Annotated in this window: 51 protein-coding genes and 1 other annotated feature (1 of these 52 running past the window's edge); of the genes, 13 read left to right on the top strand and 38 right to left on the bottom strand. The window is 25.7% G+C overall.

Going from position 1 to position 57,671, the window contains the following annotated elements; all coding sequences use genetic code 11:
- The 4 genes from KQI36_RS14200 to KQI36_RS14185 all read right to left on the bottom strand — a co-directional run.
- Positions 1–408, bottom strand: the beginning of a protein-coding gene (locus tag KQI36_RS14200) for an HAD family hydrolase (protein WP_244991603.1). 906 nt of this gene lie to the left of the window's left edge; the window shows 408 of its 1,314 coding nt (coding positions 1–408); it begins with the start codon at positions 406–408; the stop codon falls past the left edge of the window.
- 524 nt (positions 409–932) lie between these two features.
- On the bottom strand, positions 933–1,346 hold the full coding sequence (locus KQI36_RS14195) for a CGGC domain-containing protein (RefSeq protein ID WP_216451434.1): 414 nt from the start codon (positions 1,344–1,346) through the stop codon (positions 933–935).
- Between the two features lie 135 nt (positions 1,347–1,481).
- Positions 1,482–2,747, bottom strand: coding sequence for a flippase (locus tag KQI36_RS14190; protein ID WP_216451433.1), 1,266 nt, complete (start codon positions 2,745–2,747; stop codon positions 1,482–1,484).
- An 88-nt stretch (positions 2,748–2,835) separates the two neighbouring features.
- Positions 2,836–3,243: a GNAT family N-acetyltransferase gene (locus KQI36_RS14185; RefSeq protein WP_216451432.1), complete on the bottom strand. Its 408-nt coding sequence runs from the start codon at positions 3,241–3,243 to the stop codon at positions 2,836–2,838.
- A 129-nt stretch (positions 3,244–3,372) separates the two neighbouring features.
- Here KQI36_RS14185 and KQI36_RS14180 point away from each other — a divergent pair, with 129 nt between their 5' ends.
- A complete protein-coding gene (locus KQI36_RS14180) occupies positions 3,373–4,482 on the top strand; it encodes a Coenzyme F420 hydrogenase/dehydrogenase, beta subunit C-terminal domain (RefSeq protein ID WP_216451431.1) in 1,110 nt (369 codons plus the stop codon).
- Positions 4,483–4,636: 154 nt separating this feature from the next.
- Positions 4,637–4,969 (top strand): SdpI family protein, encoded by a 333-nt coding sequence (locus KQI36_RS14175; protein WP_216451430.1) that lies wholly within the window; start codon positions 4,637–4,639, stop codon positions 4,967–4,969.
- Positions 4,970–5,058: 89 nt separating this feature from the next.
- Here the strand turns inward: KQI36_RS14175 and KQI36_RS14170 are convergent, their stop codons facing one another.
- The 9 genes from KQI36_RS14170 to KQI36_RS14130 form a co-directional block, all read right to left on the bottom strand.
- Positions 5,059–6,219, bottom strand: a complete 1,161-nt coding sequence (locus tag KQI36_RS14170) for a MerR family transcriptional regulator (RefSeq protein ID WP_216451429.1) — start codon at positions 6,217–6,219, stop codon at positions 5,059–5,061.
- 128 nt (positions 6,220–6,347) lie between these two features.
- Positions 6,348–6,980 carry a superoxide dismutase gene (locus KQI36_RS14165; protein WP_216451428.1) on the bottom strand — a complete coding sequence of 211 codons (633 nt, stop codon included), beginning with the start codon at positions 6,978–6,980 and terminating at the stop codon, positions 6,348–6,350.
- 242 nt (positions 6,981–7,222) lie between these two features.
- Positions 7,223–7,768 (bottom strand): tryptophan transporter, encoded by a 546-nt coding sequence (locus KQI36_RS14160; RefSeq protein ID WP_216451427.1) that lies wholly within the window; start codon positions 7,766–7,768, stop codon positions 7,223–7,225.
- 145 nt (positions 7,769–7,913) lie between these two features.
- Positions 7,914–8,166, bottom strand: a binding site (T-box leader).
- A 203-nt stretch (positions 8,167–8,369) separates the two neighbouring features.
- Positions 8,370–9,674: a Na+/H+ antiporter family protein gene (locus tag KQI36_RS14155; protein WP_216451425.1), complete on the bottom strand. Its 1,305-nt coding sequence runs from the start codon at positions 9,672–9,674 to the stop codon at positions 8,370–8,372.
- Positions 9,675–10,780: 1,106 nt separating this feature from the next.
- On the bottom strand, positions 10,781–12,232 hold the full coding sequence (locus tag KQI36_RS14150; protein ID WP_244991602.1) for a catalase: 1,452 nt from the start codon (positions 12,230–12,232) through the stop codon (positions 10,781–10,783).
- A 292-nt stretch (positions 12,233–12,524) separates the two neighbouring features.
- Positions 12,525–13,421 carry a glycoside hydrolase family 73 protein gene (locus tag KQI36_RS14145; protein ID WP_216451424.1) on the bottom strand — a complete coding sequence of 299 codons (897 nt, stop codon included), beginning with the start codon at positions 13,419–13,421 and terminating at the stop codon, positions 12,525–12,527.
- Positions 13,422–13,764: 343 nt separating this feature from the next.
- On the bottom strand, positions 13,765–14,271 hold the full coding sequence (locus tag KQI36_RS14140; protein WP_010296017.1) for a GNAT family N-acetyltransferase: 507 nt from the start codon (positions 14,269–14,271) through the stop codon (positions 13,765–13,767).
- A gap of 356 nt (positions 14,272–14,627) precedes the next feature.
- Positions 14,628–17,879, bottom strand: coding sequence for a DEAD/DEAH box helicase (locus KQI36_RS14135; RefSeq protein WP_216451423.1), 3,252 nt, complete (start codon positions 17,877–17,879; stop codon positions 14,628–14,630).
- Between the two features lie 168 nt (positions 17,880–18,047).
- Positions 18,048–18,560 (bottom strand): DUF2179 domain-containing protein, encoded by a 513-nt coding sequence (locus KQI36_RS14130; protein ID WP_010296019.1) that lies wholly within the window; start codon positions 18,558–18,560, stop codon positions 18,048–18,050.
- A gap of 286 nt (positions 18,561–18,846) precedes the next feature.
- Here KQI36_RS14130 and KQI36_RS14125 point away from each other — a divergent pair, with 286 nt between their 5' ends.
- On the top strand, positions 18,847–19,281 hold the full coding sequence (locus KQI36_RS14125; RefSeq protein ID WP_216451421.1) for a DUF2691 family protein: 435 nt from the start codon (positions 18,847–18,849) through the stop codon (positions 19,279–19,281).
- A gap of 117 nt (positions 19,282–19,398) precedes the next feature.
- Entirely contained in the window at positions 19,399–20,250 is an 852-nt protein-coding gene (locus KQI36_RS14120; RefSeq protein ID WP_216451420.1) for a hypothetical protein, read from the top strand.
- Positions 20,251–20,295: 45 nt separating this feature from the next.
- On the opposite strand, the gene KQI36_RS14115 is transcribed toward KQI36_RS14120, so the two are convergent.
- Positions 20,296–22,248 (bottom strand): YgiQ family radical SAM protein, encoded by a 1,953-nt coding sequence (locus KQI36_RS14115; RefSeq protein ID WP_216451419.1) that lies wholly within the window; start codon positions 22,246–22,248, stop codon positions 20,296–20,298.
- Between the two features lie 247 nt (positions 22,249–22,495).
- On the opposite strand from KQI36_RS14115, the gene KQI36_RS14110 reads away from it, so the two are divergent.
- Together KQI36_RS14110 and KQI36_RS14105 are read left to right on the top strand one after the other, a co-directional pair.
- Positions 22,496–23,644 (top strand): double-cubane-cluster-containing anaerobic reductase, encoded by a 1,149-nt coding sequence (locus KQI36_RS14110; protein ID WP_216451417.1) that lies wholly within the window; start codon positions 22,496–22,498, stop codon positions 23,642–23,644.
- A gap of 54 nt (positions 23,645–23,698) precedes the next feature.
- Positions 23,699–24,427, top strand: coding sequence for a trimeric intracellular cation channel family protein (locus tag KQI36_RS14105; protein WP_216451416.1), 729 nt, complete (start codon positions 23,699–23,701; stop codon positions 24,425–24,427).
- A gap of 82 nt (positions 24,428–24,509) precedes the next feature.
- On the opposite strand, the gene KQI36_RS14100 is transcribed toward KQI36_RS14105, so the two are convergent.
- The 4 genes from KQI36_RS14100 to KQI36_RS14085 form a co-directional block, all read right to left on the bottom strand.
- The gene (locus KQI36_RS14100) at positions 24,510–25,721 is read right to left on the bottom strand and encodes a cytochrome c biogenesis protein/redoxin (RefSeq protein WP_216451415.1); all 1,212 of its coding nucleotides are present in this window, start codon (positions 25,719–25,721) and stop codon (positions 24,510–24,512) included.
- Between the two features lie 267 nt (positions 25,722–25,988).
- On the bottom strand, positions 25,989–26,738 hold the full coding sequence (locus KQI36_RS14095; protein ID WP_216451414.1) for a M15 family metallopeptidase: 750 nt from the start codon (positions 26,736–26,738) through the stop codon (positions 25,989–25,991).
- A 127-nt stretch (positions 26,739–26,865) separates the two neighbouring features.
- Entirely contained in the window at positions 26,866–28,626 is a 1,761-nt protein-coding gene (locus KQI36_RS14090; protein ID WP_216451413.1) for a methyl-accepting chemotaxis protein, read from the bottom strand.
- A gap of 215 nt (positions 28,627–28,841) precedes the next feature.
- Complete coding sequence (locus tag KQI36_RS14085) at positions 28,842–30,527, bottom strand: flavin monoamine oxidase family protein (protein WP_244991601.1); 1,686 nt, start codon at positions 30,525–30,527, stop codon at positions 28,842–28,844.
- Positions 30,528–30,768: 241 nt separating this feature from the next.
- Between KQI36_RS14085 and KQI36_RS14080 the strand changes: the two genes are divergently transcribed.
- Complete coding sequence (locus KQI36_RS14080) at positions 30,769–31,038, top strand: DUF1294 domain-containing protein (protein ID WP_216451412.1); 270 nt, start codon at positions 30,769–30,771, stop codon at positions 31,036–31,038.
- A 211-nt stretch (positions 31,039–31,249) separates the two neighbouring features.
- On the opposite strand, the gene KQI36_RS14075 is transcribed toward KQI36_RS14080, so the two are convergent.
- From KQI36_RS14075 to KQI36_RS14040, 8 genes are all read right to left on the bottom strand, one after another.
- Positions 31,250–31,921 (bottom strand): manganese catalase family protein, encoded by a 672-nt coding sequence (locus KQI36_RS14075; protein WP_216451410.1) that lies wholly within the window; start codon positions 31,919–31,921, stop codon positions 31,250–31,252.
- A gap of 122 nt (positions 31,922–32,043) precedes the next feature.
- Entirely contained in the window at positions 32,044–32,703 is a 660-nt protein-coding gene (locus tag KQI36_RS14070; RefSeq protein ID WP_244991600.1) for a peptidylprolyl isomerase, read from the bottom strand.
- 321 nt (positions 32,704–33,024) lie between these two features.
- Positions 33,025–33,168, bottom strand: coding sequence for a hypothetical protein (locus KQI36_RS14065; RefSeq protein ID WP_216451408.1), 144 nt, complete (start codon positions 33,166–33,168; stop codon positions 33,025–33,027).
- A 184-nt stretch (positions 33,169–33,352) separates the two neighbouring features.
- A complete protein-coding gene (locus tag KQI36_RS14060) occupies positions 33,353–33,568 on the bottom strand; it encodes a heavy-metal-associated domain-containing protein (RefSeq protein ID WP_216451406.1) in 216 nt (71 codons plus the stop codon).
- 56 nt (positions 33,569–33,624) lie between these two features.
- Positions 33,625–36,066 (bottom strand): heavy metal translocating P-type ATPase, encoded by a 2,442-nt coding sequence (locus tag KQI36_RS14055; protein WP_216451405.1) that lies wholly within the window; start codon positions 36,064–36,066, stop codon positions 33,625–33,627.
- Positions 36,067–36,167: 101 nt separating this feature from the next.
- Entirely contained in the window at positions 36,168–36,431 is a 264-nt protein-coding gene (locus KQI36_RS14050) for a metal-sensing transcriptional repressor (protein ID WP_216451404.1), read from the bottom strand.
- 503 nt (positions 36,432–36,934) lie between these two features.
- Positions 36,935–37,426: a hypothetical protein gene (locus KQI36_RS14045; RefSeq protein ID WP_216451403.1), complete on the bottom strand. Its 492-nt coding sequence runs from the start codon at positions 37,424–37,426 to the stop codon at positions 36,935–36,937.
- Positions 37,427–37,496: 70 nt separating this feature from the next.
- Complete coding sequence (locus KQI36_RS14040; RefSeq protein WP_216451402.1) at positions 37,497–38,141, bottom strand: protein kinase; 645 nt, start codon at positions 38,139–38,141, stop codon at positions 37,497–37,499.
- Positions 38,142–38,292: 151 nt separating this feature from the next.
- On the opposite strand from KQI36_RS14040, the gene uvsE reads away from it, so the two are divergent.
- A complete protein-coding gene (gene uvsE, locus KQI36_RS14035; RefSeq protein WP_216451400.1) occupies positions 38,293–39,255 on the top strand; it encodes a UV DNA damage repair endonuclease UvsE in 963 nt (320 codons plus the stop codon).
- 51 nt (positions 39,256–39,306) lie between these two features.
- On the opposite strand, the gene KQI36_RS14030 is transcribed toward uvsE, so the two are convergent.
- Together KQI36_RS14030 and KQI36_RS14025 are read right to left on the bottom strand one after the other, a co-directional pair.
- Entirely contained in the window at positions 39,307–39,723 is a 417-nt protein-coding gene (locus KQI36_RS14030; protein WP_216451399.1) for a hypothetical protein, read from the bottom strand.
- 372 nt (positions 39,724–40,095) lie between these two features.
- Positions 40,096–40,593, bottom strand: a complete 498-nt coding sequence (locus KQI36_RS14025) for a TspO/MBR family protein (RefSeq protein WP_010296065.1) — start codon at positions 40,591–40,593, stop codon at positions 40,096–40,098.
- Positions 40,594–40,990: 397 nt separating this feature from the next.
- On the opposite strand from KQI36_RS14025, the gene KQI36_RS14020 reads away from it, so the two are divergent.
- Both KQI36_RS14020 and KQI36_RS14015 read left to right on the top strand, forming a co-directional pair.
- On the top strand, positions 40,991–42,181 hold the full coding sequence (locus KQI36_RS14020; protein ID WP_216451398.1) for a dicarboxylate/amino acid:cation symporter: 1,191 nt from the start codon (positions 40,991–40,993) through the stop codon (positions 42,179–42,181).
- A gap of 218 nt (positions 42,182–42,399) precedes the next feature.
- Positions 42,400–42,705 carry a hypothetical protein gene (locus tag KQI36_RS14015; protein ID WP_216451397.1) on the top strand — a complete coding sequence of 102 codons (306 nt, stop codon included), beginning with the start codon at positions 42,400–42,402 and terminating at the stop codon, positions 42,703–42,705.
- Between the two features lie 39 nt (positions 42,706–42,744).
- Here KQI36_RS14015 and KQI36_RS14010 read toward each other — a convergent pair whose 3' ends face one another.
- Together KQI36_RS14010 and KQI36_RS14005 are read right to left on the bottom strand one after the other, a co-directional pair.
- The gene (locus tag KQI36_RS14010) at positions 42,745–43,284 is read right to left on the bottom strand and encodes a flavodoxin family protein (RefSeq protein WP_216451395.1); all 540 of its coding nucleotides are present in this window, start codon (positions 43,282–43,284) and stop codon (positions 42,745–42,747) included.
- 37 nt (positions 43,285–43,321) lie between these two features.
- Positions 43,322–44,551, bottom strand: a complete 1,230-nt coding sequence (locus KQI36_RS14005; protein ID WP_216451394.1) for a hypothetical protein — start codon at positions 44,549–44,551, stop codon at positions 43,322–43,324.
- 183 nt (positions 44,552–44,734) lie between these two features.
- Here KQI36_RS14005 and KQI36_RS14000 point away from each other — a divergent pair, with 183 nt between their 5' ends.
- Entirely contained in the window at positions 44,735–44,890 is a 156-nt protein-coding gene (locus KQI36_RS14000; RefSeq protein ID WP_010296079.1) for a hypothetical protein, read from the top strand.
- 368 nt (positions 44,891–45,258) lie between these two features.
- Here the strand turns inward: KQI36_RS14000 and KQI36_RS13995 are convergent, their stop codons facing one another.
- The 4 genes from KQI36_RS13995 to KQI36_RS13980 form a co-directional block, all read right to left on the bottom strand.
- A complete protein-coding gene (locus KQI36_RS13995; protein WP_216451393.1) occupies positions 45,259–47,826 on the bottom strand; it encodes a 3'-5' exonuclease in 2,568 nt (855 codons plus the stop codon).
- A 94-nt stretch (positions 47,827–47,920) separates the two neighbouring features.
- Positions 47,921–48,820: a glycoside hydrolase family 73 protein gene (locus tag KQI36_RS13990; protein WP_216451392.1), complete on the bottom strand. Its 900-nt coding sequence runs from the start codon at positions 48,818–48,820 to the stop codon at positions 47,921–47,923.
- A gap of 77 nt (positions 48,821–48,897) precedes the next feature.
- The gene (locus KQI36_RS13985) at positions 48,898–49,608 is read right to left on the bottom strand and encodes a hypothetical protein (RefSeq protein ID WP_216451391.1); all 711 of its coding nucleotides are present in this window, start codon (positions 49,606–49,608) and stop codon (positions 48,898–48,900) included.
- Positions 49,609–49,852: 244 nt separating this feature from the next.
- Positions 49,853–50,458, bottom strand: coding sequence for an acetate uptake transporter (locus KQI36_RS13980; protein WP_010296086.1), 606 nt, complete (start codon positions 50,456–50,458; stop codon positions 49,853–49,855).
- A 239-nt stretch (positions 50,459–50,697) separates the two neighbouring features.
- Here KQI36_RS13980 and KQI36_RS13975 point away from each other — a divergent pair, with 239 nt between their 5' ends.
- Positions 50,698–51,414, top strand: coding sequence for a nuclease-related domain-containing protein (locus tag KQI36_RS13975; RefSeq protein WP_216451390.1), 717 nt, complete (start codon positions 50,698–50,700; stop codon positions 51,412–51,414).
- A gap of 75 nt (positions 51,415–51,489) precedes the next feature.
- Here KQI36_RS13975 and purB read toward each other — a convergent pair whose 3' ends face one another.
- Entirely contained in the window at positions 51,490–52,920 is a 1,431-nt protein-coding gene (gene purB, locus KQI36_RS13970; protein WP_216451388.1) for an adenylosuccinate lyase, read from the bottom strand.
- Between the two features lie 163 nt (positions 52,921–53,083).
- Here purB and KQI36_RS13965 point away from each other — a divergent pair, with 163 nt between their 5' ends.
- Positions 53,084–53,311, top strand: coding sequence for a DUF378 domain-containing protein (locus KQI36_RS13965; protein ID WP_010296093.1), 228 nt, complete (start codon positions 53,084–53,086; stop codon positions 53,309–53,311).
- 133 nt (positions 53,312–53,444) lie between these two features.
- Here the strand turns inward: KQI36_RS13965 and KQI36_RS13960 are convergent, their stop codons facing one another.
- The 3 genes from KQI36_RS13960 to KQI36_RS13950 form a co-directional block, all read right to left on the bottom strand.
- On the bottom strand, positions 53,445–54,806 hold the full coding sequence (locus KQI36_RS13960; protein WP_216451387.1) for an MATE family efflux transporter: 1,362 nt from the start codon (positions 54,804–54,806) through the stop codon (positions 53,445–53,447).
- 188 nt (positions 54,807–54,994) lie between these two features.
- The gene (locus KQI36_RS13955) at positions 54,995–55,912 is read right to left on the bottom strand and encodes a pseudouridine-5'-phosphate glycosidase (RefSeq protein WP_010296099.1); all 918 of its coding nucleotides are present in this window, start codon (positions 55,910–55,912) and stop codon (positions 54,995–54,997) included.
- Positions 55,913–55,952: 40 nt separating this feature from the next.
- Positions 55,953–57,062 carry a PfkB family carbohydrate kinase gene (locus KQI36_RS13950; RefSeq protein ID WP_010296102.1) on the bottom strand — a complete coding sequence of 370 codons (1,110 nt, stop codon included), beginning with the start codon at positions 57,060–57,062 and terminating at the stop codon, positions 55,953–55,955.
- Positions 57,063–57,671 lie beyond the last annotated feature (609 nt).

Raw genomic sequence — 57,671 nt, 5'->3', positions numbered from 1 at the left:
ATTGTTACATTTTTCATTAAAATTATCTTTAGGTATATCTTTTCTAAGTACTTTTGACAATTCCTCTGGAGACATCTTAAATTCTAAATTTTCAAGTTGATATATTAATAGAGCTTCCTCTACATCATTATAAATTGATGTATTATCCCAATCTACTACAATATATGGTTTTTTATTTTCGTCATAGTTTTTGCCTTTAATTCCATTTTCTTCAATAAGTTTATTTAATGCATTAAAGTTATTTTCTGACCAATTTAATTTTTGTAATTTAACCTCATCTTTTTTTACATCACTTGCTACATTTTTATTTTCTTGAGTTTCTGTGTTTTGATTTTTTCCACATCCCACTAAAGTTCCTACTGTTAAACAAGTTACCATTAATAATGCTAAAATTCTTTTATTTTTCAATTTATTTACTCCCCTTCTTTACAAAACTTTTTAATCTTTTGCATTTTTTACTTTAGCAGTTTAAGTAGAATGTTTAAAAATAAATTTAAATTATTTTTTATTATATCAATTACTTGCGATGTAAATATTTAATTAAACACTTTGTTTTTAACTATAATATAAAAAGTTTCTTTACTAACTATATTTTTTGTCTCTTTTGTAATACATACCAATTGTACCATATTTTTAAATTAAATTATATATTATTACATAAATATATAATTTTTATTATAATAAAACATATGTATTTATGTATATTTTGTTGAAATGTTGTATAATTTTTTAAGTACAATAAAAGAGTTGCTTTTGTTATCAAAACAACTCTTTATAAACTTTAACCTTATTGTAATTTTTTTAAGTTACATCTTATATAATATAAAATTTCAGTCATCTTTTCTAAACCTTATAAGTCCCTATCTTTTACTTATAAATTCCTTCAGTATATCATTAAATAGTTTTTAAATGTATTCATCATATAATTAATTTTATTTATAGCAGTTATACTTGTTTTCTTCTCTTTTTCTTTTAGCATTAATACTAATATAAGATCCTTCAACTATATTTTTATAACCTTTTTTTATCAATATATTTTTTATATAATCTATATTAGGGCATCTATCATAATGATGATTATCAGTTACCATACAAGATGATAAATGAATAACAACCTGATCTTTATTAAGATTATATTTTTTATATACTTTTTTAGAAAAATGCTCTAATTTAGAAGCAACGCCCTTTCCACAACATCCACCACAAGTAAATGAAATATATCTTATATTATTATCGTATTCTTTAAACATTTCATCTCTATTATAAAATGCATCAGTACAAGCAAAACCACTACACCTCTTATGTGCAATTTCACATTGAATTATAATAACGTATTTAACTTCCATATTTCCCTCCATTTTTTACTAAATAAATATTAAAATTAAACATATACATAGTTTACAAGCATATATTAACTTGTAAAATTTATATTTTATAGTTAATATTTAGATATAATTTTATCTAAACTAAATTTTTCTAAATTAACTATTCAGATATTTATATAAATAAGTATTAGATATTATGGATGATATTACAAATGTAATAACTGTTGCTATCGCAGCTCCATCATAGCCAAATTTTAAAATTAACAAAATATCTAATACTATATTTAAAATCCCACTAAAAATTGAATTAAATAAGTTAACTTTTTGTTTTTTTATAGTAAATAATATATTTCCACTAGGTACCCTAAATGTACCAGCTATAAAATAACCAACCCATAAAATCCTAAAAGCACTTATACAATTTAAATATTCACTTCCGAATATAATTTTTATAACAATTGGAGCAAATACAATACAAATTATACTAATTAAACCATTTATAATAGCTAAGTATCTTTGTAATTTAATATATTTTGCTTTAACCCAATTTTTATCATCACATTTCTTTGCAAAATAAGGATAAACAAAAATCATTACAGATGATGGTAAAAAAAGCATATTCATTGGAATTAATGTAGCTACTTTGTATATTGCAACGATAGACACATCTCTAATTATATTACCAATTAAAAGTACATCTAATTGAAAAAGTAACTGTGAAATAGCATTTGTTAAAGATAAAACTATAGAAAACTTCAAAAACTCTTTTTTATTAGCTTTATCTGGATATTCAACCTTTGATAAATTTGATATGTGTTGTCTTAAAAATATTATTCCTAATATAATTGTTAAAACTAATGACATATATCTTGCAAGTATAATACCTTTTATTTTAAATAATATACCTAAAGAAACAATTCCAATTAAATATAATATAGTATTGGAATTGCTTAATATAGCAAATTTTTTATTTTCATAAAGCACTCTTAAATAAATTTGAATAATATCAAAAATTATAGAAAATACAGGTATTGCACTTAAATATAGTAGAATAGTCATACTTCCTTTGATAGGTAGTGAACCAAATATAGAAAATAATACCATTAAAATACATATAACTAAATTACTTATCATACCTATTTTAATTCCATATTTTAAATATGATAATTTTTGATCTTTATCATAATTTCCACTACAATATTGAAGAATAGCTGGTACAACACCTAATCCTTGCAATAATAAAAACATATTTAGAATAGTTTGAGCATATGTATATTCACCAAATAAATCCTTTCCAATTATTCTAGGCAAAATTATACCTATACCAAACCCAATAACTTTATTTATAAAACTGGATCCAAAAATATGTAAAAATCCATTTTTGATTGCTACTTTTAAATCCAATAAAATACTATTTTTCATAATATTCTCCTTAATTGTAATATATAGCTTGGATTATATCACAATTACATAAATATACAAAATAGCATTTATATTAATATTTTTAATGTTAAATTTTATTTTGATTGCGTAACATTCCACATTTATCTTTAGATAAATATTCAAATTTATGTTTACTATAAATACAATCAGCAGGTGAATTTGCAATAAGAAAAATATAACTATCTTCAAATGTATTCCTATCTAAATATTCATCAATTACATCCATTATTCTATTTGCATATCCTTTTCTTCTATAATTTTCATCAACCATAACATCACTTACAACATAAGTTATTCCATTATCTCCTACAACTCTACCAAAAGCTATTAATTTATCATCATCATAAATACTTGCTGTAAATAATGAATTTTCTATAGCAATACGGCTTCTTTCCATATCTTTCTTTCCCATACCAGAACGGATTCTTAAATTCACATAATCCTCAGCAGTTGGTTTTTCATATATAATATTCATTTTCTCCTCCACCTTACATAAATAATTTATTTGCCTAGTATAATTATTTATATTAACATAAAATTATGACTATCAATGAGTTTTTAGCAATAAATTTATGTTTTTAACAAAACTAAGGAGAGATTTATCATGAAGAACGTTTATTTAAGGAAAGAAGACTGTTGTAATTGTAGTGCTTGTTACAATACTTGTCCTACACAGGCAATTTCTATGAAACCAGATGAAGAAGGATTTTTATATCCTGTCATAGACAAAGAACTATGTATAGATTGTCATAGTTGCGTAAACATTTGCCCTCTAGTCTATGATGGAAATTACAAAGAAAAGACTGTGCCTAATTTTTTAGTGGCTAAACATAAACGTGAAGAAGTTTTAATGAATTCCACATCTGGAGGAGTGTTCACAGCAATTTCTGATGCAATACTTAAAGAAGATGGAGTAGTTTATGGTGCTGATTACGATGATGAATTCCATGTTTTACATAAGAGAGCAGAAAATTATGACCAACGTAACCGAATGAGGATATCTAAATATGTACAAAGTAACATGGGGAATACCTTTGAGCAGGTAAAAAAAGACTTAATGAATAAAAGAAAAGTACTATTTACTGGAACTCCTTGTCAAAACGCAGGATTAAGAGGGTATATGGGAGATTCAGCATTAGTTGAAAACTTATATCTATGTGATGTGATTTGTCATAGTATTCCTAGTCCTTTAGTTTGGGAAGATTACAAAAGACTATTAGAAAAAGAGTATAAAGGAAAATTAACCAGTATTCAATTTCGTTCCAAGATAATTGATTGGAGTAGAGAAAATAGTAATAAAACATTCCTATTTACAATTTCACATAGCGAAAAAATACATACCGACAAAAGATTCTATCAACTTTTCTTTGGTAAAAAAACTATTATGCGTCCTTCCTGTGAGCAATGCCCATTTACAGATATACACCGTCCATCTGATATTACAATTGCAGATTATTGGGGAATTGAAAAGTATGCCCCTGAATGGAATGATAAAAAAGGTGTTTCTTTAATCTTAATCAATAATGAAAAAGGTGCTAATCTTCTTAAAAAATGCAGTGAAGAATTAAAATATGAAACCCGTCCAATGGAAGAATCACTTGCAGAACAACAACGTTTAAGTGAACCTATAAAATTTCCAGAAAGCCGTAAAAAATTCTGGTATGATTATCGAAAATATGGTTTTGAGTATATTATTGAAGATTTAACTAAATAACATAAAGCATAACTTATACAATATTTGTATAAGTTATGCTTTTGTATTTATATACATTATATAAATATATTGTAATTTATGTTATAATTTAATATCGAAAGAAATATTAAACTACTATTGAATTTCTAATTATGAATTAATTTAGGAGGTAATTATGATAGCTCTTATAGGAATAATATGCATAGTCATTGGTTTTATATTTAAAATTTTTCCACCACGAAAAATCAACCGTATATATGGTTATAGAACCAAATTATCAATGAAAAATGAAGATACATGGACTGTAGCACAAAAATATTCATCCAATACTTTTATTATATTAGGTTTTATTTATCTCGCTTTAGAATTTATTTTAAATCAATTATCCACAACTATTAACGTAAGTTATAAAAATATAATAATTTTAATAGGTTTGATTATTATGATTATTATTGATGAAATGCACCTAAAAAAAATTTTTAATAATGATGGAAATAGGAAATTATAAAGGAGGAATAGCCTCCTTTAATTTATATAAATATTTTAACACTATAAAAACATAACATAACTTTTAAATATAAAATAATTGAATAATAATTATTTTATACTTTTTAAAATACATCCTTTCGTAGTTATAGATATTTCTCCATTTTTATCAATATAATCTTCTATATAATTTATAAATTCCTGTTTTTTATAGCCTATAAGTATTTTTTTACCTTTTATTGTTGATGCCTTATAATCTACTATAGGCTTGGCCTTATCAACTATAATTTTTCCTGAAAGAGTATTTAACTTCACATTAGCAAAATATTTTTTTAATAATATTTTACCACTTATACTATCAAATCTTTCACACATACCGTTATTACCTAACCCACTTTTATAGTCAAAGCCATCCATAATCTCATTTAGTTCACTCATAGTTTCTGGTGCATTAGTAGTTACATAAAAAACTCCACCTTTAACAAGAATTCTTTTCACTTCTGATAAAACTTTTTCTATATCTGGAACAAGATATAACATATGTCTTGCAATGACTATATCAAAACTTTCATCATTATAAGGAATATTTTGCGCATCAATAACTTTATAGTTAAAATTATATCCTACCCACTTCAACTGTTCTCTAGTTTTTTCAAGCATACCAGTAGAAAAATCTGACAAAGTTATATTCCAATTTTTATTTACTTTGTTTATATTTTTTAACCATAACCCTCCTGTTCCACATCCTAATTCCAATATTCGTGCTTTCTTTGGAAATGACATATGGTCAAAACACCACGTATTCCAATCAGTTTTATTAATGTTATAACTATGCAAGTCTGCTCTTTTATCAAAATTTTCCGACGTTTTATACTGCTCTTTTACTTTAGATTCTATGTTCGTCATCTTAATAATTTTTATAAGATTTTCAACATCTAAAACTTCATTTTCTCTTATTTGATTTTCAGCATTATTAAGAGCTTCTATAACTGAATCTATATGGTTCCTTTTTTCTTTTAATTCCTTTTTTTGTATATGAATCAAATTTTCAATATCATATTCTTTATTATCTAAAAGTATTTTTATTTCATTAAGTGTTAATCCAATAAATTTTAAAGTATTAATTTGTTGTAACTTTAAAAAATCCTTATCACAATAAATTCTATAACCTGAATCTGTTTTCTTTGATGGTGTTAATAATCCGATTTCATCATAATAATATAGTGTTTTTATTGTTACACCTGTTAAATCTGCAAACTTACCTATTTTCAACCTATCATCACCTCTCTTATATCATTATAATTCCTCCTCTTAGGTTAGAGTCAATATTAATTTAAAAGTCCCACTACTATATTTAAAGAAAGTAGTGGGATTTCACTTATATTTTCTATTTTAATTTTTTATTCATACCTTTTATTTTCTTTCATTTCTAGAATCTTCATTGAAGCAACATACCTTTGTAATCTTTCATTTAATACATCCCAATTTAAATTTTTAATAAATGTATCCATATATTTTGCCTTATCCGTTCCAAAATCCATAAAATATGCATGTTCATAAACATCCATAACTAATATTGGGTAAGAAAGCCATACTGCACCTTGATCATGAAGGTCGCTTCCAATTATATGCAATCTATTATCTATTGGATCAATGCAAAGAACTACCCATCCTCTCACTGCCAATCCTACATTAGTAAAATATGATATGAAATTTTCATATGATGAAAATTGATCTTCTATAGCGTTAAGCAAAACACCACTGGGATTATTATTTCCATTAGTCATATTTTCAAAATAAAGTTCATGTAGTTTCACACCGTTCAATGCATATGTTTCTCCAAGTTTTAAACTACGCATTTTTGAATAAGTTGGATTACTGCCAGTAAAGTCATTATCCATATAAGGTACGCTCCAAATTTCATTTAACTTATTTACATACCCTACATATAATTTATAGTGTTCTTCTAGTTGTCTTATGGATATACCTTCAACTGAATTGAGATTAAAAATTTCTGGTTTCATATTATACATTAAATCACCTCTATAAAATATCTTAATTATTTAAAAACTAGAATGTCATCATTTATTTTTTACACTCTATTACATAATATGTAATAAAAGTTTAATGTGCATATTTATATACTTAATCTACATCTATGCTCTCACTATTTATATTTATTTTTAAAAACTAGCTATGTAAAATTTAATTCATGTAAATATAGTTTGCCATTAATTAAATGCTCTATACCTTTTCTTTAAATACTGTATAATTATTAATTGAAAATTTTTGCTCTTTTAAAAGCTATATTTATTATTTTATATAAAGCTAGTCCACTTATTGTGTTTATAGCAATAGTAGGTAATACAATTGTTAATAAAAGTAGTTTAAATGATGCTGGTAATCCTATTATTATTTTAGCTGATAATAAAAACATTACTCCACTTATTAAAGTTCCTATAGATAAAGTAATCATTGTTAAAAAAGAGCTATTATTTACCCTATTTAAAATTCTTATTTTACATATAAAATTTGTTAATATATAGACTATATGTGCTGTAACTAATTTATCTATTAAATTAGGCAATTGACCTCCTGGAAATTTTGTAGTCATTGCAGTAAATATTCCTGTTATTATAGCTGATACCAATATAGTTTTATAGTCATCCTTATTAATTACTATTATTATTATCATCATAGTTAAAGCAAAATCTGGTTGCATTGGCAATCCTATAGCTGGAGTAATTTGATGCAGTATAGCACCTATTGCTAATAAAATTGAGTTCATTGTTAATATTTCCGTTTTATTAATTTTTTTCATATTTATAACTCTCCTTATACTAATTATTTTTCTTAATTGTATTTTAAAATGAGGTTTGTTTATTAAAGAGCTATACCTTCACCTCATATAAATCACCACCTTCGTCTAATTTTTTAATTTCAAATAAAAAAACTCCGTCCTAAATTAATAGGACGGAGATATTATCCGCGTTGCCACCTAGATTATATAATTTTAATAAAATCATATCACTCAATTTCAAGTACTAACATACTCTATCTGCTATAACGTGCAGTCCACGATAACCAGTACTTTCTAAAAAGATTTCCCTTTATTCCTCAAAGGCCCATTCATTAAATTTTTTCATGCTAAGATTCCACCATTCCCAGCTCTCTTTAACGAACCTAAATTTAATTACTCCCCCTTATCAAAGGATTAAAACATTATTTATTTTATAAATAATAATATTAGGTATGTATTAAAATGTCAAGAAAAATATTTTTTAATGCTTATTTTTATACATACAATAAATTTAAAAATATAAATTACATATATAAAAAACTATCTTAAAATAGAATTTTAATTCTATTTTAAGACAGTTCCTTTAAACCTTCTAAATATATAGAACTTGTCCAAGAGTTTCTTAAAGCATTAATGCTGCTACCATACCAATAATTAACAATGGTATATTATAATGTAGAAATGTTGGTACACAAGTATCCCATATATGATCATGTTGAGAATCTATATTAAGTCCAGATGTTGGTCCAAGAGTACTATCCGATGCTGGAGAACCTGCATCACCTAGTGCTCCTGCTACTCCAATTAATATAATTATAGCTAAAGGACTAAAACCTAACTTAAGTCCTAGTGGACAGTATATAGTTGCTAGTATTGGAATGGTACCAAAGGAGCTTCCTATTCCCATAGTTATAAGAAGTCCTACTAAAAGCATCAATAATGCCCCAATAAACTGATTTTGTCCCACTAAAGAAACTATGGAGTTTACAAAGGATTCTACAGCTCCTGTTTGTCTTAATACATTTCCATATCCAGCAGCTACAAGCATTACAAATGCTATAAAACCCATTATTTTAATTCCACCATTCATTAAGTCATCAACTTCATCAAATTTAATGGCTCTTGTTACAATTAATACTATAATTGCACACAACCCACCTAATGGTAACGATTTCGTTAAAATTTGAACTATAAAAGCAACTATAGTTGCAACTAATACAAGCCAATGTGTCCTTGTCATTTTTAAATCTTCATTATCATTTGAAAACTCTTCTAAAATCACATCTTTATATTCTCTAGGCTTTCTATAACTAAAAAATACAGCTACTAAAAGCCCAATAATCATACCAACTCCTGGCATCCACATTACTTTACTTACCATACTAGTTGTAACTTCTATATTGTTAGCTATCATTTGGTCTCTTATAATATTTTGAAATATAAGTCCAAAACCTACTGGAATAGCTATATAAGGAGCCTTTAATCCAAAAGTTAAAGCACATGCAACAGCTCTTCTATCAATTTTTAATTTATTCATAATTGGTATAAGTGCTGGAATTAAAATTGGTATAAATGCTATGTGTACTGGAATAAGATTTTGAGAAAAACAAGTTATAAACGCTATAATTAATATAAAAGCAATTTTATTACCTCTAACTACCGTAGATATTTTCTTAGCTAGTATACTTGCAAGTCCTGTTTTATTTACAGCTACAGCAAGAGCTCCTAACAATAAATAACTAAGTGCCGTTTGAGAATTGTCACCCATTCCACCTACCAACAACTTCATAGTTTGGTCAATACTTAGATTAGCTGCAATTCCAGCAACTATAGCTGAAATTAATAAAGACAATATAACATTCAGTTTTAATAAACATAAAATTATCATTACTGCAATAGAAATGACAACAGGATTAAGTAAATTCATAACATCATTCTCCTTTATATAAATTTAGGTTGTTAATAATTTCAAATTTTAAGCTATCTCATAATAATATATAAAAGATTCATCTATATCGACTTTTTCTAAGATGTTTGTTGAAACTAACATGATGTTTATCCTGGTACATATACTGAGTTTATATTATAAAAGTGTATTCATATAAAAACTATTACGTATAATTATGAACTTTGAAATTATATACATACTTTTCTGAAAATATAACATTTAATTTTACACCTTATCTTTCATTAAAATAATTTTATAGTCTTAATTACAAGTAATTCTTATTAATTATTAGCTATCACCTTCAAATCCAGTTATTTTTAGTCTTATATGAAATCATTTACCTAATGGCTAAGCCTTAAAATATAGCTTATCCAAATTATGTTATTAACATACTCTAAACATTGGTTATCCTATGCTAATAAGCTAAAGCATTAATAAAAAGTATATTCAGTTTAATAAGTTAATTAAAAAACTATTTTAAATAATAATACCAAATTTTAATCTATAAATAAAGTAAAATTTCAATTTGCTGAAAATTTAATCATTTGTACTAGTTCAAATTGAATTTCAAATTTTACTTGACAATATTTTTTTATAGACTCAAGAAAACCTTTTCATATTTTTTAAACTTAACATAATACACTATAACTATTAATTTTTAATTTCTATATTAGTTTAAATAAATATTTATTTTTAACTTATCACATAATTTTTCCTTAAAGTTATTTTTAGATATAGCTATTTTATTTTTTCTATCTTTTTCAGAATATTACATCTTTTGATTCTTTGCAACTACTTTCTGTTCTGATAAATATTTTTTTACAATTTGTTAATTGTTTATTTTTATTTTCTATTATTTTAAAATTTATTTCAAAGTTATCTAAAAACTTTCCAAAAGTTTTTACTTATCTTTAGTTGTCAACTCTAAGATTTTTATATTATTTATATTTTAACTTTTAATGTTTTCATAAAATATATATAAAATAAGATATCTAATTAGATATCTTATTTTATATATATTTAGTTTATTTCTATTTTAAATTATAATACTGCAATTTATTTAATAATTAAGTAAATACTACACTTTACAATTTTAATCTATCCTTTACTCTTGTACCTAATTCTTTATCTGACTTCATAAAATTAACTATAGCCTTTTTTTGAATAAATTTATCTACTTTTGATAAATCATCAATTAAATTATCAACTAAATGATCCTGTTCTACTTTAGAGAAAGCTCTATACCTATCTCCAGCTTGACTAAAATCATCGGTTATTGGTATCGTATTTCTTTGTATTTTGCCTTCTATAAAAACCATATTTTTATTTTTTTCTTTATTTTCAATAGGTTTATTACCATTTAAAGAATTTGGTTTATAATTTACTTTTCCTTCTCTTATATGGTAATTCATTGGACCATCCTCAATATTATTATTAACTTGAACTTTAGGCCTATTAACTTGTAGTTGTTCAAAATTTTTACCAATCCTATATCTTTGACTATCATGATAGGCAAATAATCTTCCTTGTAAAAGTTTGTCATTTGATGCCTCTATACCTGGAATTAAATTTGCTGGGCAAAAGGCTGCTTGTTCAACTTCTGTAAAGAAATCTTCAGGTGCTCTATTTAATGTAAGTCTTCCAACTTTAATAAGTGGATAAAGTCTTTCTGGCCACACTTTTGTTGCATCTAATGGATCAAAATCATTATCTAACTCTTCATGTTCTTTCATAAGTTGAACAAAAAGGTCATATTCAACAGTTTTACCATTGTTTAAAGTATCATATAAATCTCTTGTTGCTATATCTGGATCAGTACCAGCAAGAATTACTGCCTCATCTCTTGTTATTGTTTCAAGTCCTGCTAGTGGCTTCCAATGATATTTAACAAAATGTCTTTCTCCTTGATCATTAATCCAAACATACGTATTTACACCAAATCCTTCTATCTTTCTATAACTTTTTATTGTTCCCCTATCTGAAAATAGCCATGTAATCATATGAGTAGACTCAGGGCTATTTGTTATAAAATCCCAAAATCTATTAGGATCATGAAGATTAGTATCTGGAGAAGGTTTAAAAGAATGAACCATATCTGGAAACTTCATAGCATCCCTTATAAAAAACACCGGTATATGATTCCCTACCAAATCATAATTTCCATCTTCTGTATAAAATTTAACAGCAAATCCTCTAGGATCTCGCAAGGTGTCTGCTGATCCTTTTGATCCTATAACTGTAGAAAACCTCACAAAAGTAGGTGTTTCTGTGCCCTCACCCTGTAAAAATTTAGCTTTTGTATATTTCTTCATACAATTATGAACTTTAAAAACACCATATGCACCAGCACCCTTTGCATGTACAACTCTTTCTGGTATTCTCTCTCTATTAAAATTACTTAATTTCTCTATTAATTGTATATCCTGAAGTAATGTAGGGCCTCTATCACCCACTGTTAATGAATTACTATCATTATAAATTGGTGCACCTTCATTTGTTGTCATGTACTTATCACATTCTATTTTTTTATCCTTCATAACACCCTCCAATATGCTTAAATTATTATACTATAGGGTTCCAAGTTGACTTTTTAAATTATCCATTCAAAAACTTGGATACCCCAGAGACATGCTCCGAATCATTTAGAATTTAATGCTAAATCATGTATGAAAATATTTTAAAGTTATTGAATAAATTTAAATTTGAGCTTGTTCCCCTATATGATTCATAAATTTTTAAATACATAATACGCCCATCTATAAATTATATTTCTTATTTTTTTGTTTTATTACAATGAAAAATAAGCCTCCATATAACATGGAGGCTATCTTATGAATTTTCCTTCAACCCACTATCTATAAGTTGAAGATTATATTCCTTTATAAGTTGAATAAGTTTTTTACTATATATTTTTTCACCATTTTCGTCTTCTTCTGTACTGTACCCTGCAACTTCTAAAGCTTTAGCTTGACCTATATAAGTTTTAGCCTCAAACAAACCATTTTCTTTATATCTTTCATTAGAGTATAAGAATTTTCCATGATCATCTATAGACTGATTTAAATTATCATACTTTCTAAAATCATCTTCTATTACTAAATCATGAAATTCTTTAGTCTCAAATTTTATTTTTTCTCCACTATAATTAGCATCTGCTTTTATACCAAATAGATTACTACCCTTTATTGCTAAATCAGATCTTCCAAAGTCTGATTCTAAAATTGCTTGAGCTATTGTTATAGATGGTAAAATACCATACTTTTTATAATTTTCTATTGCACTTGCTTTTATGTTATTTATAAAATTCATTTGTTCTGAATCTTTTGCAACACTTTCTGGGACTATTCCAAAATACTCTAACTGTTGTAAGTAAGTATGTACTCTTTTCTTTTCTCTATTATTAAAATTTAACTCAGTCAATACATCTTCTAAAGACCTTAATTTATAACCATTACCTTCTTTAATTATAAAAGCTTGTCCTATTTGTTTAATTTGTTCTTCTGTTACCTGTTCAATCTTGTTTTTACTTTGGACTGCAGTTATTGCTGCTATGTACTTCCAATTTAATTGAACTTTTCCTTCTCCAATATCATCTGCATAATTAGTATATTCCAATGCATCTAACTTAGATGTATCTATTTCCTTAAGCGCTCTATAGTTAATCCCCCAAATCATACCTAAAATGATAAATACCACTATTAAGCTTATTATTAAAATTTTTTTCATCTATTCACCCCTCACCAAATACTTGTTTTTCACCGTATAACTTAAATACATATAAATTATACATTGACAATGTTACATATTTGTTACATAAAAAAATATAGACAAAATATCTATATTTTTATAATAGTATTTTGTCTATATTCTACATTATATAATTAAATATATTCAACTTTTTTAAAGCTGATTATATGGATTGCTATAAATTTTAACTATTTAATAACTTGTATAAATCATTTTTCAAATTCTTTAATATAAGCTTAAGTAGTTATGTATTCTATATTTTGTTTTTATTGTATTCGTATTTTTTTAAATATTCAGTATATTATTTTTAAACCAAATTCATTTATGCAGCTAACTTTAAAAACTTATTCATAGTCATATTATATTGAATTTCTTTTTTAAGTTCTCTATCAACATCAAACCCAACTTTTTTAAAAACTCTTTTTGAACGTTCATTCTCAAAATTAATTTTTGCAATTACTTCATCTACCCTCCAATAAAAAAACGCTTCCTTTAATCCTTGAAAAATAGCATTACTACCTAATCCCATTCCCCATTTTTCCTTATCACCTATTACAATAACTATTTCTACTGCTTTTCCTTTTGGTATAAGTTTTAGAAAACCTATTGATTCTTCCTTCTTTGTAATCATATAAAAACTTCCATTTTGATTAAACAGATGCGTTAACACAGGTAAATTAATTGAATTTAGCGTATTCCTTATACTATTACATACATTAGGACTTTCATTCAAGTATCTAGTAATCTCTTCATCTTCCATCCATTGTAAAATTTTTATAGCATCCGATTTAAAAACTTCTTGACGGAGCTCTAAATCATTATTTTTCATTTTTAACCCTCCAAAGTAACTTATTATAAAATAACTAACTTTTCATTAGCCTTGTTTAAATCTTATCAAATACTTTTTTGCATAATAATAAAAACTTATTACTTATTTGTAACAAGCCTTACTCAAACAATGTAAATGATATCATGAATAGTTTTTTTTTCAATCTTGTCCACCTGTCTAAAAACATGGTTGGGAGCATTTGCATTGGTATTCTACTGGAAATATCTATTTTACTCCATAAATCTACCATACTGACTTTTCAAAAGCAAAAATATTTTTTATCTAATAAAAAAATGATGATATTTAAGTATTTTATATAAACACTTAAATATCATCATTAATATATATTTCATAAACTAATTCAACTCAAACAGTGACAATAATTCCTCTTCACTTAAAGATAATAAATCATTTCCTTTTTCATTTTCATTATCCATTATTTGTGAAATCAACTTTCTTTTTTCATCTTGAAGCTGTACAATTTTTTCTTCAATAGTTCCCTCAGCTATTAATTTTATTACTTGAACAACATTTTTTTGACCTATTCTGTGTGCTCTATCCGTTGCTTGATCTTCAACTGCTGGGTTCCACCAAGGATCAAAATGAATTACTATATCTGCAGATGTGAGGTTAAGTCCTGTACCACCAGCTTTTAAACTTATTAAGAATATAGAGTTATCTCCATTATTAAAATCTTGAACCATCTCCATTCGTTTTTCAGCTTTTACACTACCATCTAAATAACTAAAAGACATATCTTCCATCTCTAGTCGCTTTTGTATGTTTTTCAGTGCTGATGTAAATTGAGAAAATACTAAAACCTTGTGTCCACCCTCTATGCTTTGCTGTAGCAATTCTACTAAAGCCTCTATTTTCCCACTTCCATATGTATAATCCTTAGATACTAATGATGGATCCAGACATATTTGTCTAAGCTTTGTTATATAAGCTAAAATTTCTATTTTACTACTTCTAAACTCATCATTTTTAACCTTATTTTCTATTAATTCTAATGCATGATTAGCATAAGTTTTGTATACACTCTTTTGTTTATCATTTAAAGACACCAACAGTTTCTTTTCAAGTTTTTTAGGCAATTCCTTTACAACATCTTTCTTCTTTCTTCTTAGTATAAAAGGTGCTATAAGCTTATTTAATTCTTCCAAAACTTCTGGTCCTTCTTTTAGTCTTTTATGATATCTTACTGAAAATTTATTTTCATCGTAAAGATAAGTGGGCATAATAAAATCAAATATTGACCATAGCTCCATAAGTGAGTTCTCAATAGGCGTTCCTGATAATGCAAATTTTATATCACCATTTATATCTTTTACTGCTTTTGCATTTTGAGAATTAGGATTTTTTATATATTGAGCCTCATCTAATATTACAGTATGAAAAGACTGCTTTTTATAAAATTCTAAATCTATTTTCAAAAGATTGTATGTGGTTATTATCACATCAAAGTTTTCTTTCTTTTTTATAATTTCTTCTCTTGACTTCTTATCTCCATTTATCACTGCTATTTTTATAGATGGTGCAAATTTTGAAAATTCTTCTTTCCAATTATAAATTAGAGATGTAGGCACTATTACTAAAGATTTTTTACCTTTATTAGAGAGAATATAGGTAATTACCTGAAGAGTTTTCCCAAGTCCCATTTCATCAGCTAATATACCTCCAAAGCCCAAGTATTCAAGTGTCTTTAAATAGTTATACCCTATTTTTTGATATGGTCTTAAAGTCGCATTTAATTGACTTGGCTCTTTAAAACTTAATTTTTCTATATTTTTAAATTTGTCTTTAATTTCCTTAAGTTCATTTTTACCTTTTACATATCTAATACTATTTTCTTTTAAATAATTGTCTAAGAACATAGCTTTACTATTACTAACTTTTACAATATTATTTTCTATATTATCTTCATATGATACAATATCTAATAAATTTAAAAACTTTTTAAGTTCTAATTCTTCCAAATCTAAAAATTCTCCACTCTTAAGTTTATAGTACTTAAGATTTTCTTTAAATGCTCTTAATATTGCTATTGTTTCTTCTGTTGGAATATCTCCAACCTTAAAATCTATTTCAAAATAATTATATTTTCCTGAGTGTATTTGACCTTTAATACCTTTGGAACCTATAGACTTTATACCTTTAAAATTTTGGGAATAATAAATTTCTCCGAAATCTTCAAGTTGCCATATATCCTCTTTAAAAAATTTAAACTTATAATCATCACCATACAATAAATAAAACTTTTCTTTAATTTCATCAAAACCTAAAGACGTTAGTTTTGATATAACTCTTAATTCCTTTTTTTTATCTCTATATATAACTTTTTCACTAATATCTTGAAAAATATTAAATTCATATTCTCCATATTGAACTTTTAAAATTAAAACTATATCTTTACCTTCCATATCAAAATAAAACTTGAATTTTACATCTTCCATTACAATTTTATTCTTTATAGATTTACTTAATGTTAACTTTTCTGAAATTAAATTTAAATCTGGTATTAAATTCCTAAGCACTCTTTCTTCTTCTTCTTTACTTATAGACACTGACTTAGCTCCATTAAAAACATTTAAGTAACGTGTTATTTTATAACAATTTTCATAATCAGGCAAATATATTGTTGTTCCAAAAAGAAAAACATCACATTTTTCATTTAATACTGTCGGTACCCCTGATATACAACTTAAAATATATTCATTACTCTTTTTAATGTCTTTTAGTCCAAACTCCATAGATGGAAAATCATTAACTATTTCTGTTTCTACTGCTCTATAAAAGAACCCTTCATTTAAATAAACTCTATGATTTTTCACTCGTTGAAAAAACTCCCTTATTAAATGGTTGGGTATCTTTATAAATTTACCATCTATATTTTTATTGTATTTCCTATTAAAAGAATTTGAGTTATCCATAACTTTTAATAGTTCTATAAAATCTAAAAGTCTTTTATCCTTTGTACTAAATTTTTGACTCTTTATATCTAAAGTGAAATTTTTTCCATATCTTATAGCAATTTTATTATAATAAGCTGTTAAAAATTGTTCTATATCTTTTAGAGTATACAAGCCCTTATTACCATTAGATTTTATGCCTATTTTAAATTCTGCAGTAATAAGATTATCCCATTCCCTTTTATTTATATATACATCTATCCTTAATTCTTCCTTATTGCTATCCTCTAAAAGTAAATCTAATACACTATTCTCTTTTTTGAAAACCATATTAGATTTTACATCATTTTTAAAAAGCAATGGATTAGTTACAAGTGAATCTAAAGATTTATAAAATGTAGCTATTAGATGTTTACAGCAATAATTATCATTTGAAAACTCTTTTTTCTCATAATCTGCACAAGTGCAATAGGTTGATATAACCAACTTACTTTCTGTATCTATCTCTATACTTGTATCATAATCACTAAATAGTTTTTCTGAGATGACATTACCTTTTATACTTACTAAATGTTCATCTGATTCAATATCTAATTTTGATACTAAATCGTTGTTAAATATTCTTTCACCATTTATATGATTTTTACCACTTGTATTTTCATTAAATCTTTGTAATAAAATATCCCTACTTAACATAATTTCTCCTAACCTAAAAATAAAGTCTATCTTTTAATTATATCATAAAGCTGTAATTGTTATAGTACTTATACTCTGTATAATCTAAATTCTTTATACTTTAAGTAAAATATTCTTCTATATAGTAAAAAATAGGAGTATAACGAATTATACTCCTATCTTATATAATTATTTCCTAACCATACCATAACCGCCATATACAGTTTTTATGTCAGTTACAGAAATAACCGATTTAATTTCTGTTTCCTCTATAAGCTTCATTATTTCTAGCTTTCTCTTTCTTTTTAAGTGAATTAAAAGCACTAGTTTTTTACTACTTCTTCCTTCTCCCTCAATTGAGGTTACCCCAACTTCTGCATCCCTTAAAGTATTTATAAGTTTTTCTCCATCCTCCTCTGATACTATGACATTCATAGTTATCATTCCTATTGCTAATTTATCTTCAATAATAGATCCTACATAATTACCACAGGCATAACCTAATGCATATACAATTATTTTTATAGGATCTTCTTGTATTCCATTTAATACATTTCCGACTACCAATAACCAAATTATAACCTCAAAAAAACCTATTGTTGCTGCATATAATTTCTCTCCTCTAGTTATAAGTACGGTCCTTACAGTAGTAAAAGATACCTCAATTATTTTGCACACAAATATGAATAAATACATCCACATATTACGTCACCTCTTCACTTATAATTTTTAATAACCATTAAATCAATTAAATCATATTATTAACTATAAAAAATGCTTTTTTTTAATTCTTAACTAAATATTAAGAAGTTTATTAAAATTTTTTCATATCATACTATTACAATATGTCATTATATTCTTTTATATAAATATTCGTAATTTTATTTCGATAATGTATATATTGTTGAAATATATGAATTTTTCATATAACTTTATGTAAATAAATTACAATTTATCTTTAAATTGTATGATAATTTAGAATTGGAGAGTGATAAACATAAATACACCAATTGGTATAAGATTTAAAATCCCATTAGATTATGACGAATTGATTATTTATATCTTAGAAACTTTAGATTGTAAACGGCTTATTTGGGTTGTTGAAACTTATTTCGAAATTATAAATAACAAAATTGATAAGCCTAAAAAAATTAATCCTACATCTTTTGAACTTTTTAACTTTATTTCTAGTTCTATCGATGAAAATAAGTATTTAGATTTAAAAGCCTATATAAACGAATCCGATGTTTATGATATTAAAAGTTTTGATGATTTTTTAATTAGTAACTGCAAATTTATGCTTTTTATATATGACTTTGAATATGTTTACCTATATTTTAAAAATAATGATTCACTTAATATAGTGAGGAATGCAGTGCACTCTTTCACAAATGAAAATGTGGAAATTATATGTACAAATTAAAAATTATATAAAGTATTATGGAAATATTTTTCATTTTTATTTACATAATATGTAAATAACTTTATACTATACTTATATCGTATTTTATATATTAATTGATATAAGGGGGATTTTTAAATGGATTTTACTATTTTAAAATATGCACTGTCTATGGCAATGTACTTTGCAGTTTTAATATGTATAGTAGAACTTATGAGAAAACATTGCAAACTAGCTAACATAGTTTGGATTTGTTCTCTTTTAACTTTTCCACTTTGGATTATGGGTGGAGTTTCAGGATGGTTTCGTTGGGCAAAAATTTTAAGTGTTATATTACCGACAATAATAGTAGGCTTCTGTAGAATTTCAAACTTTGAAGAACGCCAAGGTAAATTTTGGGGATTCTTTCAAAAAAGGTGGATTCTTTGGTTTACCTATGGAATATTATTTTTAAATATATTAGAAGCTACTCTTAAAGATGTTGCACTAGGCAATTATGCCAATGCAGGTTGTGGTTTTTTACTATGTGTCACAATCCCATTTGCACCTAAATATTGGAAGTATGATAAACAAGGTGTTGGCGATTTAATTTGTTATACAACGATTGGATGGAATTTTTTATATACTACATGGAATCTTTGTTTTGTTTTTGGTGAGAGCCCTAATTACTTTGCTAGCTCAATATGTATACTTCTTGCAGCAGAATTGTATCCATTCATAAAAAGAAAACCAGAATTATATATTATGGCACGAGTTTACACATTAGCAACACATATGATTCTTCGCTCATGCTTTGGTCCAATGTTTATAACACTTATGGATGCATCTTCTTGGTATAATGAAAGTCTTTGGAAGTATTGGGGAATAGCAAATCTTATACTTATAATCCCATACCTATTTTGGTATATGTGGCAACTTCATACTGGAAATGCAAGCCATACATTTATAAGAAAAGATTCTTATTTACACTCAAAGTTTTCAAGGATGTAATTGTTATAAAAGCTACGCTATAGTATAGTGTAGCTTTTCACATTTTTATTTTCTTCTTTTTTTACCAGCCTTTTTCTTATTTTTAATAATAACTATCTCTTTCTTACCTTTTTTAGTATCTTTATTAAAGCTCTTATTCTTATCACTTTTTTTATTACAATTTTTTTTATCTTTACCATAATGTTGTGATTGCTTCTTATTTTTAGGTTTTATTAGACAGTTTTCTTCAAAGCCTATAAGTTCTGTCCTATTTGCAAGATTTAAGGCTTCATATACTAAATCATATTTTTTAGGATTTCTAAATTGAAGTAATGCTCTTTGCATAGCTTTTTCTGCCTTACTTTTAGGAACATAAACTTCTCTCATCGTTCTTGGATCTAATCCTGTATAAAACATCGTCGTTGATAAAGTTCCAGGTGTAGGGTAAAAGTCTTGAACTTGTTCTGGTTGATATTTAATATCTCTTAAGTATTCTGCAAGCTCTATAGCTGATTTAAGTGTACTTCCTGGGTGACTAGACATTAAATATGGTACTATATATTGTTTTTTACCAACTTTCTTAGTTATTTTGTAAAACTTATCCATAAATTTACTATAGGTTTTTCCTGCTGGTTTTTGCATATATTTCAAAACTTCACCACAAATATGTTCTGGTGCAACTTTCAATTGACCGCTAACATGATTCTCTACAAGTTCATTAAAGAAAATATCATTTTTATCTGCCATTATATAATCATATCTTAACCCTGAACGTATAAATACTTTTTTTATTTTAGTTAGTTCTCTAACCTTTTTTATAACTTGTAAATATTCGCTATGGTCTGCATCTAAATTTTTACATGGCTTGGGATATAAGCATTGCTTATTTTTACATGCACCTATTTTAAGTTGATTTTCGCAGGCAGGTTTTCTAAAGTTTGCTGTAGGTCCCCCTACATCATGTATATATCCTTTAAAATTTTTAAGTTTTGTAATTTCTTCTGCCTCTTTTATTATAGATTCTTCACTCCTACTTTGTACAATTCTTCCTTGATGAAAAGTTATAGCACAAAATGAGCAACTTCCAAAACATCCTCTTGAACTAACAATACTAAATTGAACCTCTTCTATAGCATCTATTCCCCCATCTTTTTCATATATAGGATGGTACGTTCTTTTATAAGGCAAATTATATACTTTATCTAGTTCTTCTCTTGATAATGGCATTTCTGGTTTGTTCTGTACTAAGTATTTACTTCCATGTCTTTGTATTATGACATTTCCTCTAATTGGGTCTTGTTCATCGTATTGAACCTTAAATGCTTTAGCATATTGGATTTTATCTTGTGAAACCTCCTTATAAGAAGGAATCTCTATGTAATCAGAATAGACTTCATCTAAATTATCTACTACATAGCAAGTTCCATTTACATCCCTTATATATTTGGCCTCTATTCCAAGATTTAATCTATCTGCAATATCTACAATTTGCTTTTCACTCATTCCATATGCTAATAAATCAGCTCCACTATCTATAAGCATAGATTTTCTCACCTTGTCACTCCAATAATCATAATGAGCAAATCTTCTTAAACTAGCTTCTACACCACCAATAACTATTTGGGCATCTTTATAAGCCTCCCTTATCTTATTGCAATAAACAATAGTAGCTCTATCTGGTCTTAAGCCCATCTTGCCACCTGGTGAATAAAAATCTTTTTCTCTTAACTTTTTATTTACTGTATAATGATTAACCATAGAATCCATATTACCTGCATTTACTAAGAATCCTAATCTTGGTCGTCCTAACTTTTTAAATTCATCTATGTTTTTCCAATCTGGTTGAGCTATAATTCCAACCTTATATCCTGAATTTTCTAAAACCCTTGAAATTATGGCAGTTCCGAAGCTATGATGGTCTATGTATGCATCTCCTGTAACTAAAATAAAATCTAACTGCTTCCAACCTCGTTCTTCCATATCTTTTTTACAAATAGGTAAAAATTCTTTATTTGTCATTAAATCACCTGCTAATTTATTATTTAATTTACTTTGTTATTTTACATTCTAACTTATTATAATGCAAATATTTTATAGAATTTGAAATTTAAATTTATAATCATATAACTTAGCCCTCAGTATTTATATATTTATTTGTCTTTTTTATAAATTTATGTAACATTATATTATTTTTGAATAATGTTACTATAACTATGCTTTATATACTATAATTCATTTGTAGTTTATTTAAATAAGGAGATTTAAAATGAATAATTTACCTAATTTTATCTATGAGTTTAGTGAAGCTCGCAGAAATGCTTTTGTGGATATCAAAAATTTGAAAGATGAAGGAAAAAAAATCGTTGGAGTTTACTGTGGTTTTGCACCTTGGGAAATCATAAAAGCCTCTGATGCAATAGCAGCTTGGCTTTGTGGTATGGATGAAGACCCAATTAGAGATGGTGAAAAACATTTACCTCGTAATTTATGTCCACTCATTAAATCAAGTTATGGTTATGCTATAACAGAAAAATGTCCTTTTTACTATTTTTCAGACTTATTGCTTGGAGAAACAACCTGTGATGGAAAGAAAAAAATGTATGAACTGTTATCTAAAAGAAAACCTATGCATGTAATGCAATTACCACAAACCCCTTATGGTAAAGCATCTTATATTTATTATAAAAATTCAATAATAGAACTTAAAAATACTTTAGAAACTAATTTTAATGTGAAAATTACAAAAGAAAAATTAAGGTATGCTATTAAATTAAGAAATAAAGAAAGAATAACTCTTAGAAACTATTATGGTTTATCTAAACTTTCACCTCCACCTATGAGTGGATATGATTTAAGAAAAGTAATCCAAGGAACTTTATATATAGCAGATAAAGAAAAGGAAATTAGTGACATTGAATCAATTATAAAAATGACTATGGAAAATTACAATAATGGTAAAAGACCAATTTCATCTGATGCTAAACGAATATTAATTACAGGATGTCCATTAGGTGATTCTACAGAAAAGATTGTAACTGCCATTGAGTCAAATGGTGGAGTTGTAGTATGTTATGAAAATTGTAATGGTGCAAAAGATGAAAATCTTTTAGTTGATGAAAAAAAAGATCCTATAGATGCATTGACAGAACGATATTTAAAAACTGCTTGTGCTTGTATGAGTCCTAATGATAATAGAATTGAGTATTTATCTTACTTAGCGGACGAATATACCGTAGACGGGGTTGTTGATGTAATCCTACAAGCTTGTCATACATATAATGTAGAATCAAATAGGATTCAAGAATTTATGACAAAAGAAAAAAAATTACCGTATATAAAAATAGAGACTGATTATTCTACATCAGACATCGGTCAATTAAACACTAGAATTCAAGCATTTATAGAAATGTTATAATCCTTTTTTATTCAAAAGTTTAATTTATGCTATTTATTTTAAGGAGATTTTACTATGTTTTTATTAAATATTTTTGAGTTTATAGGCACTGTTGTTTTTGCTATATCTGGAACTCTTATTGCAATACAAAAGAAACTAGATTTATTTGGCATTCTCACTCTATCTATAGTAACTGCTGTAGGTGGCGGGATTTTTAGAGACATAATCATTGGAACTACTCAACCTATGGCTTTCAAAAATCCATTTTTTTGTTTTATAAGTATATTAACATCAATAATAACTATTTCTTTATACTCTTTTATATCAAAGTTTACATATAAAAAGGCTTTACAAGAATATGAAATTGATATTTTTGATAAAGATTATAATAGTGAAAATATCAAACATAGAATAAGTTTTTTAAGAAAAAGAACTGCTATTTTAAAGAAATTTAATGCTATTTTTGATGCTATAGGCCTTGGTATTTTTACTGCTGTTGGTTCAAACATAGCTATTTCAAATAAATTTTCTAATTTATTTTTAGTGATTTGTATGGGATCTATAACTGGAATAGGTGGTGGTATATTAAGAGATATATTTGTACAAGATATACCAATAGTATTCAAAAAAGAAATTTATGCTATAGCCTCTATTTTAGGTGCTTTTGCTTTTTGGTTCTTATATAACCATATATCAATTATCCATTGTTTATATATTTCTGCTTTTATAACATTTTCTTTTAGAATGTTGTCTCTATATTTTAACTGGAATTTGCCTAAATTAACAATAGAAATTTTAAAATAAAACTGTAAAAATAAGCTATCTCAAAATTTAAATGAGATAACTTATTTTTTTATTATATTTTCTATGTTTTTTAATAATTAATTTATTCTTTCGAGCTATCTATAAGATACTTCATTGTATCTTTATCCATTGCACCTGGAACATATTGGACTATTTTACCATCTTTATCAATTATGAACGTTGATGGAAAAGCATTTATTCCATATTGATATAATAAATTTCCACTATTATCGAAAACAACTGGAAATGTATATCCTTCCTTATTTAAAAATTCTATTATATCTTCTTTAGATCCTTCTGAACCTATATTAGGTGAAGCAACACCTAATATTATAACTTCATCGTCATTTTTGTTGTATTCATTATATAATTCTTCAATATGAGGCATTTCCCCTTTACATGGAGGACACCAAGTAGCCCAAAAATTTAGGAAAACAGTTTTTCCTTTATAATCGCTAAGTTTATGTTCTTTTCCATATTGATCATATAAAATAAAATCTATAGCACTATTTTTATCTTCTTCAACATTTTCTTTTTCTACTTGGCTATTATTATTCTCATTATTTTCTTTTATTATCTCAGAGTTTTCTATATTGTTTATTTGATTATTTATTCCACTAAACCCATTAATAATCATAAACATGCCTGCCCCTATAAGAATTAAACCACCTATTTTTTTTATAATATCCATATAAAGCTTTATTTTATCTAATGTTTTAAATAACTTATTATAAAACAATGCTGTAATTAGAAATGGTAATATAAATCCTATAGTATAAGTAGCTATTAAAATATTTCCTTTTAGCATAGTACTAGAACTTGAGGCTATTATTAATACAGAAGCTAGTATTGGTCCAACACAGGGTGTCCATCCAAAACTAAAAGTAAAACCTAAAAGATATGCAGACACAGCTTTCATTTCTTTTACTTCCATATTATATCTCTTTTCTTTATTTAATAAAGAAAAATTTAATATTCCCATATAGAATAATCCCATTATAATTATAATAATTCCACCTATAAACATTATCATATTTTTATTTGTATTAAAAAAACTACTTAATGCATTTACTGATGAACCTAATATAAAAAATGTAGTTGATATTCCTAAGGTGAAAAATATTGTATTTTTAAATAAAGAACTTTTTATGAATTTATCTTCTCCATTTTTCAAACTTTGCACACTACTATTGGATAATATACTTAAATAAATAGGTAATATGGGCAATATACATGGTGAAAAAAATGATAATAACCCTTGTATAAAAACAATTAATAAGTTTACATTTTCCATTTGAAGCCTCCTATATATTCTTTAATATCATTTAACTTACGTATAACCACCATTATACCAATATATTTGAATATATTGGTATATGTATTTTTTTATTATATCAGTATTTTAATCATAGTACAATTATAATTTATATTATTATTTACTAAGTTATTTTTTTTATTATCTTCAATGATCTACTATGGAAATTCCACTTAAAAATAATCCACTTATGATAAACATTTTTATTATTTTATCTGTCTATCATAAGTGGATAATATCTAACTTTTAATTAGCTTCATAAAAGCTCTTTTTTTCTTCTACATATTCCTCTAATGTTATATTCTTATCAAATATTTCTTTCGCTAAATCTTCCCCTACATATCTTATATGCCATGGCTCATATTCATAACCGGTAATATTCTCCTTACCTTTAGGATACCTAATTATAAAACCATACTTATAACTATTTTCTTTAATCCATTTATATGATTTAGTATACTGAAACCCTTCATCTAATGTTGTATACTCTTGTGAAAGTATATCTATTGCTAATCCTGTTTGATGTCCACTTTCACCAGGTTTAGCTACTGCCCTGTCTGCCTCTTTCTTTCCAACAGACTTGACTTCATTATCGTAAAGAAGCTTTTGATAGTAATAATCTCTGTAACCAGAAACCCCTAAAAGATATACTCCATCATCTTCAGCATAACTAAACATTTTCTCTAATGCTAAAGCCGCTGGCTTATCTAATAATTTTACATTTTCATTTGAACCTTTTAAAAACTTTATATTAGGCTTTATAAGCTCTTTGGGAATAAAATCTTTATCTAATGAATGTTCTCTATTTACAATAAGAATTTTATGTTTTTTGTTATTTATAGAAGCTATAGCTATATTTTTATATACATCATTTTTGCTACTATCTGTCTTTTCTCTTAAAAAATGTGATAACCCATTATTGTTTAATTCAACTGTACATATTGCAATTAATATCATTAATAATGAAATTACAATTTTTTTATTATTTCTATTCATACACACCCCCTATTTCTCCAATTATATATAAATACTACATAGGTGATGTTATTTCCTTTTTTTACCATAAATTTAACTACATAATATATAAATTGCCTTTTAAACTAAATTTTTTTGATATTAAGCTTTAGTCAAGAGTAAACTTTTCTATCATGCCAACCATATCATTAGATATAGAATTTAATACCTCCGATAAATCGGATAAATTAATTATAGTAGATGATTGTTGCTCAATCGATTGAGATACTTCTTCCATAGAAGATGCAAGTTCTTCTGAAGTAGATGTTACATATTCAATATTATTTAAAATTCCATCTTTCATTTTTACAGTTTTATTAGTAAGAGTAGCTATTTCTTTAATCTCAGGTATTATAGTATTTATTTTATTAACTATATCTTTAAATATATTTATATTTTTTAAAATTCCTTCATGTTGATTTAAGAATTCCATAGAAATATTATTAGCCATTTCCCCAACAGAACTAGTAGCCTTTGATATTTCTCCAATTAATTGAGTTATATCCTCTGAGGACTCTAAAGTTTGTCTTGCAAGTTTTTTAATTTCTTCTGCAACTATTTTAAATCCTCTACCTTCTCCACTATATCTAGCTGATTCTATGGATGCATTCAATGACAGCAAATTAGTTTGTCTTGCTACATTATTAATTGTTTTGGTAATTGAACTTATATTATTAATATTGTTAGTAAGATTTGTTATTTCATCTATAAAACCTTTAAAGTTAAATGTTAAATCATCTATACTTAGTATTACTTCACTTATTCCTTGGGATCCTTTGTCTGCAAATAATTTAATTTCATTACTATTATTTTCTATCGAATTTATTTTTTTATTTATTATATTTAAGTTAAGTGAAAAATCCTTAATTTTACCTGTGGCCTCTATTAAATTTTCACTTTGAACATTACTGGATTCTGCAATGGAATTTACTGAACTTGATATTTCTTCACTTACAGCTGCTATTTCTTTTGAAGATATATTCACTTCTTTTGAATAACCTTCTAAATCTTCTGATACATTTCTTATTTTACATATAATATTTTTCAATGATATATTTGTTCCATCAATGTCTTTTGCTAAAGCTAATATTTCATCCTTAGATTTTATATCAATTACCTTTGTTAAATCTCCCTTTGACATATTTCTTAAGTAATCTCTTATCTTTAATAATGGCTTAGTTATACTAGACGATATTAGCACTGCTATTACTATTGATACAAAAAAGACTATTATACTAATTAAAATTGTAATATAAATTCTTTCTTTTACTCCCCTAAGCATTTTACTATTATCCATTTTTACTACCACTAAACCAGGTATATCCAAACTAATACTAGCAGAACTTACAACCTCATTTTTTGATTTAACACTAGCTGATGCTACAGCATCTGATTTTTCTTTATTATGTAAGCCATTAATTTTTGTATTATATAATGGAACCACGGAAAAATATTCATTTTCACCATTAAATTTCACCTTAAAGCTTGCTGGTTTATTTTCATCAATTAACTTATCTATATTCTCATTTTTAAAACTAATACCTATCTTACTTTTATCTGTGTTAGCAACATAATTAAAATTTTTATCTAAAACTCCAATATAAGAAGCTAATTCATACTGTGATTCTAATAAATCAACTATTTTAAGTTGAATTTTCTCTGGATTTTCTATACCAATCGGTGATATAACTTTTTCTATATGCTCTGCATAAGCATAACTTTTGTCTAGTGACTGCTCCTCAAATTCTTTATATCCATTAACAAATTCAACTCCTAAAAAAACAATCAAATTTATAATTATTACAGATAAAAATCCTAATATTATTTTCTTTTTAACTGAATTTAAATTAAACATTCCTTTTAATTTCATAAAAATCCCTCCCCATAATATATTAGCATAATATTCATTAATTGAAAATTATTATCAAAAGATTTGCTATTTCATTTTTTACTTATTATTCAATAATAATTATTATCGTAACTTTTATAATAAAAATAATACTATTTTTATTATAAATTTTAAGGACAGTATATAGATTTGTATAAATCTATATACTGTCCCATTTAAAAGTTAAAATTAAAATATTACATTATAAATTTGCAGTACTGTGCTATTTCATTTGCAGCTTTCATGCCACTACTTAAAGCGCCTTGACACCAAGCATGTAATACAGAAGTGTGTTCCCCTGCAAAATATACTCTATTATCATACTCTGGTGTTATCATAGAGTATGAAAAAAGTCTATGTTGCGATGGCATAAAATAGCAATATCCTCCATAAAATCCTTGTTCTCTTTCCCATTGTATTATTTTCACATCTTCAACTATAGAATCAAGATATCCTCTTTTAAGTCCATGTACTTGCTCAACTTGTCTTTTCACTGACTCAATTTTTGTTTTTTCATCTAAATTTCCTAGTCTTAGCGCATCTTGTCCTGCAATATAAGATGCTAATAAAACACCTTTATCACTAGATTTATTTTTTTTCTTATTATGACAATCATCCTTATTAACCTTACTATTATATCTCTGATCTACATACCATACCTTTCCTATAGGTAAATCAGTACTTGATGCTCCTCCATATATATCATCTTCTTCCCAAAATCTTTTATTACAAAGGAAAAATACCTTCTGAGCACACATATAATTCACTTCTTTAATAGCCTGCATTTTTTCATTACTAAACATAGGGAATAATTCTACATTTCTAAGACTTGAAAATGGAATACTGCAAATAACAAAATCAAAAGTTTGATTTAATCTTTCCTGTGATTTATTATGTTGCTTATATTCTACTATTACTTTATCATCTTTAGTATGTTTAGATAATGCTACAACAGTGCTACCAGTCTTGAAAGTAATCTTTCCTAAATTTTTTTCTTTAATATTGAAAACTTCTCTAGGCTTTTTAGACATCAATGATTTATAAAATGAATTTGAAAGATTTACAAAACCTCCATCTATTTTATACCTATATAGATTTTCCACATTATATTCTTCTTGTAATGGTTCAAAATAACTATTATAATATGCCGTCCCTATAAATGGCTCTAGTCCTGAAATTAACTCTATAGCACCCTCACTTAGTCCTAATTTTTCCATCATTTTCCTTGTACTAAAATTATCCAAGTAATCAATTTCTAATGGATATTCTTGCTGCACTTTTAGAATTTCTTTTCTTATCTCTGGACTCATGTTTAATAATGGAGTTGTTAATACATAACTTATAAGTTTTTGCCATGGAGTAACTCTTTCTTTTGGAGTCAAATTAAATTCCGGATAAATTTTTTTCATCACATCTTTTCCTAACAAATCATTTTTTGCTCGTTTATGCCTTATATATATATAAGTATTTTCATCTGATTGAATAAAAGGACTTGTTTTTAAATCAAATGTATTTACATAATGCCATGTAGTCTCATGGCTAACAGGTATTCTCATAGCACCTAGTTCAGCATATAACCCCTCATCTTTATCAAAATAATGAGTATATATTCTACCACCTATACGCTTTTCCTGCATTTCAAATATAGTAATATCAAATCCTAATTTTCTAAGTTCAAAAGCAGATGATAGTCCAGCAAGACCAGCACCTATTATACCAATCTTAATTCCTTTGCAACTTCCTTGGGGAAGTATTGTTGTAATATCTCTTGGAGGAGACATCATCTCTATAATGTTTTTTAAATCTTCTGGCCTATTTAAAACTTCTAAAGCTCTTTTTAACATTTTATATCTCTCTTCATTACTAGGGTTATTAGGTTGCATATAACTTTCTTCCATATACAATAAAAATACATCTCCTTTTCCTTTCTATAATAAACATATTATTCAAATTAATAGAAAATGAGTATATTTATTGTTTTTATAGTTTCTATTATTGATTTTTAACCATGTCTTTATAAAAAACTAAAAAGATTTTCATTCTGATATTTTATGATGTACTATATAGATAATAATATAAATCAAAGTTTTAGGTTAGATCCTATATATAAATTAGGAGGTTTTTATGAATAATATATTTATATTTTATCTCATTACCATGAATGTACTTGGATTCGTATTAATGTATATAGATAAAATTAAAGCTAAAAAGCACAAATGGCGTATTAAAGAAAACACTTTACTTACCATTGCAATTTTAGGTGGTTCCTTAGGTTCACTTATAAGTATGTATACATTTAGACACAAAACTAAACATACAAAGTTTACCTTAGGCATTCCTTTAATATTAATAATTCAAATTATATTTTTATATTATACAATATACAAAATATAAATTTAACAATCACTTCTTTTACATAATATAACTATTCAAAATATAACTATTCAAAAGTGAAATTTTTTACTCTCACTCATATTGCAATTGCTAAAAAATAATTACTTTACAAAGAAATTATAATATTTTATTTGAATGTTTTTTATAAATTAAAAGAACACTTATTCATCACTGGACAAGTGTTCTTTTAAAAATATTTACATATATATTTTTATTTTCTTGGATTTTCAAAGGAAGTTGGAGTTGGATTAGGAGCCTCATGAGAAGGTCCTGGATTAGATAAATTAAAGTATAGCTTAGAATCCTCAGTAACTCCAAAGTCTTTATTGGAACCAGTATTTTGCACTTTATTTAACGCTTCTCTAAATAATGCATTATGTGCTTCTTCTCTATTAAGTAAGAAATCGATGGTTGCCCTAACTTCTTTATCATCAATTTGGCGATATAAATATTCATATACAACTTTTGCTCTTTGCTCAGATGCTATATTAGATAATAGGTCTGCAACTAAATCACCCGTTACAGTTACATAATCAGCAGTCCATGGTGCGCCTGATGAATTAATTAATACTGGTGATAAGCCACATTGGACATGTGTTTGAATCTCTCCACTATTAACTTCGTTAATGTTTACATCATGACCATTTAATAAATTTATAGTTTGAGCCACCATTTCCATATGACTAAGTTCTTCTGCCGCTATATCTAAAAATAAATCTTTTATTTCTGGATCTTTGATTCTAAAACTTTGAGCCATATATTGCATTGCTGCTTTAAGTTCACCGTTGCCCCCACCTAATTGTTCTTGCATTAAAACTGCATATTGAGGATTAGGTCTTTCAACTTTAACCTCATGTAGTAATTGTTTTTTGTGTTCAAACATGAACTGCACCTCCAAATAATAAATTTCAGATTTATTATTTGCTACTATATATTTTATATACCTATATAAGTATTAAATAAAAAACAGGATTTCTAATTTTACTTAGAATCCTGTTTTTTATCCTATTGAGCTACTTTTTCTGGTTCATTATATTGCACTCCAAAAGTATCTACTGTTATTTTTTTAATTTTAATTTCTTTTACTGGTTTATCATTTTTATCTGTCTCTACATTTGCTATTTTATCCACAACTTCAAGTCCCTCTACCACTTTACCAAAAGCAGCATATTGATCATCTAGATGTGCTGCAGTCTCGTGCATTATAAAAAATTGAGAACCAGCTGAATCAGGATCTTGTGCCCTTGCCATTGATAAAACACCTTTTTCATGTTTTAACACATTCTGCTCAAACCCATTTTCTTTAAATTCACCTTTAATAGTGTATCCTGGACCACCAGTTCCATCACCCTGTGGATCTCCACCTTGAATCATAAATCCTTTTATAACTCTATGAAATATTAAACCATCATAAAAATTAGAATTAGCTAATGATATAAAATTTCTAACAGTATTTGGTGCTAAATCAGGATATAACTCTGCCTTTATAACAGAACCATCCTCCAATTCTATTTTGGCAATTGGATTTTTCCCATTTTCTCCTTTTTCACTTTTAACTACAGTTGGAACTTCCTCTTTGTCCTCTTGTTTTTTAGTACATCCAGAAATTACAACTGTAACTCCAATTATAATTAATAATATTAGTGCTATGTATTTTTTGCTCATAAAAATCTCCTTTCTTGAGTTTTGATTAAATTTTACCATATTTATAAATGAAGTAAAATATTTATATTTAATCTAAATTAAAATAAAGATAATTTATTACTTAGAAAGTATTTTATTTGCTTAAAATTTTAATAACTTAATAATATCTAATGTTTATTACAAAGCTGTGACGACTATAAAATATATTTACTTTAGATATATAAAATGACATAAAATATAATTTTAAACTTACTATTTCTACTATATTTATTTACTTAAAATATAAAACCATGGATTTTGTATCAAAGCAGTATATTCTATGCTTAAATCCATGGTTTATTCTTAATTATTATTTTTTTCTAAAGACCACTGTAAAATTTCTTCATATTTAGGATATTCACTTTTTGGTACCTTATTAAAAGTATCATAGTCATAATCATATAATACTTCTATATCTTCTTTTTCTTTAGTATAAATTTTTCTCATTCCTTTCTTTAAATATATATAATTATATTAATATATATTATCAACATATAAATCAAACTTTATGTATTATACTGCAATTTTTAAATTTAGTCCAAATAATATATAAATTTATCACTTATAAAAATTTTAAAATAAGTAAAAGGGTATTTTCTTAGATTTCAAATACCCTTTTACATTTTATTTATTAAATTTTTTTAAAATTTACAGCTTCATATCCGTATTCATCTAATGCACTTTTTATTATATTTTCACCAATTTCTTTATTACATTCTATTATAGCGTTTTTATCCTCTAAATTGACTTCTACTGAAGTTACTCCTTCTAATTCACTTAAACACTCATTTACATGTTTAACACAGTGCATACAACTCATTCCATTTATTTCGATTTTCATTTTCATAATTTTCTCTCCTTTAATTATAATTTATATAAAGTTTTTTAATTTTAAACTTTAATTTACTCCTTGAAATTTTTAAGTCTTAATGCATTTAAAAGCACAGAAACTGAACTAAAACTCATAGCTAAAGCTGCAATCATAGGATTTAAAAGTGGACCTTTAAAAATATGAAGTACGCCCATAGCTATTGGTAATCCTAATGTATTATACCCAAATGCCCAAAATAAATTTTCTTTAATATTTTTTATTGTTTTATCACTTAATTTAATAGCTAGAGGAACATCTATAAGGTCACTTTTCATTAAAACTACGTCTGCTGATTCAATTGCTACATCTGTTCCAGATCCAATTGCTATTCCTATATCAGCCTTAGCAAGTGCTGGGGCATCATTTATTCCATCTCCAACCATAGCAGTTTTCTTCCCGTTATTTTGAAATTCTTCAATAACTGAAGCTTTCTCATTAGGAAGAACATCTGAAACTACAACATCTATACCAACTTCTTTAGCTATTGCACTAGCTGTTATTTTATTATCGCCTGTAAGCATGGCTACTTCTATACCCATAGAATGTAACTTTTCTATAGCTTCTTTACTGCTTTTCTTAACAGTATCTGCAACAGCTATAATTCCTTTTAATTCACTATTTATTGCAATAAACATAGGTGTCTTACCTTGTTCTGCTAAGCTTTTATAATCATCATTAAAACCCTCTATATTTATATTACTTGAAATCATAAGTTTATCATTACCAAGTAAAATATTATCATTTTCTATTTCACAATTAATTCCTTTACCTTGTATAGCTTTAAACTTATCAATAGCCTTAAACTCTAAATTTTTCTCTTTAGCTTTTAAAACTATCGCTTCTCCTAATGGATGTTCTGATCCCTTTTCCGCTGATGCTGCAATTAATAATAAGTTTTCATCACTAATATTTTTACTTATTATGTCTGTAACTTTAGGCTTACCTTCAGTTATTGTTCCTGTTTTATCAAAAACTACAGTTTCTATTTTATGAGTTTCTTCCAATGCAGTTCCACTTTTAAAAAGAACTCCCATTTCAGCTCCCTTTCCTGTACCAACCATAATAGCTGTTGGAGTAGCTAATCCTAAAGCACAAGGACAAGCAATTACAAGAACAGAAGTAAATATAGTAAGTGCAAATACAAAATCCTTTTCATATACATACCAACCTATAGAAGATATTAATGCAAGTATTATTACAGTAGGCACAAAATATCCAGAAACTACATCTGCAAGCCTTGCTATCGGTGCTTTCGACCCTTGTGCCTCTTCTACTAACTTAATTATTTGAGCAAGAGCTGTGTCACCACCAACCTTAGTTGCTTTATATTTAATATGCCCATTTTTATTTATGCTAGCACCAATAACATTACTTCCTTTAGCTTTTTCAACTGGTATACTTTCCCCAGTTAACATACTTTCATCTATAGAAGTTGTTCCATAAACAACAATTCCGTCTACAGGAAGCTTTTCACCTGGTTTTACAATTACTATATCAGAAACTTCAACATCATCTATTGGAATTACAATTTCTTTTCCATCTCTTTCAATTGTTGCTGTTTTAGGTGTAAGACCCATAAGTTTTTTTATAGCTTCTGATGTTTTTCCTTTTGTTTTTGACTCTAAATATTTTCCAAGAGTAATTAAAGTTAATATTGTTGCTGCTGATTCGAAATATAACTTTTCATGAACAGCATGTCCGTTTCCATTATAAATTTCAATCATTGCATATATACTATACAAATAAGATGCCAAAGAACCAATTGATATAAGTGAATCCATATTAGGATTTCCTTTAATTAATGACTTAAATCCAACTCTAAAAAATTTATTCCCTATAATTATCACTAATGTTGTTAATATAAATTGTATTAAAGCAAAATTAAAGGGATTTTCCATAGGATTTATCATGGTAGGTAACTTCAATCCAAACATAGATCCCATTGATATTATGAGTAACGGTATTGTTATTACTGAAGATGCTACTAATCTATTAAAGAGATTTTTACTGTCTTTCTCTTTCCTTTCTTTGTCTTTATCTATAGAATCATTTTCTAAATTTATTACTAAATATCCAGCTTTTTTTATAGCTTCTTTTATTTTATATATATTAATTTTATCTTTTTCAAATTCTACTGTTAATTTCTCATTTGCTAAATTCACATTAGCATCAACTACACCGTCTAATCTTTTAACTGTTCTTTCAACTGCTTTAGAACAAGATGCACAAGTCATGCCTCCAATTTTCACTGTTCTAATTACAGTGTCTAACGTTGCTTTATAACCGCCTTTTTCTATAGCATCTATTATAGTTTCTAACATAACTTTCTCTTTATCAAAAGTTATGTTTAATTTTCCTGTTGCTAAGTTTACATTTGAACTTTCAACGCCATCAAGTTTTCTTGTTATTCTCTCAACTGCTTTTGAACAAGCTGCACAGGTCATTCCTTCTATCTTAATGTTCTTATTATCCATACCCCTCTCCTTTCACTATATAGAGTTTTAAATTTAAACTTTAGCTTTGGTAAACTATTTATATCTTTTTATAATCTAAATATTAATCTTTTGTATTGCAACTATTTAGCTAACTTTTCAATAATCATCATAACTTCTTCTAATTTTGTGTCTAAATCGCCTTCACAACAAGAATTTTTTACACAATGAGTAAGATGTTGCTTTATTATCTCCGAATTAGCTTTCTTTAATAAAGATTGAGATGCAATTATTTGATTAGATATATCAATACAATATCTTTCATCTTCAATCATTTTTATAATTCCTTCTATTTGCCCTTTAGCAATTTTTAAATACTTTACAGCATTTTTCTTTTCTTGATTCATAAAATCACTCCTTCCCACCCCACCCCCGGGGGGTATAAATTCAATATAATACTTTTGTTTTATTTTGTCAATACTATAAGGAAATAAACTTCCGTTTAAATTTATTAAATAACTTTAAAATATTTTCATACAAGATTCAGCATTAAATTCTAAGTAATTTGGAGGACATCTCACTATTTTAGGTATGCAAGTTTTTAAATGGATAATTCTTAAAGTCAACTTACAATCCTATATATAATTTTAAATTTATTAAAATAAGAATTAATAATATTTCCTCAAGTCTATATTTATACAAGCATATACGCAAAGCCAACATCCTTATTCCAGTAATTTTTAAATTTATTGCTACATTTTATAATAAAGAACTTAAATAAGTTATCCATTGAAAGTTCATTTAGACACCTTATAGTTTTTTATCTTTATTTTTTTAACACTATAAATTTTCAGGCTTAACTTTACGTATATGCTTGGAATTCTATACTATTAATCTAATTTCAAATTATTTAAGCTTCTTTCACCTCATATTTTGCACTTTTATAAACTATGGGTTTTTTACTAGCATCATTATCTTCAAATTGAATAACCTCTATTTTATGAGTTCCTTTAACTAGATTCTCATCAGTAAGATTTAAAGAAACTTTACTTTCTCCGAAATTTCCTTTTTCGACCAACTTTTCATCTATAAATATATAGCTTATTTTTTTCTCATCAAAATTAGAAGTTGTTAAATCTATTTGCATTATTTTAACATCTGCTTGCGTATGTACTATAGGTATTAATCCTGTTTCACCATTTCCATCTGGTGTTGATACTATAATAGTTCCTTCTCCCAACTCTTCTTTAAAATCTTTAGGGTAAGTAACTATTTCATCTTTAACTTTTTCCTCAATCTCTTGATTTACTTCACTTTTAACAACTTTTTCATTTTTATTAGTACATCCTACTAAAGAAAAAAGCATTGAAAAAGCAATTAAAATTACGAAAATTTTACTCAAAACAATCCCTCCTCAATAAAAATAACTATAATCTAAATTTAGATTATAGTTATTTTTTACTAACTTCCTATTATTTATTCTTATTATTTAATTCTCTCATAGCTTTTCTTATTAATCTATCTTGATGCTCTTTTTCCTTTTGTTCAAGATAAATATATATCTTTGAACTCCAATCATCATAAAGTTTTTTATCTATATCCTTTAAAAAAGATAAAAATTCTTCCAATCTATTTCTACTATCCATTCCTTTCATTAAATGTCTTGGATAACTTACCCGTTTCTTATATTGATTCTTAGGATCTATTACTTTTAATGAAAAATCTTCTTGTACATATAAATCCTTACATCTTATATCTAATCTTTTGTAGCCTAATTTTTTAAAATCTCTATAAAGATTTACTATATGTTCTGCAATTTCTCTATTTATAGGGTTTTTTCTTAAATACTTATCTAATCTTACCCCACCTACATAATCTCTTATTATGTAGTGACTACCATGTTCATATGCTTTAGGAAAGTATTTACTTTTTCGTGACTTTACTAAAGTTTCATATTCCATTTTACAAACCTTTGTACAATTAAATATTTTTATTATTTTATTATTGGGTAATAAATAAACAACACCATTATTACCCTTTCCCAAATACTCTGAGGTTTTTATCATTTCTTCTACTCGTCTACTTAAATAAATTGGATTACTAAAAGGTCTTGTCATAATTCCTCCAAAATACATAGCTATTAATACTATTCTATGCATCATCGTAAATAAGTAGCCTTAATTTTTATAATATTGTTTTTGTGCATAAATCTATTAATTATATTTAATAATATATATTGATTAAATATGTTAAAAAGGATGTTTTATTATGAAAGTTCGTTTAGGATATGTTTCAATATCACTTAATCTCCCTAAAATCTCTAGTTCTAGTAATGTAACTTATAGTTATTATAATAAACTTGATACTGAACCAGAAAAACTACAAAAACTTATAACTGTTACTAGATCTAACTTAGATGACTTATACACTATATTAAAATATAATAAAAATAAACAAATTTCTTTTTATAGAATCACGTCCTCTTTGATTCCACTTGCAACTCATCCTGAAGTTTTTAATTGGAATTTTAGAGAATTATTTTATGATTATTTTAATTTCATTGGAGAATATATTAAAATAAATAATTTTCGTGTAGATACTCACCCCAATGAATTTAATGTTATTAACAGTATTAATGATACTACTGTAAAAAATACCATAAGAAATCTTATGTTTCATGCTAATTTATTTGAAGATTTAAAATATGAAAATGGTAAAATGATATTACATGTTGGCGGGAAGCAAGATGGTATAGCCAAAGCTAGTATACGTTTTATTGAAAATTTTAACACCATTCCCCAATCAATTAAATCAAAAATAATACTTGAAAATGATGATAAAAGTTTTACTGCAACAGATACACTTAAAATTTGCAATAGTTTAAATATACCTATGGTATTAGACATACATCATTTTAAATGTAATAATAATAACGAATCTTTAGTTGAAATTTTAAATAATTTTTTTGAAACCTGGGAAAATCAGCCTTTTCCTGCAAAAATCCATTATTCCAGTCCACGTAATCATAAATTGGATAGAAAACATGCAGATTATATAAATCCAATAGAATTTGTGAATTTTATAAAACTATGTAGTTCCTTAGGATATGATAGCTTAGATGTTATGCTCGAAGCAAAAAATAAAGATTTAGCACTATTTAAATTAGCAAAAGATATAAAAATTTTAAAGCCTAATTGGAAATGGTTGGATAATTCTACATTTTTAGTATAAAAAGAACCTAGATAATATCTATTAATACAATCTAGGTTCCTTATCTATACTTTATTTATTCTTTTTATAAGTAATTAATCCAGGGCATACCTCATCACCAAGCTCTTTACCTTCATCTAATAATTCTTTTAACTCTTCAACATCATCTATATAGCTTAAATTTTCTTCATTATCAAATACATCTACATACTCAGTAGCTTCTTCCTTTAAGTCATATGAATCATTTTCTAAATTATCATCTTCCAAATCAAAATCACTAAATTCTTCAATGTCTATGTTAATTTTTTCTTTTTCATCTTCTTTATTTTCAAAGACTTCATCTATTTTTATAGCTCTAATATCATACCCCTCTAACTCTAAGCATTTTCCACAGTTATTACAAACTTTCTTTCTATCTAATTCACATAACTCACATTCTTTACAATCATTACACAATTTATTTTCATTAAAGATACAGTTTTTGCTCATACTTACAACCTTCTTTACTATTCTTATTTTTTCCGTTTAACTCTCTAATTTATGGTATATATTAAACATTTTTATATTTTTAAATACCATTTCACTTTTTAATATTACAAGAAACAATGACCAATTTAAATTTATTTAATACCTTTAAAATATTTTCATATAAAATGTAATGTTAAATTCTAATTGATTCGAATCATGTCTCACTATTTTAGGTATCTAAATTTGGGAATAAATAATTTTAAAAGTTAACTTAGAAACCTACATAACATGTAACTTAAAAATTATACTTTGTAGTATTTAATTGACTAGCACTATATTTTATCAAACTTTTTTATAAAATTCAACTCTAAGCAAAAACTAATCTTTTAAGTTTTATTTATTTAACTTATATATTTGATAATTTAAAATTAAAGCAAAACTACTCCAAATAAGATATGGTAAAAGTAACAAACCAGCAATCTTGTCCTTTTTATAAAATGCTACAGTTGTAAAAATAATAAATATAATTAATATAAATAATTCTATAAAAGCTAAAAATCTTAAATTGAAATAGAAAAAAATAATTGACCATAACAGGTTTAATGCAAATTGAATTACAAACAATATTATTTCTTTATTTACATCATATCCTAATTTACCTAGCATTAATATTCTATAAAAAGCTAGTCCCATCATAAAATATAATATAGGCCAGACAATAGCAAAAACTGTTGGTGGTGGAGAAAAACTTGGTTTTACCAATACTTTATAAATTGTCGGTGCATTTCTTGTAACAATACTTATAATTGCAGGAAGTCCTAAAGTAAAAATTAGACTTATTATTAAAAGAAAATAGTCTTTTTTACCTTTTACTTTTAAAATAGATTTCATTTTTTACCCCCATTTAATTTATATTTATAGATATTTAAATATAGTAATTATATTATGTAATACCTATATGGTATTTATATATTTAACTTCACATATAAATATTCATTTTTTCAAATTATATATTTTTCACATAAATCTTAATTAACTTTTTATCTTTAAATTTTTATAAATTAATATAACTAAATTAAATTTTTTTAAACTTATCAATAATTGCAACTAATAAATAAAATCTATTATAAAAGCAATTATTATTTTTATCTTATATTTGTTTTTATAATAGATTTTATTTATATATTTGATTTAAAAATATTTATCAAATTAAAAGGTATTTTGGTTTTCTTTGTCTAATTATAAATGTGGATAGACAAAGATTTTATACAATGGAGGTTCATTTGCAATGAAAAAATTTTTTAACAGCTTAATTTTCAAGCTAATAGTAGCTGTAGCCATAGGTCTTTTACTAGGCTTTATGTGTTCTTCACCTACAATCGCAATAATAGTAACTATTAAAAAAATATTATCTCAAATTATTCTATTTACAATCCCACTAATTATAATTGGTTTTATTGCTCCTTCTATAGCAAGGTTAAAATCTAATGCTACAAAACTTTTAGGATATGCTGTTTTAATAGCATATTTATCCTCAGTTGGGGCAGCGGCATTTTCTGCTATTGCAGGATACACAATAATTCCACATCTCAATATTGTTTCTACTACAGACGGATTACAAAAAATTCCTGAGGTGATATTTAATTTAGATATACCTCCAATTATGAGTGTTATGAGTGCACTAGCCTTATCAATTCTTGTTGGACTTGCAACAGCATGGACAAAATCCGAAACAGTAGAAAAACTTTTAGAAGAGTTTCAAAATATAGTTCTTAGTATTGCTACAAAAGTTGTTATACCTATAATACCTGTTTTTATAGCAACTACTTTTGCACAACTTGCATATGAAGGTAGTATTACAAACCATTTACCAGTTTTTATTAAAGTCATAATTATTGTATTAATTGGACATTTTATTTGGCTTGCATTTCTTTATCTTATAGCTGGGGCTATTTCTAAAACTAACCCACTTAAAGTTGTAAAAAAATATGGTCCAGCATACTTAACTGCTGTAGGTACTATGTCATCTGCTGCAACATTACCAGTAGCTCTTAAATGTGCTAAATCTACAGAAACATTAAGAGATGATATAACTGATTTTGCTATTCCACTATGTGCTAACATTCACTTATGTGGATCTGTTTTAACAGAAGTATTTTTTGTACTGACAGTTTCAAAAATTCTTTATGGAAATCTTCCATCATTAGGCAGTATATCATTATTTATAATACTACTTGGAGTATTTGCAATAGGTGCACCTGGAGTTCCTGGAGGAACAGTAATGGCATCTTTAGGACTTATAACTAGTGTATTAGGTTTTAATGAAGTAGGTACAGCATTAATCCTTACAATATTTGCACTACAAGATAGTTTTGGTACTGCATGTAACATTGTTGGAGATGGTGCTATAGCTTTAATGCTGACAGGTATAGCTGAAAGGAAAAATTTTAAACCATCTTCTACAGATGAATTACTTTAAATTAAGTAAACTAACCTAATTTAAATATTAAAGACTATTACTTATAACTGATAAATAAAATATCACTTTAAAGTAATAGTCTTTTTTTTATTTTCATAAAATTGCTTTATAAATGTTTAACTTATTTAAATATTTGTAACTTTATATTTTATAAATTATAAAATATATTAAAGATAAAAATCATATTACATTGTAAAACATATTTATGGAGGTACTTTATGAAATTTTTAGGTATATTACTTATAATAATTGCATTTGTATATATTCTTTATGGTTATCTTGGTCAAAATATGGTTTTAATTCACAATAGATATACTAATCTTTCTTTCAATGACGAAGTATCATTTTTCAAGATACAGTTTTATGGATCTATAACAATTTTTATTCTTAATTTTATTCTAGGTGTAATATTAATTAAAAAATTTCTACCTTGGTATTCTATAACTTTATGTCCTTTAATAATATATGGAATAAATTTTCTCTTAATGTATTATTGTAGATATAAAAAATATATTTCTTTTTAAAAAGTAAAGTGCCTTAAAATTTTTAAGGCACTTTACTTTTTATATTAACTCTTTTCCTATCTTATATATTTCTTCTAGTGCCAAGGTGTTATCTTTTACTGGTATATTCTCATCAGTACATACACCATAAACACCTAAAAGTTCTATTCCTACATAATCAAATATATCTTTAAACATTTTTTCTGTAAGCTCTGGTCCAGAATTTGGCATTGCTCCACCATATGTCATAAGAAGATATGCCTTTTTGCCCTTCCTATCTTTTTCCTCCAATGCATAAGTTCTATCTATAAAAGTCTTTAACTGTGCAGACATGCTCCACCAATAAATAGGTGTTGCAAAAACTAAAATATCTGATTGTTTAAAAACATCATATAAATTTACCATATCATCTTTTTGAATACATTCACCTTCTCTTTTACAATAGTTACATGCCATACACGGTGATATTTTATATTCCTGTAAGAATATATTTGCTATAGTTACCTTATGGTTATCACTAACTCCCTTTAGAAATTTATTTAACAATACAGCTGTATTGCCACTTTTATGTGGACTTCCCATAAATGCTCCAATTTTCATAAATAAAATCCTCCAATCCAAAAATAATATATAAAATTTAATATTTATCTATATTTAAATTTTCTTTTAATTTTTTTACCTTTTTCTTCATGTTTACCTCTAACTTATCTATAAATCTGTTAGTAAATGGTACATATTTCTTTATTTCCTTTACATATTTTTTAGAAAAATATTTTCTATTTTTAATTACAGCAAAAAATATCATCATTAAGCAATTAGTCTTTATAATGTACTTTAATTCATCTTCTTTTTCACAGTTAAAGCACTCACTTTTATCTAAAAACTCACTTGTAAAATTTATTAGTTTATTTACTATTAAATCTAAGGGATATTTACCTGCTATTTGGCTTATTATTGTCATGTGATTATTTTCTAAGTCCTCTTCTATATCTTGAATATCATCACAGAGCTGAAGCAAAAATCCGTAACCATATACAAATTCTTCTTGAAGTTCATTTAAAACTCCATTTATAAGATATCCATCTGCAAGTACAGAAGCCCCACCCTTTTCTATAGATATTCCTAAAATATCATTTTCATAAGGTATACTTTTTTTACTTTGATTTATCAAACCTTGTTGTTGTGCATTGAGAATTATAATAAGCGATTCATAAACCTTTTTATGTTCTTCTCTTTCAAATACTCTTTCAATTTCTTCTATTAATTCATAAACTTTATTCTCATGTTCACAAATTCCATTAAGTTTTGCTCCTTCCAATCTTTTTAAAAACCTTTTATTAAAATTAGATTTTTCTTCAATTGAAATCAAAGGATTGTCCAAGTAATTATCCGTATAAGGGTATAACATACTATAACCAAATATAGCTTTTGTAAACTGAACGTTTTGACCGAAAGCTTTTTGAAGTATATTTACTATCCATAAATTTCGCATAGCTTGACCTATATCTTCAAAAGTTAATTTATCATCAAATTTTTTACAATTTTCAATAAATAATTTCGTACTTTCAAAAAACTTTTCATCAATATGATTCTCAATATATTTAGCATTATAAAAATCTACTTTACTAAAAAAATCCTTTATATTCTCCATACACCTATTTTTCAAATTAGACTTTTCTTCATCATCTTTTGGAAATTCCATTATATTATTTAAAAAAGCATCTAAAAATAAATTGAATTCTTTTTCATTTCGCTTTTTATCAAAATAATCAACATAATCTATATCTAAACATAAATCGCAATTACTTCTCCACCATAGCTCTTTATAAAATAGTTTTAAATCCTTTGCTCTACTGTAAAGGCACATAATTAAGTGGCACCATCCCTTCTATACATAATCAAATTATATAATATATACCTTCCTTAATCAAAATTATCCATTTTAACCATTAAATTAACTTAATAAATTTATAAATATAACACAAGATATTATCATAACTATAAAATCTATAATAATCAATTTAAGTATATTTCAAAAGGAGGTGTTTTTATGCCAAAAGATAGTCAACCTGATAATAAAGAAGCTAGAATGAGAAAATGTAATTATCAAACACCTATAACTAGCGAAGAAGGTAAAAATAATAATAGAACAGCAAAAAAACATTCTATTAAGAGACAAGGTTTTCAAAGTGATCATATAAACTAAACCATTTTATTAAATTATAAACAAATTTATTAATTTGAAATATAACATAGCTCAGTTAACACAAATAAAAGTAATCCGTATAAAATATGGATTACTTTTATTTTATAATAAATCTTATAATTTTATTCAATAGTAATATAAGAATCTTATAAATTCTTTATTAATATAATTTTAGGATGTTGATAGATAATTAATTTAATATACAGATTACTATTTAATTTATATTTGCATAGTTTACTTTTTAATTTAGTAACTTAATTTTAATTATGTAAACTAATTTATATAATTATTAAATTTTATATTATAAAGTGATAAAACTAGTATTACTATGGATTTTAATACTATTCTATCACTTTACCGAACTATATTTAAATTTCTTCTATAAACTCTTTATTTATATATTTTATAAATCTACTTTGAACATATCTATTACTTGAAATACTTGTTAAATACAACATTTTTTTAGCTCTTGTCATAGCCACATAAAATATTCTTTTTTCCTCTTCAAAATAGTTTTCTTTTATTGACTGATATGATGGAAAATTTGGCTCATATAATCCACTTAAAAATACATATTCAAATTCCAAACCCTTTGCTTGATGCACTGTTATTATAGGTATTCTTTTACCCTTTGTCATAAGTCTTTCCATTTCTCCATTTGATAGCGATGTGATTTGAATAAACTCCATTAATGAATCCCTATGGTTTTTTTCCTTGTTATCTAATTCTTTTGCTATCAAATAAAATTCTCTTAAGTTATTTATTCTATTAGGTTCGTTTATATATATTTCTTTTATGTTAAACTCATTTACCACAAGTGCTACAATATCTTGCGGTCTTAAGCCTTTTGATTTTTCTATGAAATCAATTAACTTTATACTTATTTCTTTAAAACTTTTCAAATGTTTTAGTATTAAGGATTGTCTTTTCAACGTTGTAGGAAGAATCTTATCATAAATTCCCTTTACTAAAAGTTCCCCAGTGGCTAATATATCATCCATAGCATTATGACTTGGTTTGTGGTTAGTATTAAATGCTTTACTTAATGTTTCTAGCTTATGATTACACATATTAGGATAAAACCTTCTATATATGTCTAACGTATCATAAACGCCTATAAACTCTGCCCCATCTAATTTATTTCTTGAAAGTTCACTAGCTAATATGCTTATATCAAATTGAACATTATGTCCAACTATTACAGCTCCTCTAGAAAACTCCAAAAACTCTTTTAATACTTTTATTTTATCATTCCCATGTTTTTCTAAATATTCATCACTAAATCCATGAACATACTCTGAATCTTTCACAGATTTATTATTTTTTAAAAACCTTTCAAATACTTCTATAGCTTCCCCTTTATTATTTATTCTTATTGCAGCTATTTGTATTATTTCATCTTCTGTTGTATCAACTCCAGTACTTTCTACGTCAAACACTATTACATTATTTTTTTCTAGTTCTTTATGTAAAAAAATAAACTTATCACCATATTTAAAAGTATTTAAATCCATAAAATCCGATAAATTTATTCCTACTTCTTTATATTCTTTAGATTGTATTTCACTTAAAGTTCTCTCACCTATACCTGTTTTTAGTCTTCTTAGTATTCTTGATAAGCTATTATTATCATTTTTATTTACTATCAATTTTATAAATGCTAATATGTCTTTTACTTCCTGTCTCCTAAAAAATTTAAATTGATCTATAAGTATAAAATTCACTTCATTTTTCTCTCTTAATGAAGCCATTGCTAATTGTTGACTTAACTCTATATTATATTTATTGTTTCTTGTCAAAACACAAATTTTAGAAGGATGTTCTTTATTTATTTTTTTTATTTCATTCAATATCCATTTTGCTTCTTCATTTATATTTTCAGCTTTAAAATATTTTATTTTTTCTCCAACTTCCTTTGAATAAGCTTTAATATCACTAATGCTTGAATTGTCAATTTTATCATCAAATGCATTTTTTAAATAATTACAAGATGCGTTTGTTAATACTTTTGTTGCTCTATAATTCTTGTCAAAATTAATTTTTAAAGGATTATACTTTCTTAAATATCTTTCAAATATATTTTCTGGTGTAGATCCTCTCCACTCATAAATTGTTTGAAAACTATCTCCACAAAGCAATATATTATTTTTATTAAATATTTTTTCTATTATGCTATATTCTAAAATACTTGTATCTTGAACTTCATCTATATTTATATATTTAAATTTTTCACATATCCTTTCAACTACTTTAGGCTGATTAAATAATTCTTTTGCCTTAACTATAAGGTCCGTAAAATCTAATCCATGATTACCATATAGAATCCTATTATATGCTTCTACCATATCTTGTCCATGCTCTAGGAACTTATCATATATGCTTTGAGAAAATTTATATTTTTCCACCGAAACTCTTTTTAATTTATAAGGCTCTTCAGTTTTCAATATGGATATAACATTCCTATAATCGTCTACGGAGTTTTCACTATAAACATTATATATTGCCCTATGCTCTTTTACTAAATTTATAAAATTTTGAAGAGATTGTATTGGATGATTAAAGTAATTTACTTTCTTTATAATTTCTTCACAGTCATTTTCATCATATACTGTAAAATCCGTAAATATATCAGTTCTTTTTTTAGCTTCACTCTTTACAATATTAAAACAAAAGCTATGAAAAGTTCTTACAGTAATATTTTGTCCACAGCTCCCCATATTTTCAAGTATTCTATCCTTCATTTCCTTACACGCTTTATTTGTAAAGGTAATACATAAAATTTCTTTTGCAGTAGCTTTTTCTTTTTCTATTATATTTGAAATTCTATATGATAATGTATTAGTTTTTCCCGTACCTGCACCAGCTAAAAGTAATATATTTTTATCTAATGTTTCAATAACTAGTTTTTGTTTTTCATTAAATTTATTTTCACTCATAAAATACTCCCTAATTTAATTTTTTTAATATTTTTATTGTAACAGAAAAACACTTAGCTTTTCATTAAATAAAAAACTGATTTTTTTACGTTAATTATTTATTTTCAACTTGAATATCTATAAGATATAATTTATAGCTTTCTATTAGTTCTATTAAAACATCAGCATAAATTTTTTCACCATTATAATTTTCTGCAGTACTGTATCCAGCATTTTCTAATGACAAACATTGATTTTTATAATTTTTTTCTTTAAAAAATCCATGATCCTTATATCTTTTATTTTCATTTAAAAATATACCATGATCTTTAATAGATTGATTCTTATTTTTATATTTCCTAAAATATTCATCTATTACCACATTGTAAAATTCTTTAGTCTTAAAACTAATAGTCTCACCTTTGTACTTACCATCTGCTTTTATCCCAAATAAATTATTTCCAGCAATAGCAAGTTCTGATTTTCCCCAATTGGACTCTATTATTGCTTGTGCTATTGTTACTGATGGCATTATGTTATATTTTTCGTAATTATATATTGAACCTTCCAAAATTTCATTTATAAAATTTATCTGATAATCCTCTCCCTTTATATCTTTAGGCAGATTTATTTTACAATTCTTAATCTCTTCTATATATTTATAAACTCTTCTTTTTTCTTTAGTTGTGAAGTTTAACTTTTTTAATACTTCTTCTAATGAAAAAACCTCATTAGTTGATGTTTTTATGAATATTTTTGCTGTATGTTCTATATCTTCATTTTTTATATTTAAAAATGAATTATTATTTTCCACAACAGCTATAGCAGCTATTTCTCTCCAATTCAAATTAAATTTATTGTCACATACTTCCTTTGTTATTTCTATGTATTTTAAGGTATCTAATCCATCTATTTTAATGCTTTTTTTTATTCCAAATCTATAAGATATTTCAAACACTAAAACCATAATTATAAATAATATAATAGCCCCTACTATAATGGATACACGTTTCATCCATTCCCCTACTTTCTAGTAAAATTTCAACTTATTGCATTATAATTATCGTTTAAATTTATCTAAAACTTGAATACTTAATATATTCTTTGTTGGTTATGTTTTCTTATAAACTTATAACATACTAAAGCCATTAAAACTCCTAATACAAATACATATAATAAAATTACATATAAAAATTGATTCTGAACGTAAACAATAGACATAGTAGTTCCACTTTTTATCTCATTAAGTTTATAGTTCCATTTTGCTACATCATTGTCTATAGTCATTGCATTGGACTCTACTATTTTTCCAGGAACCTTCATCTGATTCTCATAATTAATATCTTTAATAAAGTTAATCAGTGATGGTGTTATAACCTTATATTGTTTATCCGTAGCATGAGATATTATTTCTTTTAGAATATCCTTATTAACTTTTATATCTAAATATACTTTGTTTTTCAATATCCCTGGCTTTATACTTTTATGAATACTTATGTATTTTGTTAAATCTTCCTTACTAACTGTTTTAAAGTCATATAAGCTATATTTATATTCGATTACTTCCATATTATCTTCTTCATATTTTTTAATTTTGAATCCCTCTTCTTCTCCTCTTATATTCTTTTCCAATATTGGATTTAAAACCTTTCCAGAAATGTTATCATATTTCATTTTTCCCATAACATATCCACTACCGTCTTTATTTATTTCTGTTATAGTTGTTAAATTAATCTTCCCACATCCAACTAACATCATAGATATTGTAATATATACTGAAATTAAAAATTTATTTTTTTTCATTTTGTCTCCTTCCTTTTATGTAAATCTTAAAGTTGACTTTTAAAATATTTATCTAAACAAAATTATTTTTACATTTTTTAAATTAATATATCTTATTATAATAAAAATATCAAATAAGTTATCCATTTAAAATTATATATATAAATTAAACTTATAAATTATATATCTACAATAAACCAAAAGGCCAGTAAGTTGATTTTATCACTTACTAGCCTTTTTATTAGTTAAAACTTATGTAAAATAACTATTTAAATATTCCAAAAGGTTTTCCAACTGGCAATACAATTTTTCCAAAATGAGTATTTAATACTGCTGCTGCACTACCATAAAATGATACTATAGCTATTCCAAGTTCTGCATATGCTGCTATCATATGTGCAGGTTCTGCTATAATTCCAAATGAACTTAAAGTTAATCCTAAAAATAGGAAATCTATAAAGAAAAATATTGTAAACAAAACTTTATGTGTTTCCATAGCTCCTACTGTCATATATATTGTAAATATTAAATATGCCAAAAAAGCAAATCCTAATTGTTTTGGATCTGCTTTTGATGCAAGAGCTTCTCCAAACACACCATTTTGAATTAACCAAGTAAGTCCCATAGAATACCAAAAGAATGCATACGCTCCAAAAGCTGTTGCTCCAAAAGTATTATTATGTTTAAAATCATTTATTGATGCAACCAATTGAGCAGATGCACCTAAAAATATTGCCCATGGTAAAACAAAAGATACATCTTGTGTTAACCCAAGTTTTTGTGAAGATGCTACTAATGTTATTACAGCAAGTCCAAATAATCCTAAAGCTGAAGGATCTGCTGTTACGATTTGTACTTTATTATTACTCATAAGTCCCTCCATTAAAATGTAATTTTGCGTTATATTATAATTCCATTAAAATTTTATATAAATTTACAAACGCCTATTAAGATTATTATATTTAATAAATAAAGTCAACATATTTTTTGTTTTTATTTGTTAATTATATATTAATTTTGTATCCCTTTTTATATGTCGAATATTGTAATTTTATCTTATTTTTTCTATAATAAATATATATTAATCTTTTATTTACAAAGGAGAAAATTTTGGCTACTATACTAAAAAAGAAAAATCGTTTAAAAAGGCTTAAACTTATATATCATTTTAATATTATAGTTAATATTATTTTTATATATCTGTTTTTATATTTAGGTACTAATATACACTTTTTATTATATTTATTAATCTTTCCATCTATATCTATTGTTTATATTTTGAATAATAAAATAAAAAAATTAAATTCTGGTATTAAAGGTGAAGACATCACTTTACAGGTATTAAAAAAACTTAAAAACAGCTATACTGTTTTATCGGATTTAAAAATAAAGTCAGATCATAATTCTGCACAAATTGACACTATAGTCATTGGTAAAAATGGTGTTTTCATAATAGAAACTAAAAATGTTTTTGGATTCATTTGTGGAAATGGAAATGATAAAACTATTTCCATTTCTAATAAATATTATAGTAATGGAAAAACTAACTTTAAAATGTACAATCCCTGCAGACAAGTTAAAACTCACATAAAAAAAATAAATAAAATCTTAAAAAATCTTAATGTTGATTGTGACGTAGATGGTATTATATATTTTACTAATCCAAATGCTAATGTAATTTTTAAAAATACTTCTTTAAAAGTATTTTTACATAAGACAAGCGGTGGTTATGACATGCTTAACTATATATCTAATTCTAATAAAAGTAAAAAATTAACCAAAAAAGAGCAAGGTCTAATAATTAATTCACTAAAAAAACATTTATAAACAGAAATATCCTATAGAGTAGATTTTTTATATTGTCTACTCTATAGGATATTTTTTATAATTAAACTTTTATAATTAAACAGTTATTTGAGCGCTTTCACCTAAAAGTTCCTTGTTTGCTTCTAATATTGGTTTTACATATTCCTCTACAAAGTCTATTACCTGACCTGGCGCTCTTCCAACAAAGTTTTTAGGGCTTATAATATCTTCTATTTCTTTTTTTGTTAATCCAAAATTATCATCATTTATTATTCTTTCAATTAAATCATTATTTAATCCATCTTCTTTTACTCTTCTTGCTGCATCCATAGAGTGAATTCTTATTCTTTCATGTAACTCTTGTCTATCCTTTCCTCTTTTTACAGCTTCCATTAATATATTTTCTGTAGCCATAAATGGTAGTTCATTGTTTACATGTGCTTCTATAACTTTTGGATAAACAACCATATTCTCAGTTACATTTAAATACAAGTTTAAAACACCATCTAATGCTAAAAATGCTTCAGATACAGCAATTCTTTTATTGGCTGAATCATCTAAAGTTCTCTCAAACCATTGAGTTCCTGCTGTTATAGCCGGATTTAAAGAATTTACTATTATATATCTTGAAAGAGCTCCAATTCTTTCACTTCTCATAGGATTTCTTTTATATGCCATAGCTGATGAACCTATTTGATTTTTTTCAAAAGGTTCCTCCATTTCTTTCATACTCTGAAGTATTCTTAAATCATTGCTAAATTTATAAGCACTTTGTGCTATTTCAGATAAAGTATTTAATATTATAGAATCAAGTTTTCTTGAATATGTTTGACCTGTTACTGGATAAGACTTTTTAAACCCCATATCTTCACATACTATTTTATCAAGTTCTTTTACTTTTACTTCATCATTGTTAAATAACGCCATAAAACTTGCTTGTGTTCCAGTTGTTCCTTTTACACCCCTAAATTTCATTTTTTCTATAACAAATTCTAAATTTTCAAGATCCATAACAAGCTCATTAGCCCATAGTGTGGCTCTTTTACCTACTGTTGTTAACTGTGCAGGTTGAAGATGTGTAAATCCAAGAGTAGGAGTATCTTTATATTTCATAGCAAAATTAGATAAATTATTTATTATATTTATAACTTTTTTCTTTACTAAAAATAAAGCCTCTCTCATAACTATAAGATCTGTGTTATCCCCAACGTAACAACTAGTAGCCCCTAAATGAATTATTCCTTTTGCACTTGGTGCTACCAATCCATAAGCATATACATGGCTCATTACGTCATGTCTAATCTCTTTCTCTTTTTTTTCTGCAGCATCAAAATCTATGTTATCTATATTATTTTCAAGTTCTTTTATTTGCTCATCTGTTATATTAAGACCTAGTTCCTTTTCAGCTTTTGCTAAAGCAACCCAAAGCTTTCTCCAAGTTTTAAATTTCATTTCATCTGAAAATATAAAAGACATTTCCTTTGAAGAATATCTCTTATTAAATGGTGAATTATATAAATTTCTCATAGTTTCCTCCGTATATTTTAATTTTTTTTTACGTTATACTTCATATTATAACATATATTTTCTTAAAAAGTAATATATTTATTCGTTTCTTTAGAGTTCTAATATCTATTTTACATTCATATATTTAATTAGAAATATATAATATATCATTGGGGGGAATAATATGTATCACTTTAATTTATTAGACAAAATCTCTTTAGTCCTACTTATAATTGGTGGACTTAATTGGGGATTAATAGGCCTACTTAATTTCAACCTTGTTACAACAATTTTTTCAGTTTTTCCTGAAAGTTTAAGCGTAGTTTTATCTAGATTAGTGTACATTTTAGTTGGACTAGCTGCTGTCAACTTAATAAGATTAACCATAACCTGTATTAAAGGTAAAAATTAACATAACAAATAATGAAGTCTAAACATATTATGTTTAGACTTCATTATTTTATACTAATTTGTATTTTTTTTAAAGATAAATTGTAATTTTTTATTTACTTAAATATAACTTTCTGAGTTTTAAATTTTTTTCACTACATATCACTCACTAAATTTCTTATCCACTTTTTAGATTTAAATCTTGGGAACGCTAACATTACTTTTAAAAGTTCCTGTATATATACTACTGATACAACTAAATATATTGGTAATTGCAAAACATGAGCACATATTATAGCAATAGGTATTCCAACTATCCAAACTCCACTCATCTCTAATACAAATGAATATTTTACATCTCCTCCACTTCTTAAAATTCCCACTATAAATATACTTGTAAGCATTCTAAAAGGTGTTATAAAACTAAATACACGTAATATAATTTTAGTATCATGTAAAACTTGTGGTGAAACATTATACATTTCTACTATTGGAGTAGTTGCTAAAAATAATAGTGTACCAGTTATACACCCAATAATAAATGTAATTTTTACAAACCTATTTCCATATATTTGAGCATTTTCTTCCCTACCAGCACCAATTTCATTTCCTATCATAACTGCACATGCATTAGCTAGTCCAAATCCAGCTACTATAAATATATTTTGTATAGTACTTGCTATCTGATATGTGGCAACAGCCTCAGTTCCTATTCTTGCATATATAACTGAATACATTGTCATTCCCAAGGACCAACAGAGTTCATTAATTACAACTGGATACATTGTCTTTACAACTCCTAAAAAGAACTTTTTATTAAAATCAAAAAACTCTTTTAACCTTCCAACTAATGGACTTTTTCTTTTATATATTACAATTATTATAAGTGCCATTTCCATTATTCTTGCAATAAGAGTAGCAATAGCTGCCCCTTCAACTCCCAAAGTTGGAAAACCTAGCGCTCCAAATATAAGAATATAATTAAATACTGTATTACACAAAAGAGCAATGGCACTTGTTATCATAGGTAATTTAGCCTGACCTATACCTCTACAAGAAAAAGCAAATGCATAACTTATCGCCGTTATTACATAACTCCATCCTACTATTTTTAAATAATCTGCACCTAATTTTATTACTAATGGATCTTTGGTGAAAAATCTCATTACAAGCTCTGGCGAAAAAAAAGCTAATATATTAAATATTAATCCTCCAGCACATCCTAAAATTAAGCAAATTCCTAATATTTTTCTTATATTACTTTTATCATTTTTCCCCCAAAATTGAGCAGTAAATATTGAACATCCACTATTAACTCCAAAAATAAATAGTGAGAATAAAAAATAAAACTGATTTGCAAGACCAACTGCAGCAATTTGTGTTTCACCTAATTTACCTATCATTATAGTATCTACCATATTCAGTGATGATGAAATTAAATTTTGAATCATTACTGGAATAGCTATTGCAAACATTTTCTTATAAAATCTTTTATCACGTAAAACTCCCTTTTCCATATTCCACCTTAACCCATTTTTATATTTTTTCTACATTATGAATATTATCATATTTCTTTAAATTCAACTATATATTTTCAAAATATTATTTATGTAATAAAATGCACCTAAAAAAGCTGTCTCTAAATAAACTCTATTTAAAGACAGCTAATATAAAATAAATTTTACCTAAATTTTTTATTTATATATTATTGTAATTTACTTAATTCTACGGCTAAATCAGCACCAAGTTTAGCATTATTGTAAACAAGTTCTATATTAGCTTCTAAACTTTGTCCTTTTGTTATTTCTTTTACTTTTGAAAGTAAGAAAGGTGTTGATTCTTTACCTTTTATACCTTTTTCCGCTGCTTCTTTTACCGCATTATTTATAGCATTCGTTATCATGTCATAATCCATTGCATATTCTTCTGGAATTGGATTTGCAACAACAACTCCACCTTTTAAATTTAAATCCCATTTTGCTTTTAATGCAACAGCTAATTCTTTTGCATCTTCAACTTTATAATCTACTTTAAATCCTGATTTCACAGTATAAAATGCTGGTAATTCTTCTGTTTTATAACCAATAACTGGAACTCCTTTAGTTTCTAAATATTCTAAAGTTAATCCTATATCTAGTATAGATTTTGCTCCTGCACAAACTACAGCAACATTTGTGTTTCCTAACTCTTCAAGATCTGCTGATATATCAAAAGTTTCTTGAGCTCCTCTATGAACTCCTCCAATTCCACCTGTTGCAAATACTTTTATACCTGCAAGACTTGCTATTATCATAGTAGAAGCAACAGTTGTTGCACCATCAAGCTTTTTCCCAACTATAAAAGGTATATCTCTTCTACTTGTTTTTATAACATTAGGTGCTTTTCCTAAATATTCAACTTCATCTTTAGTTAATCCAACTTTTAATTTTCCACCTAATATAGCTATAGTTGCTGGAACCGCTCCATTTTCTCTTATTATTTGTTCTACTTTTAAAGCCATTTCTACGTTTTTAGGATATGGCATACCATGAGAAATTATAGTAGACTCTAGTGCAACTACTGGTTTTCCTTCTTCTAGGGCTTTTTTAACATCTTCATTTATTTCTAAATATTTTTCTAACATAAAATTACACTCCTTTTAAATAAACCTTTTCATTTATAAATTAATTATAATTTTTATCTTTTTTATTTTGTTCAACTAATAAATTAACATCCTCTGCATTTATATTTGGATTTATAGTATTTTCATGACTTAACGCCATTGCAGAACATGCCATTGAAAAATTTATAGTATCTTCCACTGAATAATCTCTAAGATATGAATAAACTAAACCAGATACAAAAGCATCTCCTGCTCCATTAGCATTTTTAACTTCAACTTTATTTGGTTTAATAATTTTTTCATTACCCTCTTGGTCATTATAATAAGTTCCTTCTTCTCCTAAAGATACAAAAACTCTTTCAACACCTTTATTTAAGAAAAACTCACTCACTTTTGTTAGGTCTTCTTTATTTTTTATTTCTATTCCTGACAAAATTTCAGCTTCATACCTATTAGGTTTTATTGTATGAAATTTTCCTATTATATCTTTAACTTTTTTGCTTTTTTCTGTAGATACTGTATCTAAAAAGAATTTAGTATCTTTAAAATTATTTACAACATATTCTATAACTTCTTTAGGTATATTTGTATCTATAATAGCTACTTTAGAAGACTCTATTATATTTCTCTTTTGTTTAATAAATTCTATAGACATATTATCTAATATCTCCATTTCAGATATAGCAACATGCATGTCATTTTTAGAATCTAAGATTGACATATATACAGATGAATTATATCCTTTAAGCATTAAACTATTTTCTAAATCTATACCTAAATCTCTACATTCATTTAGTATTTTTGTCCCATAAAGGTCATCACCTATAGTAGTTATAAGTTTTGTGTTAACTCCAAGTCTTACTAAATTTTCAGCAATGTTTCGTCCAACTCCACCTAATGACATTTTTATTTTTCCTATATTAGAATCCCTATATATTAAATTTTTCTTGGCTATTCCTAAAATATCTACATTAGCTCCTCCTATTACAACAACAAAATCTTCATCATTTACAATGTACCCCTTGCCTTTTATATAACCTTTCTTTATTAGATTAGTTATATGTACAGCTACGGAAGATCTTGTTATTCCTAATACATCACTTAACTGATTTTGAGATATTAAAGGATTCTTTTTTATTAAGTTTAATATTTCTTCTTCTCTTTTCGTCATCTTTTCACCTACATATCTGCTTATTTTATAAGCATTTGTTTAGCTTGTTTAAATAATATCACGTTTTTTTTATAAATGCAACTAAAAAATGTCTATTTTTTATTTTCTTTATATACTTAAAATTTGCTTTTTTAAATATTTATATTCTATTTTTTAATTAGTCATATATGTTAAATTTATTATTGTTTTAAACATAAATTTTTATATTATGTAAAACATATTCTTTAATTTTCACTTATCATTTTCTTTTAAATTATTCATTTTAAATTTATAATACCTAAAAAATACTTAAATTTATAAATTATTTAAATAAAAACCTTTTAAACTTAATAGATAAATAGAATTTGAACTTAATTAACATAAATAATGTTAGAATTTTTACTTTTCATTTTACATAAATATTCATACAAATTTATTTTTTTACATTAAAAAATAATTATTTTGACAAATTTTTATTTAATAATTAGATTTATTATTTAATGTTATTTAAAATTAATATAATTTTATTAATATTTTTTTAAAATTAAAGTATATTTTTTCAAAGAATCCTTCATATTGTCCTTTTCTAACTTTTGCTAGGTTTTCTCTATGTGATGCTGTAGCAGCTTT

It is taken from the genome of Clostridium senegalense, assembly GCF_018916625.1.
Classification (GTDB): Bacteria; Bacillota; Clostridia; order Clostridiales; family Clostridiaceae; genus Clostridium_J; species Clostridium_J senegalense.
This window is presented reverse-complemented; position numbering and strand designations above follow the sequence as displayed.

Bases quoted from the DNA above. Each gene is read 5' to 3' on its own strand.
- KQI36_RS13960 (WP_216451387.1), bottom strand. From the start codon at position 54,806: ATGGAAAAGGGAGTTTTACGTGATAAAAGATTTTATAAGAAAATGTTT.
- KQI36_RS14095 (WP_216451414.1), bottom strand. From the start codon at position 26,738: ATGAATAGAAATAATAAAAAAATTGTAATTTCATTATTAATGATATTA.
- KQI36_RS14195 (WP_216451434.1), bottom strand. From the start codon at position 1,346: ATGGAAGTTAAATACGTTATTATAATTCAATGTGAAATTGCACATAAG.
- KQI36_RS13955 (WP_010296099.1), bottom strand. From the start codon at position 55,912: ATGTTAGAAAAATATTTAGAAATAAATGAAGATGTTAAAAAAGCCCTA.
- KQI36_RS14150 (WP_244991602.1), bottom strand. From the start codon at position 12,232: ATGAAGGATAAAAAAATAGAATGTGATAAGTACATGACAACAAATGAA.
- KQI36_RS14005 (WP_216451394.1), bottom strand. From the start codon at position 44,551: ATGTGCCTTTACAGTAGAGCAAAGGATTTAAAACTATTTTATAAAGAG.
- KQI36_RS14115 (WP_216451419.1), bottom strand. From the start codon at position 22,248: ATGACAAATAAAGAATTTTTACCTATTTGTAAAAAAGATATGGAAGAA.
- KQI36_RS14010 (WP_216451395.1), bottom strand. From the start codon at position 43,284: ATGAAAATTGGAGCATTTATGGGAAGTCCACATAAAAGTGGCAATACA.
- purB (WP_216451388.1), bottom strand. From the start codon at position 52,920: ATGAGAAATTTATATAATTCACCATTTAATAAGAGATATTCTTCAAAG.
- KQI36_RS14180 (WP_216451431.1), top strand. From the start codon at position 3,373: ATGAAGAACGTTTATTTAAGGAAAGAAGACTGTTGTAATTGTAGTGCT.
- uvsE (WP_216451400.1), top strand. From the start codon at position 38,293: ATGAAAGTTCGTTTAGGATATGTTTCAATATCACTTAATCTCCCTAAA.
- KQI36_RS14040 (WP_216451402.1), bottom strand. From the start codon at position 38,141: ATGACAAGACCTTTTAGTAATCCAATTTATTTAAGTAGACGAGTAGAA.
- KQI36_RS14160 (WP_216451427.1), bottom strand. From the start codon at position 7,768: ATGAAAAAAATTAATAAAACGGAAATATTAACAATGAACTCAATTTTA.
- KQI36_RS14100 (WP_216451415.1), bottom strand. From the start codon at position 25,721: ATGGAAAATGTAAACTTATTAATTGTTTTTATACAAGGGTTATTATCA.
- KQI36_RS14155 (WP_216451425.1), bottom strand. From the start codon at position 9,674: ATGAATTTACTTAATCCTGTTGTCATTTCTATTGCAGTAATGATAATT.
- KQI36_RS14055 (WP_216451405.1), bottom strand. From the start codon at position 36,066: ATGGATAATAAGAACATTAAGATAGAAGGAATGACCTGTGCAGCTTGT.
- KQI36_RS14030 (WP_216451399.1), bottom strand. From the start codon at position 39,723: ATGAGCAAAAACTGTATCTTTAATGAAAATAAATTGTGTAATGATTGT.
- KQI36_RS14080 (WP_216451412.1), top strand. From the start codon at position 30,769: ATGAATAATATATTTATATTTTATCTCATTACCATGAATGTACTTGGA.
- KQI36_RS14135 (WP_216451423.1), bottom strand. From the start codon at position 17,879: ATGTTAAGTAGGGATATTTTATTACAAAGATTTAATGAAAATACAAGT.
- KQI36_RS14060 (WP_216451406.1), bottom strand. From the start codon at position 33,568: ATGAAAATGAAAATCGAAATAAATGGAATGAGTTGTATGCACTGTGTT.
- KQI36_RS14145 (WP_216451424.1), bottom strand. From the start codon at position 13,421: ATGAAAAAAATTTTAATAATAAGCTTAATAGTGGTATTTATCATTTTA.
- KQI36_RS14165 (WP_216451428.1), bottom strand. From the start codon at position 6,980: ATGTATAATATGAAACCAGAAATTTTTAATCTCAATTCAGTTGAAGGT.
- KQI36_RS14065 (WP_216451408.1), bottom strand. From the start codon at position 33,168: ATGAGAAAAATTTATACTAAAGAAAAAGAAGATATAGAAGTATTATAT.
- KQI36_RS14085 (WP_244991601.1), bottom strand. From the start codon at position 30,527: ATGCAACCTAATAACCCTAGTAATGAAGAGAGATATAAAATGTTAAAA.
- KQI36_RS14075 (WP_216451410.1), bottom strand. From the start codon at position 31,921: ATGTTTGAACACAAAAAACAATTACTACATGAGGTTAAAGTTGAAAGA.
- KQI36_RS13980 (WP_010296086.1), bottom strand. From the start codon at position 50,458: ATGAGTAATAATAAAGTACAAATCGTAACAGCAGATCCTTCAGCTTTA.
- KQI36_RS14175 (WP_216451430.1), top strand. From the start codon at position 4,637: ATGATAGCTCTTATAGGAATAATATGCATAGTCATTGGTTTTATATTT.
- KQI36_RS13985 (WP_216451391.1), bottom strand. From the start codon at position 49,608: ATGAAAAAAAATAAATTTTTAATTTCAGTATATATTACAATATCTATG.
- KQI36_RS14185 (WP_216451432.1), bottom strand. From the start codon at position 3,243: ATGAATATTATATATGAAAAACCAACTGCTGAGGATTATGTGAATTTA.
- KQI36_RS14015 (WP_216451397.1), top strand. From the start codon at position 42,400: ATGAAATTTTTAGGTATATTACTTATAATAATTGCATTTGTATATATT.
- KQI36_RS14110 (WP_216451417.1), top strand. From the start codon at position 22,496: ATGAATAATTTACCTAATTTTATCTATGAGTTTAGTGAAGCTCGCAGA.
- KQI36_RS14020 (WP_216451398.1), top strand. From the start codon at position 40,991: ATGAAAAAATTTTTTAACAGCTTAATTTTCAAGCTAATAGTAGCTGTA.
- KQI36_RS14090 (WP_216451413.1), bottom strand. From the start codon at position 28,626: ATGAAATTAAAAGGAATGTTTAATTTAAATTCAGTTAAAAAGAAAATA.
- KQI36_RS14105 (WP_216451416.1), top strand. From the start codon at position 23,699: ATGTTTTTATTAAATATTTTTGAGTTTATAGGCACTGTTGTTTTTGCT.
- KQI36_RS13990 (WP_216451392.1), bottom strand. From the start codon at position 48,820: ATGAAACGTGTATCCATTATAGTAGGGGCTATTATATTATTTATAATT.
- KQI36_RS14050 (WP_216451404.1), bottom strand. From the start codon at position 36,431: ATGAATCAAGAAAAGAAAAATGCTGTAAAGTATTTAAAAATTGCTAAA.
- KQI36_RS14190 (WP_216451433.1), bottom strand. From the start codon at position 2,747: ATGAAAAATAGTATTTTATTGGATTTAAAAGTAGCAATCAAAAATGGA.
- KQI36_RS14140 (WP_010296017.1), bottom strand. From the start codon at position 14,271: ATGAAAAATAATGATTTAGAGCTCCGTCAAGAAGTTTTTAAATCGGAT.
- KQI36_RS14120 (WP_216451420.1), top strand. From the start codon at position 19,399: ATGGATTTTACTATTTTAAAATATGCACTGTCTATGGCAATGTACTTT.
- KQI36_RS14070 (WP_244991600.1), bottom strand. From the start codon at position 32,703: ATGAGCAAAAAATACATAGCACTAATATTATTAATTATAATTGGAGTT.
- KQI36_RS13965 (WP_010296093.1), top strand. From the start codon at position 53,084: ATGTATCACTTTAATTTATTAGACAAAATCTCTTTAGTCCTACTTATA.
- KQI36_RS14000 (WP_010296079.1), top strand. From the start codon at position 44,735: ATGCCAAAAGATAGTCAACCTGATAATAAAGAAGCTAGAATGAGAAAA.
- KQI36_RS14025 (WP_010296065.1), bottom strand. From the start codon at position 40,593: ATGAAATCTATTTTAAAAGTAAAAGGTAAAAAAGACTATTTTCTTTTA.
- KQI36_RS14130 (WP_010296019.1), bottom strand. From the start codon at position 18,560: ATGTGGATGTATTTATTCATATTTGTGTGCAAAATAATTGAGGTATCT.
- KQI36_RS13950 (WP_010296102.1), bottom strand. From the start codon at position 57,062: ATGACGAAAAGAGAAGAAGAAATATTAAACTTAATAAAAAAGAATCCT.
- KQI36_RS13995 (WP_216451393.1), bottom strand. From the start codon at position 47,826: ATGAGTGAAAATAAATTTAATGAAAAACAAAAACTAGTTATTGAAACA.